Here is a 55759-nt window from a genome sequence, read left to right as displayed (position 1 = left end):
TCTCGGTCAATCTGATCGGTACCTTCAACATGATCCGCCTCGCGGCTGCCGCGATCGCGCAGACCGCACCCAACGAAGGCGGCGAGCGTGGCGTGATCGTCAACACCGCATCGGTGGCCGCTTACGACGGCCAGATCGGTCAGGTGGCCTATGCGGCCTCCAAGGGCGGCGTCGTGGCAATGACGCTGCCGATCGCGCGCGATCTCTCGCGCAGCGGCATCCGCGTGATGACGATCGCACCGGGCATCTTCGAAACGCCGATGCTGCTCGGCATGCCCAAGGAAGTACAGGATGCGCTCGGCGCGATGGTGCCGTTCCCGCCGCGCCTCGGCAAGCCCGACGAGTACGCCATGCTCGTCAAGCAGATCGTCGAGAACCCGATGCTCAACGGCGAGGTGATCCGCCTCGACGGCGCGATCCGCATGCAGCCGAAGTAAAACCTCGCGCACGATGTAAAAAATCCGCGAACTCAACACTCGCGGGTTTTTTGTCTGCGGAAAGCGCATGCCGGCGCCGCATCGCTCCGATCAATCGTGCAAATCAATCGCAACATCAATCATTATCGAGCGTGCGCTGACGCAACTCCTGCAATTGCAACTCGACGACCGTGGCGTCCTCGGCTTCGGGACGCTCGTCGAGATAGTGCTCGAGATCTTCCAGAGCGGGCCGCAGGTAATCGAGGCGCGCGTATGCGAAGCCGCGATCGCGTACCTCTTCGATGCTCTCCGGCAGCAGAATCACGAGCCGCTGCTGGATGCCGAGCAGTCGCTCCCAGCGCTCGGTCTGCAGATATACCGACTTCAGGTTGCGCAGCATGCGCGCCACGATCTCGCGCCGCGTGGCCGGTTCGAGCAGCATGCGCAGCGCGCGCGCGACGGAGTCGCCGTCACTCGTCACATAGGGTTCGAGCATCTCGACCATATCGGACTCGGAAAGCGTGCGGCCCGTGGTCGGATCGAGCATGGCGTCGCCATCGGGCAGCGAGACGCGCAGCAGGAAGTGCCCGGGAAACGACACGCCCTGCACCGGCAGCCCGAGCTGGCCGGCGATCTCCAGATAGAGCACCGCGAGCGAAATGGGGATGCCGCGCCGGCGCTTGAGCACGACGTTCAGATGACTGTTGTCGGGATCGAAAAAGTCGTTGAGATTGGCGGCGAAACCCATCTCGCGAAAGAACACGCGGTTCAGAAACGTAACCTGCTGGCGCACATCGATGTCCTCGGGCATGCGCTTTTTGGCACGCAGCGCCAGCTCGTCGATTTCGGCGAGCGTGCCTTGCAGGTCAAGGTCGGGGTAGGCATCCTGCGCGATCGCCAGCGCCGCTTCGGTGAGCGGCAGGCTCTCGTCGTCGGCGACCAGCGTGCTGAAATAGTCCAGCACCCGCGTGTTCATCGTGATCACTTCGCGCGCCTCTTGAAGTATGCGTATTTGAAGCCCATCAACCAAAGCATACCGAAATATAGCGCGGCGAACAGCACGAGGCAGGCGGCGAGCAGCGCGATGCGTGCGAGCGGTTCGCGATGCAGGCCGATCCAGTCGTAGCTGATCGCACACCAGTGCATCGCACCGGAAAGCACGAGGCATGCCCCGAGCAGTTGCACGAAAAACCGGCTCCATCCGGGGGACGGCCTATAGATGCCGCGGCGGCGCAGGCCGATAAAAAGCAGCAGCGCGTTGATACAAGCCCCGAGCCCGACCGAAAGCGTCAGGCCCGCGTGCGAAAAGATCGGCACGAAGAGGTAGTTGCCGACCTGGGTGGCGACGAGCACGCCCACGCCGATCTTCACGGGCGTCTTGATGTCCTGGCGCGCGTAAAAGCCCGGCGCCAGGATCTTGATGAGAATGAGCCCGATGAGCCCGACACCGTAAGCCGTGAGCGCGCGGCCCGTCATGATGACGGAATTCGCGTCGAACTTGCCGTAGTGGAAGAGCGTGGCGGTGAGCGGCTCGGCGAAAAAAAACAGCGCGACCGCTGAAGGCGCCGCAAGCAGGAAGGTCACGCGCAAGCCCCAGTCGAGCAGCGCCGAATATTCATGCGGATCGGCGTCGACGTGCGCCTTCGACAGGCTCGGCAGCAAGATCGTGCCGAGCGCCACGCCCAGCAGCGCGGTGGGGAACTCCATCAGGCGGTCGGCGTAATTGATCCACGAGACTGCGCCCGCGCCCAGACGCGAGGCAATGTTCGTATTGATGATGAGGCTGATCTGCGCGACCGACACCGCGAACATGGCCGGCACCATTTTCGCGAGCACGCGCTTGACGCCGCGATGCGCGAGCGCCTTGAGCGGATTGAGCCCGATGCGCGGCATCATGTCGATCTTCTTCAGGCCCGGCAACTGCACGATGAACTGCAGCACCCCACCGACGATCACGGCCCAAGCGAGCGCAAAAACCGGCTGCTTCATGTGCGGCGCGAACGCCACCGCCGCCGTGATGAACGCCACGTTGAGCAGCACTGGCGCGAACGCGGGCAGCGAGAACTGCTTGTACGTGTTGAGCACCCCGGACGCCAGCGACGTCAGCGAGATGAACACGATGTACGGGAACATGATGCGCGTCATCGTGACGGCAAGCTGATACGCCTGGCCATCGTTCTTCAGGCCCGTGGCGACCACGGTCACGACGAACGACGCTCCGACGATGCCCAGCACCGAAAGCACGGCGAGCGCCCACGCAAGCACCGTCGAGGTGGCGTCGACGAGATCGCGCGTGGCATCGTGCCCCTTCTGGCTCTTGAACTCCGCGAGGATCGGCACGAAGGCTTGCGAAAACGCGCCCTCCGCCGAGATGCGGCGCAGCAGGTTGGGAATGCGGAATGCGACGTAAAAGGCGTCGGTGTACTGGCTCGCGCCGAATGCGCGGGCAATCAGCGTTTCTCGGGCCAGTCCGGTCACGCGCGACAGCAGCGTGAAGCCGCTGACCGTCAGCAGGGCTCGGAATAGATTCATGGGGCGCTTATTATACGGGTGCCGCCCGGTCCGTCGCCGATGCGCGGCGTCAAGGCCGTCATCACGGGGCCGCACAGAGCGCTCGCCGCCAGCCGCCCCTACTTCACCAAGCGCCTCACGATTGCCACCGCCATGATTTCGTTGCTATAATTCGCGGTTTCGAGTTTCGTCAACGCTCGAATCTCGCCTTGGAAAGGAAGCACAAAGCGGCCGTGCATTTCTGGCCCTTTTTCCGCTTCGGCACAAAAGGCGTGGCTGGCAAGTTAGAACAATGCCGGCAAATACCGTTTTGCGCTTTCGGGCAAATCATTCCCGGAAGTTCAAATCCAGGCAAGGAGCGTCGTCCACTCGACTGGAAGTCAGCGACCGAAAGTCAGCGGGCTGAAGCTCTCGAAACATAAGGAACCAACATGGCAAATTCCGCACAAGCACGTAAGCGCGCCCGTCAGGCCGCGAAAGCAAACTCGCACAACTCGGCGCTGCGCTCGAAGTTCCGCACCGCTATCAAGGCCGTTCGCAAGGCGATCGACGCTGGCGACCAGGCAAAGGCCGCAGAAGTCCTGAAGGCTTCGGCAAAGACGCTGGACATCATCTCCGACAAGAAGATCGTTCACAAGAACAAGGCCGCTCGCCATAAGAGCCGTCTGGCTGCTGCCGTCAAGGCAATGCAGGCTGCGCAGTAACGAGTCGGGCCGTCCGCCACGGCGGGCGCTTCCTGATTCCCGCTGCAATAAAAAAACCCGCTTCGGCGGGTTTTTTTATTGCACGACATGCGTGATTTGCGTCTTCTGGCTCAGCGGCCACCCTGCTGCGTCGCATGGTCTTCCGGCAGCTCGCAGGCCTCGGTCACCACGAGATCGTTGTCCTTGGCGAAGTTCATCACGAAGTTGAAGGCCATCGGCTCGACGTCCTTCAGGCGCGAATCCAGCACCACGACCTTGAGGTCGCCGATCATCGTCGGTCGCACGTACAGCGAGTAGCGCAGGTAGGCGTTCGGCCCGCGCGCATTGGCTGGCGCCTTCGGGCCAAAGCTCGACATCACACCCGCCAGACGCTCCGACCAGTCGCTCGGGCGAAACTTCTTCCCCGTGCTGGTGATGCCTTGAATGAAGTATTCGGTTGGAGCGTCGTCGGCCATGTAGGGTACCTGTATGACTGCGCGGGGCCGCGGCGATGCGGTGGTGCGCTTATGCGGCTGAAACTGGGCACGAGCGCGCCGCCCGCGCTTGTGCCGCGGAGCTCCGGCCGAGGGCAGTTCGCCCGTTGGCCGCGCGCAAATACAGTCCGATGGAGAGGGGAGAGGCCGTCCGCGCACCCGAGCAGCGCGACGCCGCATCGAACATGCGGCGTAGTTGCCGGCCAGCGCACAGGCCACTCCCGCGAGCCTCGCGTCTTGCGCGTCGAGCCCGCCGTCGTGCCTGGAAAATCTTTGAGATTATAGCGCAGCAGCTCTTTTGACGCACCGCACATAAGATGCTCGATGACGGTGCACGCGCGCCCTTCCCCCGTCGCGCGACACCCTGCACCGAAGCTGGCCGTCCCTCGCCCCTGTCTTCCTGCCGACTCGTCAAAGTCCGCAAAATCCTTTATGCTGCATTGACTTACCACCAACCGCAGCGGCGTCGCCGGCTCAATCCTGCAGTTCGAGGCCGGACCGGGCGCCGTTTTTGTTTCATGACCTCCCGGACCATACGCCATTACCTGCAGTTCAAGGATTTCTCCCTTGACGATTATGAATATGTGCTGGAGCGCGCGCGCATCCTGAAGCGCAAGTTCAAGAACTACGAGACCTATCATCCGCTGCACGACCGCACGCTGGCGATGATCTTCGAGAAGAGCTCCACGCGCACGCGTCTGTCGTTCGAAGCGGGCATCTTCCAGCTCGGCGGCCATGCCGTGTTCATGAACACGCGCGACACGCAGCTCGGCCGCGGCGAGCCTATCGAAGACTCGGCGCAGGTGATCTCGCGCATGGTCGACATCATCATGATCCGCACGTTCGGCCAGGACATCATCCAGCGCTTTGCCGAAAGCTCGCGTGTGCCGGTCATCAACGGTCTCACGAACGAGTACCACCCCTGCCAGGTGCTGGCCGACATCTTCACGTACTACGAGCATCGCGGCCCGATCCGCGGCAAGACCGTGGCGTGGGTGGGCGACGCCAACAACATGCTCTACACGTGGATCGAAGCCGCGCAGATCCTCGACTTCAAGCTGCGCATCTCCACGCCGCCGGGCTACCCGCTCGATCCCGCCCTGGTCGCGCCGGAAAGCGCGCCTTTCTACGCGGTCTTCGACGACCCGAACGAAGCCTGCACGGGCGCCGACCTCGTGACTACGGACGTCTGGACCAGCATGGGCTTCGAGGCCGAAAACGAAGCGCGCATGAAGGCCTTCGCCGACTGGTGCGTGGACGCCGAAATGATGGCGCGCGCCAACCCCGACGCGCTCTTTATGCACTGCCTGCCCGCGCACCGTGGCGAGGAAGTGAGCGCCGAGGTGATCGACGGTCCGCAAAGCGTGGTCTGGGACGAAGCGGAAAACCGCCTGCACGTCCAGAAGGCGCTGATGGAGTTCCTGCTGCTCGGCCGCCTGAATCACTGAGCCAAGCGCCCCCGCTTCATGCAAAAAAAGCCGACCCGAGGGTCGGCTTTTTTTATCCGCTTTTTTGCGCGCAGCAGCGCGCGTCACACCGTCTCGCCAAGCCTGCGCGCCAGCGACTTCAGAAGCGGCGCCACGCGCTCGCGAAACACCTCCTGCCCCATCGACGAAGCCGGCCCGCTGCAGCTGAGCACCAGCCAGCGCCGCTCGCGCGGCTCGCGAAACGGCACCGCCACGGCATTCACGTCCTCATGCCAGTCGCGGAACGAATAGCAGACGCCCTCCTTCGCGAAAGTCTCGATCTCCCGCTTCGCCGCCGCGACCTGTGCAGGGCCGTCGGCGCCCGCCGCCTTTTCCAGCTCCGCAAAGAGCGCCGTGCGCACATCGAGCGGCTGCACGGCAAGATACGCGCGGCCCATCGAGCTCGTCAGCATCGAAAGATGCGAGCCCGAGGCAAGCCCCAGCGTAAGCGCCGTCTCGCTGCGAATGGTCTCCAGATAGATCACGTCGAGACCGTCGCGGCAACCCAGCGACACCGCCGCCCCCACCTCGCGCGCGAACACACGCATGTGCGGACGTGCGAGTTCTAGCGTGTCCGTGCCCGAAAGCAAGGCGAAGCCCAGCGAAAGCACGCCGGCATCGAGCGCGTATTTGCCGAGCAATTCATCGAAGCGCAAATAGCCCAGCACAGTGAGCGTGTAGGCGAGCCGGTTGACAGTCGCCTTCGGCAAGCCCGTGCGCTCGACGAAATCACGATTGCCAAGCAGCGTCTCGCCGGGCCGAAAGGCGCGCAGCAGTTCGAGCCCGCGCGCGAGCGCCACGACGAACTTGCGCTCGTCGATCGTGCCCTCCGCCCGCGCGGAGGAAACCGATGAAAGTTCATTCATTTCAGGTGCAGACATGAGCGAGCTGGTGATACACTAAGGTCAATTTGCAAAACATTGTTTCGCATAGCGGAACTTCCGTCAAGCGCAAATTGCCCATTTCGAGATTTTGGAGAGACACCATGGCCGCACATGCCCAGTTCCATTGGGAAGATCCGCTGCTGCTCGACCAGCAGCTCACCGAAGACGAACGCATGGTGCGCGACGCCGCCGCTGCCTACTCGCAGGACAAGCTCGCGCCGCGCGTGCTGGAAGCATTCCGCCACGAAAAAACCGACGCGTCGATCTTCCGCGAAATGGGCGAAGTCGGCCTGCTCGGCCCGACGATCCCCGAACAATATGGCGGCCCGGGCCTCAACTACGTGGCTTACGGTCTGATCGCGCGTGAAGTGGAGCGCGTCGATTCGGGCTATCGCTCGATGATGTCGGTGCAGTCGTCGCTCGTCATGGTGCCCATCCACGAATTCGGCTCGGAAGCGCAAAAGCAGAAGTACCTGCCGAAGCTCGCAAGCGGCGAATGGATCGGCTGCTTCGGCCTGACCGAGCCGAACCACGGCTCCGACCCGGGCAGCATGGTCACGCGCGCGAAGAAGGTGAACGGCGGCTACTCCCTCTCCGGCGCCAAGATGTGGATCACGAACTCCCCTATCGCCGACGTGTTCGTCGTCTGGGCGAAGCTGGAAGAAGACGGCAAGGACGACATCCGCGGCTTCATCCTGGAAAAAGGCTGGAAGGGCCTCTCGGCGCCGGCGATCCACGGCAAGGTGGGTCTGCGCGCGTCGATCACCGGCGAAATCGTGCTCGACGAAGTGTTCGTGCCCGAAGAGAACATCATGCCAGGCGTGAAAGGCCTGCGCGGTCCGTTCACGTGCCTGAATTCGGCGCGCTACGGCATCGCCTGGGGCGCGCTTGGCGCGGCTGAGGCCTGCTGGCACACGGCGCGCCAGTACGTGCTCGACCGCAAGCAGTTTGGCCGCCCGCTGGCCGCAAACCAGCTGATCCAGAAAAAACTCGCCGACATGCAAACCGAAATCACGCTCGGCCTGCAAGGCTGCCTGCGCCTCGGGCGCATGAAGGACGAAGGTACGGCGGCAGTTGAGATCACCTCGATCATGAAGCGCAACTCGTGCGGCAAATCGCTCGACATCGCGCGTCTCGCACGCGACATGCTGGGCGGCAACGGCATCTCCGACGAGTTCGGCGTCGCGCGCCACCTCGTGAACCTCGAAGTGGTGAACACCTACGAAGGCACGCACGACATCCACGCGCTGATCCTCGGCCGCGCGCAGACGGGCATCCAGGCGTTTTTCTAAACGCGCGCCCCCTTGCCGAAGGCGTATGAAAAAAAAAAGCGCCGCACGAGTCGAATCGTGCGGCGCTTTTCGCTTTTCGCTTCCCATGCCGCGCGCTGCGCAATCGCGCGACCAGGCCGACGCCTTACTTGTTCGGCTGCGGCGTCATGCGCAGATACGGACGCAGCGCCTTGTAACCCTTCGGAAACTTCTGCTTGAGCACTTCCTCGTCCTTCAGCGACGGGACGATCACGACATCGTCGCCCTGCTTCCAGTTGCCGGGCGTCGCGACCTGATAGTTGTCGGTGAGTTGCAGCGAATCGATCACGCGCAGCACTTCGTCGAAATTGCGGCCCGTGCTTGCCGGATACGTGATGATGAGGCGCACCTTCTTGTTCGGATCGATCACGAAGAGCGAGCGCACGGTGAGCGTTTCGTTCGCGTTCGGATGGATCATGTCGTACAGCGTGGAGACCTTGCGGTCGCCGTCAGCGAGAATCGGGAAGCCGACGCTAGCCGCCTGAGTCTCGTTGATATCCTTGATCCACTCGTTGTGCGACTCCGCGCTATCCACCGAAAGCGCGATCGTCTTGACATTGCGATTCTCGAACTCGTCCTTGAGCTTCGCAGTCAGGCCGAGCTCGGTCGTGCAGACCGGCGTGAAGTCGGCCGGATGCGAGAACAGCACGCCCCAGCTATTGCCGAGCCAGTCATGAAATTTGATGCGGCCAACGCTCGAATCCTGCTCGAAGTCGGGTGCGATATCGCCAAGACGCAGACTCATGGTGCGGTTTCCTTTGAACGAGGTAGGCGGCCCGTGACACGCACCGCCCGATGATCCATGTGGACATTTACAACACTAAAGCATACAGGGCGCGCTCATACCCAGCGAACGAACATCGGGTCAGACCTTTATGAATTTTGGTAATTTTGACGATCGCCGCGGAAACTTTACGTTCCAGATCAACTCCATTTGTCCTACTGTGGATGTCTATGCCCCACAGCACGCGCGGGGCAGCGCCAAAATGCAGTCCATTTGGGAGTGCCACGCGCAATTCGCGGGAACAAATCGTGCGCGATCTTGCCCGGCGGCGGGCAGCCACGCTTGCCAGCGCGCGTATCTTTGTTACGATTCACGCGTGATGTGACACGATGGGAGTTAGTCAATGTCAGAGGTCAACAAGGAGAGGCTGATGTCGGATATCAAAACCGTCCTCGCGGATGCAGAGGACCTGCTCAAGCAAGCGGCGAGCGCCACCGGCGAGCGCGCTTCGGAGCTTCGCGAAACGGCCCTCACGCGCCTGAAGCAAGCCAAGGAGAAGGCGGCCGACGTTCAGGTCGTCGTGGTGGAAAAAGGCAAGAAAGCGGCGCGCGCCACTGACGATTACGTGCACGAGCACCCGTGGACGTCGATCGGCATCGCCGCGGGCGTGGGCGTCCTCGTGGGCTTGCTCATCAACCGCAAGTAAAAAAGACGCGGCGTGTAGTCGCAGCGCGTGCCACGACGCGTCGCGGGCGGCCCACGCAAGGCGGCTGTCGGTCCTGGGGTCCCCAGGGATGCGGAGCATTCCAGCCGCATCGGCTCAATTGGGCCACCCGTGGCTGCTCGTGGCTGCTACCCGGCAAACCGCAAGCCGGCAGGCCGGTGCGCTGCACCGGCCTGTCTTTTCTGGGCGCTTTCCTCGCGCATTCGCCTCGCGCGCAAGCGCAGGCGCCAACCGCATTCGCCATGACGACAGACACCCACCCGCAGCATGGAGCAGTACGCCGTCTCCTCGGCTCGGCGTTCGCGATGTTTCATACGCGGCTCGAGTTGATCGGCATCGAACTGGCAGAGGAGAAGGAGCGCCTGCTCGGCATGCTTCTTCTCGGACTCGCAGCGATGCTGCTTGGAGTCATGGCGCTGATCGCGCTGACCGCACTCATCGCGATCGCTTTCTGGGACACCTGGCGCTTGCAGGCGCTCGCCGGGATCACGATCGTCTATGCGCTCGGCGCCCTCGTCTGCGCCTTGAAGGCGCGCAATAGCTGGCGCAACGCACCGCCGGTATTCCAGGCAACGCTCGAAGAATTCCAGAAGGACCGCGAAATCCTTCGCAAGCCCTAGCCCACGCCTGCCAACCGCCTGCCGCGAAACGAATCCATGAGCCCACCCCGACCGGACAACAACGCCTTTCGCCCTGAACGCACGCGTAGCCGCAATCTGTCGACACCGCAGTTGCGCGCGCTGCGCAAGGAACTGCTGATCGTGCGCGCGAGTGTCGAGCGCGCCGAAATGGCGGCCTCGGTTGTCGAGTTGCGCGAAGCCGTCACGCACTTCAGCTGGCTGCGCTTTCTCGTGCCGGGTTTCGGCAACGTCGGCGTAAGTCGCGCGAGCTCCGGGCTCGGCAATCTGCTCAAGCAATACCCGCTCTTGAGCTCCATCGCCTCGCTGGTGCTGGCCAAGCCGCTGCGCGAGAGCGTCACCTCGGCCGCTCGCCCGGTCGTGAAATGGGGCGGCCTCGCGCTCACGGCGTGGGAGGCCTGGCGCATCTGGCAACAAGTGCGCCGCCAGCGCAGCGCACCGACCGGCCGCGCACGACGCTACGCGTCCGAAGAAGACGACATCACGGGCTAAGCCTCCATTCGAACTGCGCTCCCGGGTACCGCTCATCGGTCCCTCCAGCAATCTCGCGGATTGGGCACCGTCACGGGAGCCGTCACAGGCGCGGCAGCATACGCGCCCGGCGCCTGGTTGCTACGCGTGCCGTTCGCATCGAGCGTGAAAGCCCCGCACGGATCGTCGCGCATCGGGCCGGTTTCCGCCGGCGCGGCCACGATCGTATAGCCACCGTTCATTTCGTCCCCCGCCAAAAGCTTCAGTCGATAAACCGCAGCTCCCGCTGGCGGCGCCTGATCCATGCCCGCAGGCAGCAAAGCCGGCAACGGACCTTGCGCTTCGACGAATTGCGCCGCGCGATAGAGCGCCGCGACCGCGTCGATCCGATGCCCGCGCGCGACCTGATTGCGCCAGCCCGGCAGCGCGAACGCCGCGACGATGGCCACGGCGGCCAGCGCGACAACCAGTTCGAGCAAGGTAAAAGCGCGCTCACTGCGTTGCATCCTTCCTCCTCTTCCTCTTTGCTCTTTCGCTGCCGTCAAAAAGGCCGCGCGACGACACGCCGCCAATGGCGCTCGATGCGCATGCCGTCCACGACGAGTTGCATCTGCAGCCAGCTTTGCGCGTCGTCGGTAGCGCCGAACCCGCGCGCCGTGACGAGAAACGCACGCACCGCTGGCCGTGCCTCGATACGCCATGCTTCGACGAGACACTGCGGCGGCCTTACGGAGCCGGGCCACGATCGCACGGGCGCCGTAGCCTGCGCTTCGAACGTCTCCTGGCGGCGCCAGCCCTGCGGCTCGCCCGACTGCGCCGGCGCCAGCGGCGCTATCGCCGCACCCTCGACCAGCGCGCGCGAGCACAGCACAAGCCCGGCTTCGGCCGCACGAAAAGACTGCATCTGGTCGATCACAGCGCCGGCATTACGGGCCTCGAACAGCGCTCCTTCGAACCATGCTGCGGACGTGACGAGCATCATCGAAACGATCAGCAGGACAACCGGCAACGCAATGCCACGCTGATTCAACCGCCCATCATGCGAGCGCTGCGCCACGACCGTCATGAGCGCGCCTCCAGCACATTGCGCAGCGCCACGTGACGCCAGAACGCCTGCCTCACACGGCCATCGGCGGCACCGACCGACACGCCATCGCAATCGACATAACGCACGCGCCGGGCGAGCGGCGCCCCGCGCACGAGCACGCACAGATCGACAGCCACGACCGAGGCCCACTGATCGCGCGAGATCGCCGTGGCGTCCACCGCTTGCGCGGCCCCCGCCAGCCAGTAACGCACACGCATGCGTTCGACACCCTCCACAAGCGGCTGCGCCGTGCCGGCTTTGCCCGAGCCTTCGCAGTAGAGTTCGGGCTCCCCCGTCGAGCTGCTCGCCTTCGTATGAAAGCGGTTGAGCACCTCGGTCTTGGGCGGCCCGACCGCCTGACCCAGGCAATCGGTCGCCTGGCCATTCGACGCCAGCCAGGTGGACTCGCCGTCGCCGCGATAGCGCACCGCGAAGCCGTCCGAGCGATTCGAGAGCGCCTCGCATGTCAAGCTCGCATGCGTGCCGATGGGACGCCCGGCGGTGCAGCCGAAAATTGGCGGGCCCGCGAGCCCCTCCGGATCGTCCGCACCCACGAACCCGGCCATCTGGATCTGCTCGCCCATGAGCGTCAGCGCATTCACGCCGGCGTCCTGGATCTGCGCGGCATCGATTGCGGCGGCAAACGCCTGACGCTGCGAGCGATATGCAGCAAGCGCGCCCGCAATCACGACAAGACCGAGCGCCACGGCGATCGTGAATTCGAGCAACGTGTGCCCTGGGCTGGCGCGCAAGCGCAACGAAGCGCGCTTCATTGAACGAACGCGAGCGCAAGACAGGCTCGCCCCTGTGCCGGCGCCGCGCCGCCGGATTGAGCGTCTTCGCATCCGTCTGCGGACGGCAGCGCGCGAAGCGCGGCCTCATCGCGCAAGGCGGCCCATGTCAGCACGACGAGCGAGACCGGGCCTGCCGTACCGGACACGGTTGCGCGCCCCTCGGGCACGATAGCGGCCACGCGAGCCTCCCATTGATCGCGAGGCGCCGTGCCCGCCTCCAGCGCGGCCTCGGCGACCGCGTCCGCGGCGAATGCCGCACGCACCCGCACCTCGGAGGCCAGCGCGTGCCGCACAAGTCCGAGCTGTGCACCGAGGAGGCCCAATCCGCACATCGACATGAGCGCCATCGCTAGCGCGACTTCGAGCAAAGCCGCACCGCGCCCGACGCACACACCACGCCGAAAATACCTGCTGCGCGCGCTCATGACGCCGCTCCGCATGCGCCGTCGCTCACACGCGCTCGACCGCCTGCTGCAACGCGTATGCAACGCTGCCATCCCGCCCCCCGCATCGAAGCCGCGGCGGCGCGCGGCGCGATCCCAAAGTTGCGAAAATTACCGATCGCCTGCCCTGCGGGCGGCGTGAACGTGAGCGAGGTCAAGCCCGACGCCACCGCGATTTCATCGAGCGCCGGCTGCGCACGCAAAAGCAACGACACGCCTGCGTGCTCGGCCATCACGGCCCAGCCGCACGACCAGTCGGCCCGCCCGGACGGACAGCTCTTCCCGGCCGCAAGACAATGCCGCGCGGCGTCGATCCGGCACACACTCACGCGCACCTTGCGCCGGATCGCTTCGCTGCGCGCATAAGAGAGCGTGCCGAGCAACGCGTTCGCGCGCGCGTCGACCTGGTCGCGCACCCGCCACGAAACGAACACCGGCGCCGTTGCCGTGGCGCACATGGCGAGCAGGACAATCACGACCATCGTTTCGATCAGCGTGAAGCCGGCATATTTCATCTGCAATCCTTATCGTTGAGGAATTGCAGTCACTCTACGGACCAACACGAAACCGAACAATTAGCCGAACGGCCAGCTTATGCGCATGCAGCCCTTCTTCGACAATGCAAGGGTCACGGGCAACAGCAGGGGGAAGGGGAAATGCGAGGAAGGAAAATACGTGAGCTTTTGGAACAAACGCGCAAGCACGCAGAGAAAGCGCGCGAGCGCTCAGCGTTTCTTGGGCGGCGTAGCAGCGCCGCTTGCACGGCGAAACTCTTCAATGACGTCCTCGAATTCGGAAACGTCCTCGAAGCGCCGGTACACGGAGGCAAAACGCACGAACGCCACCGTGTCGAGTTCGCGCAACTCGCCCATCACGAGTTCGCCAAGGCGCTCGCTGCGCACCTCGCGCTCGCCGCTGCCAAGCAGTTGATACTCGATGCGGGCAACCGCCGCGTCGATCGCGTCGGCAGCAACGGGCCGCTTGCGCAGCGCCAGTTGCATGCTCGCCATGATCTTGCGGCGGTCGAATTCCGTGCGGCTGCCATCCTTCTTGACGACGGCCGGCATCGCCAGCTCGACCCGCTCGTACGTCGTGAAACGCTTGTCGCAGGCCGGGCAGCGGCGGCGGCGCCGGATTGCGGCGCCGTCCTCGGACACGCGCGAGTCAACCACTTGCGTGTCTTCGTGCCGGCAGAAGGGGCAGCGCATGATGGATTACAGCCTGGATCAGCGATAGACCGGGAAGCGCTTGGTCAGCTCGGCGACCTGCGCCTTCACGCGCTCGATCGTCGCGGCGTCTTCCGGGTTGTCCAGCACGTCGGCAATCAGGTTGCCCACCTGCTCGGCTTCCTTCACGCCAAAGCCGCGCGTGGTCATTGCCGGCGAGCCCAGACGGATACCGCTCGTCACAAACGGCTTTTCCGGATCGTTCGGGATCGCGTTCTTGTTCACCGTGATATGCGCGGTGCCCAGAACGGCTTCCGCAGCCTTGCCGGTGATCTTCTTCGCGCGCAGGTCCACCAGCATCACGTGGCTTTCCGTGCGGCCCGAAACGATGCGCAGACCGCGAGCGACCAGCGTTTCGGCCAGCACGCGTGCGTTCTCGACTACCTGTTGCTGGTAGGTCTTGAACTCCGGCGAGAGCGCTTCCTTGAACGCCACCGCCTTGCCGGCGATCACGTGCATGAGCGGGCCGCCCTGGATACCCGGGAAGATCGCCGAATTGATGGCCTTTTCGTGCTCGGCCTTCATCAGGATCACACCACCGCGCGGGCCGCGCAGGCTCTTGTGCGTGGTCGTGGTGACGAAGTCGGCGAACGGCACCGGGTTCGGGTAGACGCCCGCGGCAATCAGGCCGGCGTAGTGCGCCATGTCGACCATGAAGTACGCGCCGACAGCCTTGGCAACCTTGGCGATGCGCTCGAAATCGATGCGCAGCGCGAATGCCGAGGCGCCCGCGATGATCAGCTTCGGCTTCGTTTCGTGCGCGCGCTTTTCGAGTGCGTCGTAGTCGATGTCTTCCTGCGCGTTCAGGCCGTAGCTCACGACGTTGAACCACTTGCCGCTCATGTTGAGCGCCATGCCGTGAGTCAGGTGGCCGCCTTCGGCGAGGCTCATGCCCATGATGGTGTCGCCCGGCTTGAGCATGGCGAAGAACACGCCCTGGTTGGCCTGCGAACCCGAGTTCGGCTGGACGTTGGCGGCCTCGGCGCCGAACAGCGCCTTCACGCGGTCGATCGCGAGCTGCTCGACGACATCGACGTGCTCGCAGCCGCCGTAGTAGCGCTTGCCGGGGTAGCCTTCGGCGTACTTGTTGGTGAGCTGCGAACCCTGCGCGGCCATGACCGCTGGCGACGTGTAGTTCTCCGACGCGATGAGCTCAATGTGCTCTTCCTGGCGGCGGTTCTCGAGTTCGATCGCGTTGAAGAGTTCGGGATCGACGTTGGCGATGGTGCTTTCGGCTCTGTCAAACATACGGGTTCCGTTAAGTGTGTTCAGGTTGACCGGGTCTCGCGCGGAACGCGTAGCGGGTACGCGGCGCTGCTGGCGAAGAGGCCAGCCTTGACGTGGCGGAAGAAGGTGCCGCACACACGAGGCAGGACAGCCACGGCCCGTAAAGACCCAGCAGCGCTCAATGAAGCGCGCGCAATTCGGCTGCCCAGGCGAACGGCAAAACGGCACCCTGCGCTTCACGGTGGGTCGTTCCACCTTGAGCCCCCATTTGAGCCGCCGCAAAGGAAGCTTGAAAGGCAATTATTACAGCCGTTGCCATCCGGGGACCCTATCGCCAGTCACGCAGGGATTGAGCGCGTTAGTGTATTGGATGCGCCCGGAATAGGCAACCTGGAAGGCAGCCACGGTGGCCGCTTCATGCTGCGCCGCGAGGGCCTGCCCAACGGCCTGCGTCCGTCCCCGGAAATTCCGGCCGCGAAAGCCGCTGCCCCTCATCCCGCCGCACGGCTTGCCTGTGTCCTGCCGCTTCCTTGCCGCAGCGCCGCATTGCAAGTAGGCTCTCCCCTTTCTTTGCGTTCCACTGACCAGGGAGCATCCATGATCGTCTTCGTCACCGGCGCATCCGCGGGATTCGGCGCCGCCATCGCCCGGGCCTTCGTGAAGGGCGGGCACCGCGTCGTCGCCACGGCGCGCCGCAAGGACCGCCTCGACGCCCTCGCCGCGGAATTGGGCGACGCCCTCTTGCCAGTCGAGCTCGACGTGCGCGACACCGCCGCCGTCGAGGCCGCGCCCGCCGCGCTGCCGGCGGAATTTGCCGAAGTCGATGTGCTCGTCAACAACGCCGGCCTCGCGCTTGGCGTCGAACCTGCGCACAAAGCCGATCTCGACGGCTGGGAGACCATGATCGACACCAACTGCACAGGTCTCGTGCGGGTCACCCACGCCTTTCTGCCGGGCATGACGGCGCGCAACCGCGGCCACATCGTCAATCTGGGGTCGTCGGCGGGAAGCTGGCCCTATGCGGGCGGCAATGTCTATGGCGCGACCAAGGCGTTCGTGCGCCAGTTCAGTCTCAACCTGCGCGCTGATCTCGCCGGAACCGCGCTGCGCGTGACGAATATCGAGCCGGGCCTGTGTGGCGGCACCGAATTCTCCGACGTCCGCTTCCGCGGCGACAGCACCAAAGCGGCCAATGTCTATAAGGATGTTCAGCCGCTCACCGCCGAGGACGTCGCTGACTCCATTTACTGGATCGCCACGCGTCCCGCGCATGTGAACATCAACACGATCGAGCTGATGCCGGTGGCGCAGTCCTTCGCCGGCCTCAGCGTCCATCGCGGCTAAACCCTGCGTTTACCCGTCCTGCATCAGTCGTACGAACGGCGTGCCGGCCGCGCGTTCCGGTAGAATGCGCGGCATGGAAAGATCTACCTGCAATCCGGACGCGACCCCATCACAGGCCGCAGCCGGCTTTACCTGGCCGGTACGCGTCTACTACGAAGATACTGATGCCGGCGGCATCGTGTTTTACGCGAACTACCTGAAGTTCTTCGAGCGCGCGCGCACCGAATGGCTGCGCGCGTGCGGCGTTGATCAGCGCAGGCTCGCAGAGGAGTCCGGCGAGCTGTTCGTCGTGCGCAGCACCGCGCTCGATTACCGGTCGCCGGCCCGCCTCGACGACGTCGTGACGATCGTGAGCCGGCTCGAAAAGCTGGGTCGCGCGTCGGTCGATTTCGTGCAGGAAGCGTGGCGCGGCGACACGCTGTTAGCAACCGGAAAGATTCGCGTTGCCTGTGTGAATGGCGCAGAAATGCGCCCCGCCGCCATTCCTGACCACGTTTTTGAAGCTTTGGAGCGTGGACTGAAGAAAGTCTTGCCGGCTGTGTCAACGGCGGCGCAGTAATTGTCGTTGATACGACGCCAGTGAACTCGCCGCGGTCGATTCAGGACCAAGCTGGGTTCGGTTGCAACGGTGCGAGGCCTTTCTATTTGCATTCGGGGAAATTCGCGTTGTCTTGCAGCCGCTCGCCCCTTCCGGGACGTCATCAAGAACCTCTATGAACACTACACAAGATCTGTCGATCCTTTCTCTCGTTCTTAATGCGAGTGTACTGGCACAGGCAGTGATGGGCTTGCTCCTGTTGCTGTCCCTGATTTCCTGGACCTTCATCTTCCGCAAGTGGTTTGCCATCCGCCGCGCGCGCAGGCAGACCGAGAACTTCGAGCGCGACTTCTGGTCGGGCGGCGACCTGCAGGCGCTCTACCAGAGCGCGGCCAACAACCGTCACACGATCGGCGCGCTCGAGCGTATCTTCGAGTCGGGCATGCGCGAGTTCCTCAAGGCCAAGGAGAAGCGCCTGAACGATCCGAGCCTCGTGCTAGATGGCGCACGCCGCGCGATGCGCGCGGCCTTCCAGCGCGAAATGGATGCACTCGAGGCGAACCTCTCGTTCCTCGCGTCGGTGGGCTCGGTGAGCCCGTATATCGGTCTCTTCGGCACGGTCTGGGGGATCATGAACGCGTTTCGCGGCCTCGCGAACGTGCAGCAGGCTACCCTCGCGAACGTCGCGCCCGGCATTGCCGAAGCGCTGACCGCCACCGCGATCGGCCTGTTCGCCGCCATTCCGGCGGTGGTCGCGTACAACAGCTACGCGCACGACATCGACCGCCTCGCGATCCGCTTCGAAACGTTCATCGAAGAATTTTCGAACATCCTGCAACGTCAGGCCCACTAATCTTCACCAGACAGCAAGGAGTCGAAGATGGGAGGCTCAGTCCGTTCGAGCATGCGAGGCAGCCGCTCGCGCCGTGCGATGGCAGACATCAACGTCGTGCCGTATATCGACGTGATGCTGGTGCTGCTCGTGATTTTCATGGTGACGGCGCCGCTGGTCGCGCCGTCCATTATCAATCTGCCAACGGTTGGCGGCGCAAGCCAGCAGCAGCAGACGCCGCCTGTCGTGGTCAACATTCGCCCCGACGGCAATCTGAGCGTACGCTATAAGGACGATTCCGGCGCCACGCAGCAGGAAAACATGTCGCGCGCCGATCTCAACGGCTTCGTCGCCGAGCGCGAGCAGAGCCATCCCGACCAGCCCGTCGTGATCGCAGCCGACAAGTCCGTCAAGTACGAGACGGTGATGAACGTGATGTCCGACCTGAAGTCGCGCGGCGTCAAACGTGTCGGACTGCTCGTCAAATCGCAATGACCCGGAACAACGATTCGTATCCGCTGCAGCCTCCGCGCGAGCGGGGCACGGGACGTGCTCTTGCGCTCGCCGTGGTCATGCATGTGCTGCTCGGTTTGTTCCTCTACCACGGCATCCACTGGCAGAACAGCACGCCTGCGGGCGAAGAGGCGGAGCTCTGGACCGAGGTGCCGGACCTGTCGACGCCGCGGCCTTTGCCGCCGCCCGCGCCGGTCACCCCTGCCCCGCCGCCGCCGCAAACGCAAGAGGCCGACATCGCGCTGCAACAGTTAAAGCGTAAGCAGCAGCAAGAAGCGGCACGCGAGGCGCAACTCGCCGAGCAGCAGCGTCTGAGGGCGCAGCAGGAAGCCGAGGCGAAGCGCCAGCAGCAACTCGCTGCGCAGCAGGCCGCGCAGCTCGCCTTGCAGCAGAAGCAGGCAAAGCTCAAGCAACAACAGCAGGAGCAGCAGCAGGCTGCCGCCGAGAAGCTCAAGCAGCAACAGCAGCAGCAAGAGGCGCAGAGGAAGCTCGCCCAGCAAGAGGCGCAAAAAGAGGCACAAAAGCAGGCGAAACTCGATGCGCAGAAGAAGGCCGACGCCGAAAAGGCCGCCAAGGCCAAGGCGCAAGCCGAAGCCCAAGCGAAGAAGCTCGACGCCGAACGGCGCGCGCGCATCGCGCAGATGCAAGGCTCGATGGGTGGCGGCGCAGGCACAAGCGGCAACGGTCTCGCGAAGAGCGGCACCGGCAGCGGCTCGGGCGGCAACGCCGCTTCGCCGGGCTACGCAGACAAGGTGCGGCGGCGCGTGCGTCCGAATATCATCTGGGCCGGTGAGACGGCGGGCCTGGAAACGGAGATTTCGGTGCACTGCTCGGCAAGCGGCACGCTGCTTTCGGCCACCATCTCGCGCAGCAGCGGCAATTCGCAGTGGGACGACGCCGCGTTGCGCGCCGTCCAACGATCGGATCCGATGCCGCTCGACACGGATGGCAAAACGCCGTCGAACTTTAAAATTACCTTGCGCCCAGCAAGCTAAGGGCGCCAGGCGGGGCACAGGGAAGCCGGTGCACGGCAGCAGATCGAGGAACGATTCGAACGTTTCCGGGTCAGTCTGCTGTTGCACGGTGTGACAAAAATCGCTTTTTCAGGAAACAGCACAGTATGAGTTTGATGACGAAGCTTGGCCTGCGAACGCTCGTCGCGTCTTGCCTGATTACAGTCGGCAGCGCAGCGAACGCACAACTCAACGTCCTCGTCACCGGCGTGGGCTCCACCCAGTTCCCCATCGCCACGGCAAATTTCGCGGGCGAAGCGAACTCGCCGCAGCAAGTCGCCGCCATCGTGCGCGCCGACCTCGCTCGCAGCGGCAAATTCACCAACATCGACGCAGGCAGCGCACCGATCTCGGAAAACGATTCGGTCGACCTCGGCAGCTGGAAGGCCAAGGGCGCCAACGCGTTCGTTGCGGGCAGCGTCAACAAGCTCGCCAACGGTCAGTACGAAGTGCGCTTCAAGCTGTATGACACGGTGAAAGGGCAAAGCCTTGGCGGCCTCGTGCTGCAGAGCCCGGCAAACGGTCTGCGCATGAGCGCGCACAAGGTTGCGGACTACATCTATCAGAAGCTGCTCGGCGACCGCGGCGTGTTCGCCACGCGCCTGTCGTACGTGATCAAGACGGGTAACCGCTTCCAGTTGCAGATTTCGGACTCCGATGGACAAGACGCGCACATCGCGCTCTCGAGCCCCGAGCCCATCATCTCGCCGGCCTGGTCGCCTGACGGCACCAAGGTTGCGTACGTTTCTTTCGAAAAGAAAAAGCCCATCGTCTACGTGCATGACCTGCCCACGGGACGGCGCGTCATGATCTCCGACCAGAAGGGCAACAACTCGGCGCCGGCCTGGTCGCCGGACGGCCGCACGCTCGCCGTCGCACTGTCGCGTACGGGCAACACGCAGATCTTCGCCGTCAATGCCGACGGCTCCGGTCTGCGCCGCCTCACGCAAGGCACGACCATCGACACGGAACCCACCTTCTCTCCTGACGGACGCTGGATCTACTTCACGAGCGACCGCGGCGGCCAGCCGCAGATCTACAAGATGCCGGCCCAGGGCGAAAGCGCTGGCGCAGCACAACGCGTGACGTTCACCGGCAACTACAACACGAGCCCGAAGGTCAGCCCTGACGGCAAGGAACTGGCGTACATCTCACGCACGGGCGGCGGATTTAAGCTGTACATTCAGGATCTGCAGTCAGGCGTCGCTACGGCGCTCACCGACACCACACATGACGAATCGCCAAGCTTCGCGGCGAACGGTCAGTACATTCTTTACGCCACTCAGGTGAACGGCCGTGGCGTGCTGGCTGCCGTATCGACCGATGGTCGGACGCGGCAAATCCTGTCCGTTCAGGGCGGCGTCGTACGCGAGCCGTCCTGGGGTCCTTTTATGCAATAACACTTCAGGAGAGCAATAATGATGTCGAATAAAGTCCGCCTGGCCTTGGCCGTCGCGATGATCGGTGCACTGGCCGCGTGTAAGTCGGGCGTCAAGACCGGCGAAAACGAAAACACCGGCGCGATGAACACCCAGCCGAACCCGAACGCCGTTGCCCAGGTGAACGTCGACGAGCTGAACAACCCGAACAGCCCGCTCGCCAAGCGCAGCGTGTACTTCGACTTCGACAGCTACAGCGTCAAGGACGACTATCAGTCGCTGCTGCAAGCTCACTCGCAGTATCTGAAGACGCACCCGCAGCGTCACGTCCTGATCCAGGGCAACACCGACGAGCGCGGCTCGAGCGAGTACAACCTGGCGCTGGGCCAAAAGCGTGCTGAAGCTGTCCGCCGCGTCCTCGCGCTCGACGGCGTGGGCGATTCGCAGATGGAAGCCGTCAGCCTCGGCAAGGAAAAGCCGGTCGCGCTGGGCCACGACGAAGCATCGTGGTCGCAGAACCGCCGTGCTGATCTCGTGTACCAACAGTAATTGAGTATTGGATGAAGGGGCGTATGTCGCACCGTTTCTCCCTGCTGCGGGTAGCCGCAGCCGCCTGCGTAGCCGGAAGCGCCTTCGTGGCGCTCCCGGCCCACGCGGGTCTCTTCGATGACGATCAGGCGCGCCAGGCGATTCTCGACCTGCGCGCGAAAACGGACAACCTGTCTAGCCAGCTGTCCGCCGCCCAGCGCACGATCCTCGATCAGTCCAACCGTCTCGACCAGCTCAACCAGCAGGCCGCGACGCTGCGCGGACAGAACGAGGACATGGCGAACCAGCTGGCGACCCTGCAGAAGCAGCAGAAGGACTACTACACGGACCTGGATACGCGTCTCAAGAAGTTCGAGCCGCAGCAGCAGACCGTGGAGGGCATGCAGGGCACCGTTCAGCCGGGTGAAACGGAAGCGTTCAACTCCGCTTCGCAGCTCTTTCGCAACGGCGACTTCAAGCAGGCTGCATCGGCGTTCCGCAGCTTCATTTCGAAGTATCCGCAGAGCCCCTACCAGCCGACCGCGCAATACTGGCTCGGCAACGCGCTCTACGCGCTGAAGGACTACAAGGGGTCGACCGCGACGTGGCAGAACGTGGTCAAGAACTATCCGCAGCATCCGCGCGCGCCCGATGCGTTGCTGGCCATTGCGAACAATCAGATCGAGCAGGGGCAAAAGGCTGCGGCCAAGCGCACGCTCGAGCAGATCGTTTCGCAGTACGGCAGCTCAGAGGTGGCTCAGACGGCGCAGAGCAAGCTGTCACAGCTCAAATAAGCGCTGCTGTTCGAGCAAGGTTGTTCGCCCGCTCGTTGGTGTTTGTTGGTGCTTGTTGGTATTAGCTTGACCGCGAAGCGCGTCTCTCGCATGAAAGGAAATCCCGGAATACGTCAGCCGTCCAGACCGTATTCCGGGCATTTTCCGCACGTTTCGTGCGGCCGCGCTGCTTTTAGGTCTTTTTAGGTCTTAGCCCTGCACCGCTTGGCCTGCCCGATTCGCTTCAATAATTGGGCACCAAAGGTTGACACACGCAGAGAGCATCGCTATACTCTCGCTTCTCTTTTGGGTCGTTAGCTCAGCTGGTAGAGCAGCGGACTTTTAATCCGTTGGTCACAGGTTCGAATCCCGTACGGCCTACCAAAGAATCAGTCAGAAAGCCCAGTCCTCGCGGACTGGGCTTTTTGCTTTGATGCGCCTGCTTGCACCCCTGCAAGCCTCGCGGCGGCCTGCCCTCATCGGCGTGTATACTCCTCTCCCCGCTGTCCCTTCTTCAGTCGCACAGGCCACGTCATCATGAAGTTCTCGACTCTCGCCTGCGCCCTGCTCGCGCTGTTCTTGATCAGTCTGCGCGTCCAGGCGCAAATGCATGCCCCGCCCGAAGACTACGAATATCTGCGCCGCATTCGCGTGCCCGATGTCGTCGTGAATTGCATCTCCGCGCTCGACGAGTGGGTGCGCCAGGGCCGGCGCTACGATTCGCTGCTCGTGCCGGACCGCCGGGCGCTCACCGCGCGTATCGAAACGCCCGCGCCCGAAGGCGCCATCACGCGCGTGTCGTCTTCGGGCGCCATCGCACAGCCCGCGCCCATCGACACGGTCATTCATCTGCGCGGCTTCGCCAAGATGCGCGGCAAGTACGCCTGGGTGCCCGTGAAGGCGACCTGCGGCATCTGGCATACGCACGTCGTCGATGTCGCGCTGACGCCTCGCGCGGCGCACGAAAGCTCGTCCATCCAGTAAGTTCAAAACTGCGCGCGCACCGAGCCTGGTGCGCATGCCGCGCTCGCAACTCGCCTGACTCTACTCAATTTTTATTGCCGTCTGCATTGTCCTCGAGTTGACCGGCGTCCGCATCACACTCGCGCACTGCGCCAGGCACAAAAAAGCCCGTGCGCTTCACACGCACGGGCTCGCATCCTGACATGAGCGGCAAACGCTGCCGAAAACGCCGCCTTAACGCGTAGACGCCTCGCAGCGTCCTCAGTCGGCCTTGACGCCTTCCACCTGGATCTGCAGCGTCGTAGCCATCTTGAAGCCATAGGGCTGGCCGTAGTTCACGCCGTAGTCGGAGCGATCGAATTGGGCGGTCGCGTCGGCGCCGCACACTTCACGCTTGAGCATCGGGTTCTGGAAGCACTTGAACGAGTCGATCTTGAGGTTCAGCGGCTTCGTGACGCCGTGCAGCGTGAACGTGCCGATCACTTCGACCGGCTTGTCGCCGTCGAACTTGATCGACGTGCCCTTGTAGACGGCGGTCGGGTACTTGGCCGTGTCGAGCATTTCCGCCGAGCTCACGTGCTTGTCCAGCGCCCCATTGCCGGTGTCGATGGACGAGGCGTCGATGGTCACGTCGACCGTACCGGTCTTCGCCGCGCGATCGAGCACGACGGTGCCCGAGCTCTTCTTGAACTTGCCGCGCCAGACCGAGACGCCGCCGAAGTGGTCGGCTTCGAAGCTCGGGAAGGTATGCGACGGGTCGAGGTTATAGGTCGTGGGCGCGGCGAACGCGGGCGTGGCGATGGCGGCGGCCAGTGCGGCGGCGGCAAAAAGCGTGGTCTTCATGAAAGCGTGGTTCCTGATCCGAGTAAAGCTGCGAATAACGCGGCAAATAAAGTTGCAGATGAGCTGCAAAACAAGCTTCAAATAAAGCGTCGAATAAAACGCCGGATGCAACGGGCGACGGGCGACGGGCGACCGGCGCGCGTCAGTGCGTGGCGGTCACGATGTGAAACTTGATCTGCACGTCGTCGGCGACGATCGACGTGTCCTTCCACTCGCCCGAGCCGATGCCATAGGCGAGGCGCTTGATGGGCAGCGCGCCGTCGAACACCTGGTTCGCGCCATCCTTGTGGTATTTCACCGGCACGACGATGTCGGTCGTCTTGCCCTTGATCGTGAGCTTGCCCGCGACCGTATATGCACCGTTCGCGCCCGCCTTGATCTGCGTGGAGACGAACGTGGCGTGCGGGAAGTGCGCGGCGTCGAACCATTCGTCGCCGGCGACTTCCTTGTTGTAGTCGGGCGAGCCGAGGTCGAAGCTCGCCACTTCGACGTCGAGCTTCGCGCTCGATGCCGCGGCGTTGGCCGGGTCGAAATGCACGTCGGCCTTGAAGCGGTTGAAGCCCCCTTCCACCGGCACGTTCATCTGCTTGAACACGGCCGAGACGGAGCTTTTCGCGGCTTCGGCCGCGGCGTCCGCGTTGGTGGCGAAGGACGCGGTGAAGGCCGCGCCGGCGGCGAGCGCCGCGCCGAGCGCGACGATGGAAACTTTGGAGGCGAGACGTTGGATCATGGGCAGTCAGTTCGCTTTGAGCGGTGAAGGGACGACGAAGCTGGGCGCACGCCCCGATGCGCGCTGCGCTCAGTCGCGCGGCGCGCCCGGGCTTGCCTGCTGGGGCTTGCCTGCTGGGGCTTGCCTGCTGGGGCTTGCCTGCTGGGGCTTGCCTGCTGGGGCTTGCCTGCTGGGGCTTACCGGCTTGGCTTACCGAAAGGCAGCATGCGGGCGAGGATGTTCTGGCGATCGAGCAGTTGATGCTTCACGACCGCGAGCACATGCAGCACGACCACGGCAAGCAGCGTGTAGTTGAGCGCGGCGTGCACGAGCCGCAGCGCGCCCTTGAGCGCCGTGTCGGGGCCGATGATCGTGGGCAGCGGCCAGATGCCGAGATACACGACCTGGATGCCCGCTGCGGAGCTATAAAGATAGCCGGTCACGGGAATCGCGACCATCAGCACATAGAGCGCGAAGTGGCCCACGTGCGCGGCGGCGCGCTCCCAGCCCGACATGGCGCCAGGCAGCGCGGGCGAGCGATGCGTCGCACGCCACAGCAAGCGCACCAGCACGAGCGCGAACACGGTCACGCCGATCCACTTGTGCCACGAGAAGTAGCGCAGCTTGGTGGGCGTGATGCCGGGGATGTCGGTCATGACCCAGCCGAGCGCGAAGCCCCAGACGATCAGCACGGCGACCAGCCAGTGCAGCAGCATGGCGACGCCGCTGTAGCGGCCAGTGGGCTTGACGGAACGATTCATCGGCATGGACATCCTCAATAAGGAACGCGCACTTTAACCCGATGTAAGCTATTCAAACAATCGTCTAAAATGGATCATTACCATCCATTTTCTCGATAGGTCGATCCTGGAGCGCTCATGGACCGTTCTCCGAGTCTCGAACAGCTACGCGCACTGATTGCCGTGGCGGAAACCGGCAGCTTTTCGGCGGCGGCCCGCCAGCTCGACCGCGCGCAGTCGGTCGTGAGCTACACGATCGCCAATCTGGAGGCGCTGCTCGGCGTCGCCCTCTTCGTGCGCGGCAAGCGCAAGCCCGAGCTCACGGCGGCGGGGCGCGCGATTCTCGCCGATGCGCGCCGTCTCGATCTACTAATGGGTCAGCTTAACGCCAAGGTGGCCGGCTTGCAGCGCGGGCTCGAAGGCGAAGTCTCGGTGGCCGTGGATGTGATGTTTCCCTCCGCGCGGCTCGTCGAGGCGCTGCAGGCGTTCGCGCTGGCCTTTCCGACCGTGGCGCTGAATCTCACCATGGAGGCGCTGGGCGGCGTGCTCAAGCTGGTGCTCGACGGCGACTGCGCCATCGGCATCAGCGGGCCGAATCAGAACTGGCCGCACGTGATCGAGGCGCGCACGATCGGCACGGTCGAGCTCGTGCTGGTGGCGGCGCCGAGTCATCCGCTCGCGCAGGCTGCGCAGCCCGTGCGCATCTCCGACGCGCGCGAGCACACCCAGCTCGTGCTGACCGACCGCAGCCGGCTCACCCTCGGCCAGACCTTCGGCGTGTACAGCAACCGCGCGTGGAAACTGGGCGACCTGGGTGCGAAGCACCGCCTGCTGCTTGCGGGGCTGGGCTGGGGGTCGATGCCGCGCCATCTCGTCGACGCCGATCTCGAAGCCGGGCACCTCGTGCGCATCGCGCTCGCCGACCGCGGCTCGGTGAACTACAACATCTCGCTGATCCAGCGTACGGACGCCGCCACGGGCCCCGCGTGCCAGTGGCTCAGCCATTACCTCGCGAGCGGCACACCGCCTGGCACGATGCTGGCCGACGCGTACTGAACCCGCATCGGGCTCGACGGGGCCCGGAGGAGCGCGCCTCGCACGCGCTCAGTTGCCAGCCGTTGCTTCCCGGGCGTCTCGTGAATGCACTCCAGATTGCGCGCCCAGTTGCGTCGATACAACCCTCGCACGGCCGCCTGACAATGCTTCACAAACCCGCCTGAACCGCGCCACGCGGCGCGCTCGCGCTGACAGACGCTGTCTGGCACGCCCCGCTCCACGCGATGCCCATTTTTCGAGAAGCCTCCCCGTGCCATGATCGCGCCGCTTTCGATTCATCACCCATTCAAGACCGATTCACGAACTCTGTCCGCGATCAGCGCGCAAACCGCATGGTGCGGGCCGCCTGCCCGGCACGCGCCGCTTGTATGGCTTGTACGCCCTGGCCTGAACGGCTTGCGCGGCTTGTGCCGCTTGTGCCGCTTGCACGCCCTGCTTCGGCCGCCCTTTTTGTGCGTTGTCCTATACGTCTCATGTACACCTTCGTCTGCTGCCTGTTTTCAAATTTCGCTCTTCTCGCCGTCGTGCAACTCGTGTGCGCAATCGTTCGTGTCATGCGCCCCGATCTGCACGTGCGTGGCACACGCGTGTTCATCTGCGTAGTCGCACTTGCGTTCGTGTTCGACGCCGCGCTCACGTTTCTCGTGTTCGCCGATGCGGGCGGCCCGTGGCGCGATCACAGGCCATCGGAAACGTTCTTCGCGCGCACGACCGCCTACCTGGTCGCGGGCGTGCTGGCGATTGCCCTCGCACGCCTCGGATACCGCCGCAGCGCGCGCCGCAGAGCGCCGCCGGGCGCGCTCGTGATCGAAACGTCGCCGTACACCAAATCGACGCTGCCGATGTGAGCGCGCGCGGCGCGCTCATCCCACACCGCCCCCGCGCTCACCCCTTCTTCTTGCTTTTGCCCTTGCCCGACGCAGTGGCCGACGTTGCAGCCGGGGCGCTCGCGACCGGCACGACCCCGGACCAGCCAGGCAGATAGCGCGCATCGGGATCATGCGCATGCGCGAGCGCATCGGCCAGTGCCTTGTTGAAGTCCTTCTGCACGCGAGCGGAATCCACCTTCAGGCGCAGATAGTCGGCCCAAAGAAATTCGCTGAAGGGCGTCGTGTCCTTCGCGTAGCCACCCGCCCCGCGCAACTCGCCCGCGAGACTGCGATACGGGTCATCGGCGAGACCGGTGAGTTGCTTCGGCAGCGCCGCGTAATCGCAGCGCTGCCCCTGCGCATCGAACGGATGCACCCACTGGTTGTGCTCCATCATGCGCCAGAAGATCGTGGGATCGAGCCACGAGAGGTCCTTGATGACCGTGACGCGTGCGCTCGGCACGCCTTCGTTGAGCCACGCCAGCCCGAGATGATGATGATCGACCACGTAGTAGCGTTGCTTCGGACCGAGCACGGCCGGGAACCAGTGGTTGTCGATGGCCGCGACGCGTCCTTTCTTGTCGAGCGACTTCCAGTGCGCACGTTTGAGGTCGACCTCGCGAAACCCGACCGTGATCTGCGTCGGACGCAGTTCCTCGAGCTTCACAGTGATGAGATGCAAATCGGTATTGCTCGACAGAATCATGGAGTCCTCCTCGGTGATGTCTTGATGGTGTCTTGACCGTGACAATGTCGCACGCGCAACGATACCGCCGAACACTCATGCATTGCGCATGAAACGAGTGTGAAGTGAATGTGAAGCGAATCCAGGTCACTCGCGCGCTGCCTGGTGTCAACACGCGTCAACCCGCGCGCACCCGGGCACGTTCGTTGCACGCTCTCGCCACTTGGCCTATAAATGCACCTGCGAGCATGCGACGGAGCGTCGCAGTCCACCGCAGTCCACAACGCCCCGCCCCGAGCCCGCCAGTTTTGCCCACGGTTGCATCAGTCGTCTAGCGTAGTCCGCATCGCCTAGCAAGGGAGTGGCTGCAGTTAGTGCGTCTCTTGTCCGGCTCAATAACCATATCAACACCGTATCAAGCGAGGGCATCTTGGATCTCGAAACAGTTCGCACATTCATCATGACCCGGGGCATCGACTTCGGGAGCAAGGCCGTGGCGGCGATCGTCCTGTGGATCGTCGGGCGCTGGGTCATCAATCTGATCGCCGGCTTGCTGCGCAAGATGCTCTCGCGCAACCAGCGTGTCGATCCCACACTGGCGCACTACCTGAGTTCCATTCTCTCTGGAGTCCTGAATCTGCTGCTGGTCCTCGCCATTCTCCAGGTATTCGGCGTGCAGACCACTTCGTTCGCGGCGCTGCTCGCGGGTCTCGGCCTCGCCATCGGCACGGCCTGGGGCGGCCTGCTCGCGCACTTCGCGGCGGGCGTCTTCATGCAGGTGCTGCGTCCGTTCAAGGTCGGCGACTTCGTGACCGCGGGCGGCGTGACGGGCACCGTGAAGGAACTCGGCATCTTCGGCACAACCATCATCTCGCCGGACAACGTCGTGAACATCGTCGGCAACAACAAGATCTTTTCGGACACCATCTCGAACTTCAGCGCCACGCCGGTGCGCCGCGTCGAGCTGACCGCGAAGATCGCCAACGGCGTCGACCCCGTGGAGGCCGCCAACCGGCTGCGCGCCGCGATCGCGAAGATCCCCAACGTCGCACATGACCCGGCACCCGACGTCGAGCTGCTGTCGTTCACGCCCGAAGGACCGCTCCTGTGCGTGCGGCCCTATACGAACAACGATCACTACTGGCAGGTGTACTTCGACACCAATCGCGCGATTGTCGAGACGTTCCGCAACGCGGGCTACCCGACACCGGAAACGCCGTCCATCATTCGCCGCGTGGCTGAGCCCGCTACAGCCACACAAATATAGCCACACAAAGACAAACGGCATCGTCCTCGCGGGCGATGCCGTTTTTTATCGGGCTGAGCGGAACGTCGTCGCGCGCGATGGATTTAGTTGCGGTTGCCGTTCGGCCCACGCACGGCGTTGCTGCTCGAGTTCTTGCGCGTCATCTTCCAGAGCCCGCCGATGAGAACCGGCACGATCGCGGCACCGATGCCCACGAGCACGATCACGTTGAGGTACTGGCGAATGAACGGGATGTTGCCGAAGAAGAAGCCGAGCAGCACGAGCAGCAGCACCCAGAACAGCGCGCCCGCGACATTGAAGAGCTGAAAGCGCTGCATGCTCATCTGCGAGACGCCCGCGACGAACGGCGCGAAGGTGCGCACGACCGGAATGAAGCGCGCGAGCACGATGGTCTTGCCGCCGTGGCGTTCGTAGAAGTCGTGCGTCTTTTGCAGTGCGGCGCGGTCGAGGAAGCGTTCGAGCACGGGAATGCGCGTATTGAACACCTTCGGGCCGATGGCGCGGCCAACCAGATAGTTGACCGTATTGCCCGTGACCGCCGCCACGATCAGCAAGACCAGCAGCAGGCCGAGGTTCATCTCGTGCGTGGCCGCGAACGCGCCGCCGATGAACAGCAGCGAATCGCCGGGCAGGAACGGCAGCACCACGAGCCCGGTTTCGCAGAACACGATCAGGAACAGGACCGCGTAGACCCAGGCACCGTACTGGTGGATGAAGACTCCGAGAAACTTGTCGATGTGCAAGACAAGATTGGCAAACTGCAGCAGCGTATCCAAAAGTATCCCTTATTGGTCGTGGCACGCCCGCCCGTTGAGACATGCCCGTTCGGGACATGCCCGTTCGGGACATGCCCGTATCGGACGCGCGGGGCCGGTGTCGCGCGAGAAGCAAAATTGACCGCGCCATGATACCGAAAGTGCCCGTCGCCACGAAAAATTCCCTCGAAAAACGGCAAAATTCCGCCGAAAGCGCACCAAAAGCACCCCGAACGTCGGCAAAACCTGGGGCACCAGCGCGCCCCGAGGCGCCATAAGCGGCCAACGCCGACTCGCTATAATTGCGCGCATGTCTTCGAATTCCGATCTCGCCGGCGCTGGGGGAGCACCCAACAGCTCGCCCGACAGCGCACCCGACGGCGCACCCGCCCCTGCCGATAGCGCAGCCGCTCACGTCACTGCGGCAACTGCCGCAGCCGCGGACCCTGCCCACGCCTCGCGCGCCGCACAGCCCGCGCGCGCGATCCAGGCGCTGCCCGATCAGTTGATCAGCCAGATCGCCGCGGGCGAAGTGGTCGAGCGTCCCGCCTCGGTCGTCAAGGAACTGCTCGAAAACGCGCTCGACGCGGGCGCGACCACCCTGCGCATCCTGCTCGACGAAGGCGGCGTGAAGCGCATCTCGATCGCCGACGATGGCTGTGGCATCCCCGAAACCGAGCTGCCGCTCGCGCTGATGCGCCACGCGACCAGCAAGATCCGCTCGCTCGCCGAGCTCGAAAGCGTCGCCACTCTGGGGTTTCGCGGCGAAGCGCTGGCCTCGATCGCCTCGGTGGCGGAGATGTCGATCACGAGCCGCCCCGCGAGCGCCACGCACGCCGTGAAAATCGACGCGCACACGGGCGCGCTCTCGCCCGCCGCAGGCGGCCAGGGCACGACCATCGAAGTGCGCGAGCTGTACTTCAATACGCCCGCGCGGCGCAAGTTTCTGAAGAGCGAGCAGACCGAACTCGGCCATTGCCTCGAAATGATCCGCCGCAGCGCGCTCGCGCGGCCCGACGTGGCGATCTCGGTGCTGCACAACGGCCGCGCCGTCGAGCACTGGAACGCGAGCGATCCGGCCACGCGCGTTTCGAAGATCCTCGGCGAGACCTTCGCCACCGCGCACCTGCCACTCGACGAAAGCGCCGGGCCGCTCGCCGTGTATGGCTGCGCGGGCCTGCCCACCGCGAGCCGCAACCGCGCCGATCAGCAGTACTTCTTCGTGAACGGCCGCTTCGTGCGCGACAAGCTGCTCACGCACGCCGTGCGCGCCGCCTATGAAGACGTGCTGCACGGCGAGCGCTATCCGTCGTATGTGCTGTTCCTCGACCTGCCGCCCGAGGCCGTCGACGTGAACGTGCATCCGTCGAAGATCGAGGTGCGCTTTCGCGACTCGCGCTCGATTCACCAGTTTGTGTTCCATGCCGTGCAGCGCGCACTTGCACGCCACGCGGGCGCCTCGCCCGAAACCACCTCGGGCGGCCACGCCGCCATGATCGAGTCGCGGCCCGCGCCGGGCGCGGGTGTGCTGGGCGCATCGGCCGGGCTGGTTTCGGGGGCTTCCGGTGCTACGGGTGCTTCCAGTGCCGCGGGTGCCGTCGGCACGTCGCCCTCCTCGGGCTTCGGCACGCCGGGCAAGTTCGGCACCGCCAGCGTCGCGAGCAGCTTCGGCGGCTCGGGCAGCGGCCTCTCCGGCGGCGCGGGAAGCCGCGCGTCGGGGTTCGGCTCGGGCGGACCCAGCGGCTCGGGCGCATCGGGCAGCGGCGGAAATACCTGGCTGCGCCAGTCGCGCATGACGCAAGGCAGCCTGCCCGTCGCGCAACCACTCGCGCTCTACGACGCCCTGTTCGGCCGCAAGGACGTGGGCGCCGGCACCGCACAAGGCGCGACCTTGCCACAGGCCGGCCAGGCGGAAGACTCCGGCGCACGCGAGAGCGCGTCCTTCGCCACTCAGGCGCCCCAGCCTGCCTTCGACGCCCGCGACGACCATCCGCTCGGCTTCGCACTCGGCCAGGTGCACGGCATCTACGTGCTCGCGCAGAATGCGCGCGGCCTCGTGATCGTCGACATGCACGCCGCGCATGAACGCATTCTCTACGAGCAGTTCAAGCAGGCGCTCGCCGAGCGCTCGCTCGCGGTCCAGCCGCTCCTGATCCCCATTTCGATGACGGCCGATCCCGTGGAGACCGGCACCGTCGAGGAAGAAAAGGCCACGCTCGAAGCACTCGGCTTCGACCTCGCGGTGCTCTCGCCCACTTCGATCGCGATCCGCGCGGTGCCCGCGCTCCTGAAGGACGCGGACCTCCAGGCGCTCGCGCGCGCCGTGCTCGCCGACCTGCACGCTTATGGCGGCTCGCGCGTGCTGACCGAGCGCCAGCACGAGATGCTCGGCACGCTCGCCTGCCATCACGCGGTGCGCGCGAACCGGCGCCTCTCGCTCGACGAGATGAACGCGCTGTTGCGCCAGATGGAAGCGACCGAGCGCGCCGACCAATGCAATCACGGCCGGCCCACGTGGTATCAGCTCACGCTCGCCGACCTCGACCGGCTCTTCATGCGCGGCCAGTGAAGCACTCATGAAGCAATCCAGTGAAGCATTGCCCATCGCGTGTCTGCTCGGCCCCACGGCCTCGGGCAAGACAGCGGCCGCGCTCGCGTATGCGGCACAAACGGCGGCACACACGGCGGCACAGCACGCCAACGCGGCATGCGGGCGCGAAGTCGAGATCGTCAGCGTCGATTCGGCGCTCGTCTATCGCGGCATGGATATCGGCACGGCCAAGCCGAGCGCCGAGGAGCGCGCGGCGGCCGCGCATCATCTGATCGATATCGTCGATCCCGCCGATGCCTACTCCGCCGCCAACTTTCGTGCCGACGCCCTGCGCGTGACCGGCGAGATCCTCGCGCGCGGCAACCTGCCGTTGCTCGTGGGCGGCACGATGCTCTACTACAAGGCGCTCACGCAAGGGCTCAACGACCTGCCCGGCGCGGACCCCGCCGTGCGTGCGCAGCTCGACGCCGAAGCCGCGCGCGACGGCTGGCCCGCGCTCCACGCGCGTCTTGCACAAGTCGATCCGCCCACGGCCGCGCGCCTCGCGCCGAACGACTCGCAGCGTATCCAGCGCGCGCTCGAAATCTTCATGCTTTCCGGGCAGCCGATGTCGGCGCTGCTGGCCGCGCCGCGCTCGAACGCCGTGCAAGAGGACGAAGCAGCGCGCTACCGTTTCGTGCCCATCGCGCTCGAGCCTTCGGATCGCGGCGTACTGCACAAACGCATCGAGCAACGCTTCGACGCCATGCTCGCCGCCGGCTTCCTCGACGAAGTGAAGGCGCTGCGCGCGCGTGGCGATCTCGATCCGAATCTGCCGTCGATGCGCTGCGTGGGCTATCGCCAGGCGTGGGAATACCTCGACGGCGCCATCGACTACGCCACGATGCGCGACAAAGGCGTGTTCGCCACGCGCCAGCTCTGCAAGCGTCAGCTCACGTGGCTGCGCGCGATGCCCGAACGCATCGTTATCGATTGCTGCGCGGCCGACGCGACCGCGCAGGCTGTCGCCGCCATCTCAGCGGTGGCTGGCACCCAAGGCTGAGGCTTGCAGCGCGACGCTGCGGCCCGGCTGCGCCCTTCCCGCTTCCTGCTTGCTTCCTGCCTGCTCGCTTCCTGCCTGCTCGCGCCCCGCTTGCGTCCCGCTGCGCCCCGTTTGCATCCCCTTGCCGCCCGTTTGTGCGCCACAACATTGCCGCCGCACGCCCGGCCAGCGTGACCTGACACGCGGCTGTGCATCGTAAGGCGCCTGCGGCGCGTCACCAAAAACCCACCTAAGCCGTCTTGACTTTCGCGCGACCGGATACGATCATTCGTTCATCGATTGGTCAATTGTTCACACACGCGCCGAGCATAGACGCGCACAAAGCGCGCATGACGCTAATCTCAGGAGACACATATGGACAGCGAACGCAGCAACGCGAACGTGATCCTGCACATCGGCGCCGGGTCGTTTCACCGGGCGCATCAGGCGTGGTATCTGCATCGCGTGAATCTCGCGCGCAAGCCCGACGAGCCCGCATGGTCGCTCAGCGTCGGCAATATCCGTTCCGACATGAACGCCGTCATGGACGCGCTCGCCGCGCAGCACGGCGCCTACACGCTCGAAACAGTCACGCCGCAGGGCGAGCGCGCCTACGAGACGATCCGCTCGATCACGCGGGTGCTCCCGTGGTCCGCCGATCTCGCGGCGCTGATCGAGGCCGGCGCCGATCCAGCCTGCAAGATCATCGCATTCACGGTGACCGAGGGCGGCTATTACCTCGACGAGCACGACCGTCTCGACACCGCGAACCCCGACCTCGCCGCCGACCTCAACGGCGCCCGCGCCACGATCTACGGCGCGCTCGCCGCGATTCTCGAAGCGCGCATGACGCGCGGCGGCGATCCCGGCAAGTGCGCGGTCACGCTCCAGACCTGCGATAACCTGCGCAGCAACGGCAAGCGCTTTCACAAGGGCATGCGCGAATTCCTCTCGCTGCGCGGCGCGACGGCGCTGCGCGACTGGTTCGACGCCCACACCGCCTGCCCCGACTCGATGGTCGACCGCATCACGCCGCGCCCCACGCCCGACGTGCGCGAGCGCGTGAAAGCCGCAACCGGCGTCGACGACGCCTGCCCCGTGATGGGCGAGGCCTTCATCCAATGGGTGATCGAAGATCACTTCTGCGCGGGACGTCCCGCATGGGAGCGCGCGGGCGCGGAAATGGTCGAGTCGGTGATGCCTTATGAAGAGGCCAAGATCCGCATCCTCAACGCGACGCATAGCTGCATCGCATGGGCGGGCACGCTGGTCGGGCTCGATTACATCCACGAAGGCACGAACGACGCAGACATTCGCAGCTTCGCGCGCGAGTACGTGAGCGAAGACGTGATTCCCTGCCTCACGCCCAGCCCGCTCGATCTCGCGAAATACCGCGACGTGGTGCTCGAACGCTTCAGCAATCCGTACATCCAGGACACGAATCAGCGCGTGGCCGCCGACGGCTTCTCGAAGATTCCCGGCTTCATCGCGCCGACCATCGCGCAGCGCATCGCGGCCGGCGCAGCGCCTGCGGCCACGGCCATCCTGCCCGCGCTGTTCCTGCGCTTCCTGCAGCGCTGGAGCAAGGGCACGCTGCCGTACCAATACCAGGACGGCGTGATGGACGCCAAGGCCGTGACGAAGATGTTCGAGGCAAACGAGGCAAACGAGGCAAACGAGGCGAACGACGCGCTCGCCGTGTTCTGCGCCGACAAGCTGCTCTGGGGCAGCCTCGCGGGCAGCGCGCCGCTCGAAAGCGCCCTGCGCGACGCGCTCGCGCGCGTGGATGCCTGGCTCGCGAAGCGCGGATGCAGCGTCTGAGCGCGCACCGGGCGGGTTCGCCCTTGACCGCTCTCACGCCGCGCCATATGCACCGTGCCCCTGGGTCGGCGCGCATGGCGCGGCCCGGCGCACGCGGCTAAAGTAGCGCCTCAACCTCACGACTTTCGCGCGCGCTCATGTATCTCGGCATCGACCTCGGCACCTCCGAAGTAAAAGTTCTGCTGCTCGCACCCGACGGCCGCGCAATCGGCACCGCGGGCTCGCCGTTCACCGTTTCGCGCCCGCAGCCGCGCTGGGCCGAGCAGGATCCCGCCGACTGGTGGGACGGCACGCGCCGCGCGCTCGCCGCGCTGCGCGAGAAACATCCGCACGAATTCGCCCAGGTGCGCGGCATCGGCCTCTCGGGGCAGATGCACGGCGCGGTGCTGCTCGACGAGCACGATACCGTGCTGCGCCCCGCGATCCTCTGGAACGACATGCGCGCCGTCGACGAATGCGCCGAGCTCACCGCACGCGCGCCGCAACTGCATCGTGTGGCCGGCAACCTGGCGATGCCGGGCTTCACCGCGCCCAAGCTGCTGTGGATCGCGCGCCACGAGCCCGAGCACTTTCGCAAGACCGCCTGCGTGCTGCTGCCGAAGGACTGGCTGCGCCTGAAGCTCACGGGCGGCAAGGTCTCCGATCCCTCCGATGCGGCGGGCACGCTGTGGCTCGACGTCGCGAGGCGCGACTGGTCCGATGCGCTGCTCGACGCCTGCAACATGACGCGCGCGCAGATGCCCGCGCTCGCCGAAGGCAGCGCGCCTTCGGGCACGCTGCTGCCGCAGATCGCCCGCGAATTCGGCCTGCGCGAGGGCGTGGTGGTCGCGGCGGGCGGCGGCGACAACGCTACGAGCGCGATCGGCATCGGCGCCGTGCAGCCCGGCGACGGCTTCGTCTCGCTCGGCACCTCGGGCGTGCTGTGCGTGATCGGCGACCGCTTCCGCCCGAATCCGGCCTCGGCCGTGCATGCGTTTTGCCACGCGATTCCCGACCGATGGCACCAGATGAGCGTCGTGCTCTCGGCGGCCAGTTGCCTGCGCTGGGTCTGCAAGCTCACCGGCACCGACGAGCCCACGCTGCTCGCCGAAGTCGAGCGCCTCGCGCCACAGACGCTCGCGCAAGCGCCGCTCTTTTTGCCCTACCTCTCGGGCGAGCGCACGCCGCACAACGACCCCTACGCGCAAGGCGTGTTCTTCGGCATGACGCACGCGACCGATCGCGCGCTGCTCGGCTATGCCGTGCTCGAAGGCGTGACGCTCGCGCTCACCGACGGTCTCGACGCGCTGCGCGCGGCGGGCACCGAAGTGGGTCCGCTCTCGATGCTCGGCGGCGGCGCGCGCAGCGCGTATTGGGCGCAGCTAGCGGCCGATGCATTCGACACGCCCACGCGCCAGCACGGCGGCGGCGAGACGGGCGCGGCGCTCGGCGCGGCGCGCCTCGGCTGGCTCGCGGCGGGCGGCGCGTTCGACGAAGTGCTGGCGAAGGCGCCCGTCGCCGCCGAATACACGCCCGACGCGGCGCGCCACGCCGCGCTGCGCGAGCGGCTCGAAGCCTACCGCTCGCTCTACCGGCACGTGCGGCCCCTGTTCGATCCCGCGCGCGAGAAGCTCGCCTAGGCACGGCGGGTGTTTCCAGTACACTCGCCCCAAACATAAGCTCGCAAACAAGCACGCAAGCCATCCGCTCACGCATTCGCACCGCAGCCCGCACCAACCACCACCGTGCCCAAGTCCACCGAAAAACTCGATCTCGCCACTCGCGCCGCCTGGCTCTACTACGTGGCCGGCAACACCCAGAACGAGATCGCCGAAAAGCTCCAGGTTTCGCGCCCGGTTGCGCAGCGCCTCGTTGCGTTCGCGGTCGAAAAGAACCTGATTCGCGTGCGCGTCGATCATCAACTGGCCGACTGCCTCGCACTCGCGGACCGGCTCTCGAAGCGCTACGGCCTCGCGATGTGCGAAGTGGTGCCCGTGGACGGCGACACGCAGGAGGCCATCGACCGCAAGCTCGCGGTGGCCGGCGCCCAGGTGATGGAGCGCTATCTGACCGAAGAGCGGCCGATGGTCGTGGCGGTCAGCAGCGGACGCACGCTCAAGGCGGCCGTCGACCAGATCGCCCAGCTCGAGCGGCCGCAGCACCGCCTCGTCTCGATGGTGGGCGCGATCGCGCAGGATGGCTCGTCGAACCGCTACGACGTGGCGCTGCACATCTCCGAGAAAACCGGCGGCAAGCATTTCCTGCTGCCCGCGCCGCTCATCGCCGACAACGAGGCCGAGCGCGCGCAGTGGTGCAATCACCGGCTCTACCGCATCGTCGAGTCGCTGTCGGGCGAAGCCGATGTGGCGTTCGTGGGTATCGGCAATATCGGCGAGCATTGCCCGCTGCATGAGGACGGCTTCCTCACAACCGACGAAGTACACGAGTTGATGCGTCTTGGCGCGATTGCAGAAATGCTAGGACTGCCGATTGATACACGCGGCAAGCGCGTGGATTCCCCTACCGGAAGACGCGTGACGAGCCTGCATCTGGATGCGCCGCCCAAGCGCCCCACCATCGGCTTCGCGGGCGGCGCGCGCAAGCGCGAGGCAGTGATCGCAGCGCTCAAGGGCGGCTGGCTTTCGGGGCTCGTGACCGATGAGGAATGCGCACGGGCGGCGCTGGGGGATGAGGGCTGAAGTTGTCGTACCCGGTGTATCCGCCTACTTGTACCCGCGTACTGGCGGCTAACCCAGGCGCAAAAAAAGCCCGCTCGAAAGCGGGCATATAAGGCCTTGATTCAGGCCCCCTCTGCGACAACTGTGATGGCGCCGCCTCTGAACCGAAGCGGCGCCGGTCTCTCAAGACGCCTCAAGCCGCTTCAAGCCGCTTCAAGCCGCCATCTGCTGCGCGAAGCGGCGCTCGAACGCAATGCCATCGGCATCGAACAAATGGCAATGGTCCGGCGCAGCGCCCAACTTCATCGTCGAGCCGCGTTCGTGCTGCTCCAGCGGCGGAATGCGCGCAATCAAGCCATCCGGCGCAACGGGCGACTCCGCGTAGAGATAGGCCGCATCGCCAAGCGACTCCACCGTGTTGGCCCTCACGCTCACGCCGTACTCGCCCGAGTCCACGTGCATATGCTCGGGGCGGATGCCCACCGTCACCTTGTCGCCCTCGCGCGCGCCCGATGCGGTATGAGGCTCCACCGCCACCTTCTGCGTCTCGCCCGTTTCGTAGCGCACAATGACCCCGTCGCTCGCGACCTGCTGCACGACGCCATCGAGAAAATTCATCTTCGGCGAGCCGATGAAGCCCGCCACAAAGCGGTTCGCGGGCGCGTGATAGAGACGGTTCGGACTCCCTACTTGCTCCACATTGCCCGCCGAGAGCACGACAATCTTGTCCGCGAGCGTCATCGCCTCGACCTGGTCGTGCGTCACGTAGATCATCGTCGTCTTCAGCTCGTCGTGCAGACGCGCGAACTCGAGGCGCATTTTCACGCGCAGCGCCGCGTCGAGATTCGAGAGCGGCTCGTCGAACAGAAATACCTTGGGCTTGCGCGTGATCGCGCGCCCGATCGCCACGCGCTGGCGCTGGCCGCCGGAAAGCTGCTTGGGCTTGCGCTCGAGCAGATGGTCGATGTGCAGAATCTTCGCGGCGTTCTTCACCGCCGCGTCGATCTCAGGCTTCTTCGCGCCCGCGAGCTTCAGGCCGAACGCCATGTTGTCGTAGAGCGTCATGTGCGGATAGAGCGCGTACGACTGGAACACCATCGCAATGCCGCGCTTGGCCGGCGGCACATCGTTCATGCGCGCGCCGTCGATCAACAGGTCGCCGCCGCTGATGTCTTCGAGACCCGCGATCATTCGCATGAGCGTGGTCTTGCCGCAGCCGCTCGGGCCCACGAACACGACGAACTCGCCGTCCGCGATATCGAGGTTCACATCGCGCAGCACTTCGGTTTCGTCGTAGCGCTTATGTACGTCTGTGAGGATCACGCTTGCCATGATGTATGTCTCCATTCGTTGCGGCGCTCAGGGACGCTTGCCCGCACGCCGCGCTTCATTACGATTCGATCACCAGTCGACCATTCGATCGCGATTCGTCTTGCCGGAAAGCCACGCTCAGTGCGCGCGTGCCTCCGCCTTCTGTATCCACTCCGCCACCAGCGCGGGCAGCGCGCGCATGTCGTCGAAAATCGCCTGCGCACCCATGTCGCGCAACTCGAGCGCGTGCGCATCGCCGCCCACGTGCGCGCCGCCCACGAAGCCGAGCACGGTCATGCCCGCCGCGCGCGCCGCGCTCACGCCCGCCACGCTGTCTTCCACCACGAGGCAGCTCTCGGGCGCGATGCCCAGCCCCTGCGCCGCCGCGAGATAGACATCCGGCGCGGGCTTGGGTCTCGCCACCATATCGGCACAGTAGATCCGCTCGCCAAAGAAGCGCGCGAGGCCATTGCGCTCCAGCACGCGGCGCACCACTGCCGCGTAACTGTTGCTCGCGCAGGCCTTCGTGAGCGCGACGGCCTCCAGTGCCGCGCTCACGCCGGGAAAGAGCGGCGCTTGTGCCGCTTCGGTTTCGGCCACGGCGCGAATCGCGTCGACATCCGCGGACGTCAGCCGCCGGCCGAGCGCCTCGCTCGCGCCGCCCAGCACGCGCTCGATGCGCTGGCCGAGCAGCGGCATCAACACTGGCGCGATTGCAGCGCCCGGCCAGCGCGTTTCGAGCTCGCGCACCAGCACACGCGCGGCCACGGCTTCGCTGTCGATCAGCACGCCGTCGCAGTCGCAGATCAAGGCCTGAATGGTCATGAGTGGGTCCTTGTGCTTCTTGTTTGCGGCGTTACTTGACCGCGCCAAACGTGAGACCGCGCACGAGCTGCTTCTGCGAGAGCCAGCCGACGATCAGCACGGGCGCCACCGCCAGCAGCGAGGCCGCCGAGAGCTTCGCCCAGAACAGCCCCTCGGGACTCGAATACGAAGCGATGAACACGGTGAGCGGCGCCGCGTTGGAGCTCGACAGATTGATGCTCCAGAATGCTTCGTTCCACGAAAGAATGATCAGTAGAAGCGCGGTGGATGCCAGCCCCGGCACCGACATCGGCATGAGCAGATAAACGATCTCCTGCCACGTGGCCGCGCCGTCCATGCGCCCGGCTTCGAGAATGTCCTTGGGAATCTCGTTGAAGTACGTGTAGGCCATCCACACCGCAATCGGCAGATTGATGAGCGTGTAGACGATCACGAGCCCGCTCACGGTGTCGAGCAGCCCGGAGTTCTTCCACAAGAGGTAGATCGGCACGAGCACGCCCACCGAAGGCATCATCTTCGTGGAGAGCATCCACAGGAGAATCCCCTGCGTGCGCCGGTTCGGGAAGAACGCCATCGCGTAGGCCGCGGGCACGGCGAGAATCAGGCAGACGACGGTCACGCCCGCCGAGATCAGCACCGAATTCCAGGCGAACGCGAAGTAGTTGCTGCGCGCGAAGACCTCGCGGAAGCTGTCGAGCGTCGGGATGAAGAACAGCGACGGGACATACGCCTGCTGCTCGGTCTTGAATGCCGTGATCGTCATCCAGAAGATCGGGAAGAACAGCGCGAGCGCGATGATCCATGCAAGCAGCCCCGGCACGACGCGCCCGATGAACTGGAGCGGCGAGGAGCGGTTGACGGCGTGCGGAGACTCGGGTGCGCGAACGGGCGAAGCGGTAACCTGGCTCATTTTTCATACTCCCCTTTGAGGTTGCGCGCGAGCATGCGCACGAGGAAGAACGACACGATGTTCGCGAGCACGACGGCCAGAATGCCGCCCGCCGACGCGATGCCCACGTCGAACTGCTGCAGGCCCATCGAGTAGATCAGGTAAGTGAGGTTGGTGGTCGCGTTGCCGGGACCGCCGCTCGTGGTCGTATAGATCTCCGCGAAAATCGACAGCAGGAAAATGCTCTCCATCATCACCACCACGGCAATCGCGCGGCGCAGGTGCGGCAGCGTGATGTAGAAGAACATGGCGATCGCGCCAGCGCCGTCGATCTTCGCCGCTTCCTTCTGCTCCTGGTCGAGCGACTGGATCGCCGTGAAGAGAATCAGGAAAGCGAACGGCAGCCACTGCCACGCCACGATCATGATGACCGCGGTGAGCGGATAGTTGGCGAACCAGTCGATGGGCGTCATGCCCATCGCGCGCATCGCGATGGCCACGAGGCCGTACACCGGATGCAGGATCATGTTCTTCCAGATCAGCGCGGAAACCGTGGGCATCACGAAGAACGGCGCGATGGCGAAGAGGCGCGCCACGCCCTGCCCGACGAACTTGCGGTCGAACAGCACCGCCATCAGCACGCCGCCGACCACGGTGATCACGAGCACCGCCACGATTAGCTCCACCGTGTGGAAGATCGACGGCCAGAACGACGGGTCGGTGACGAGGAACGTGTAGTTGTCGAAGCCCGCGAAGCCCTTGAGATCGGGATTGAGCAGGTTGTAGCGCGTGAACGAATACCAGATCGTCATCGCGAGTGGAATCGTCATCCACAGCAGCAAAACCGCGACAGACGGCGAGACCAGCCAGCGCGACGCCGAACGGCGCGTCTCCACGCGCTGCGGCTTAGGCGCTCGCGCTCGATTATTGAACAGGGGCATGGGAAGATGGAGATGACGCATGAGGACCACCCTTCTCTGTTACGCGGCAGCTCAGGGCACGGCGCCGCATCTGCTTCGCGAGAGGGGCGCCGTGCCGTGCGGCCCGGCGCGCCCTTCGCTTCTACTGCACTGCTACTGCCGGTGCGCTGGAGTGCAGTGACTTGCTGCGCTTACTTCGGCGCTTACTTCTACGCCTATTTCTGGTAACCGGCCTGCTTCACGGCGCGCTCGGCGGTGGCGTTGCCGGCGGCGAGCGCCTGATCGACGCTCATCTGGCCCGCCACGGCACCGGCGATGCTCTGGCCCACGACCGTGCCGAACGACTGGAACTCAGGAATACCGACGAACTGGACACCCGTGTACGGCACCGGCTTGGCAGTCGGGTGCGTCGGGTCGGCGCTCTGGATCGCCTTCAGCACGAAGTCCGAAAACGGCGCGGCCTTCTTGTACTCGGGGTTCTGGTAGGTCGAGACGCGCGTGCCCGACGGCACCGAGGCCCAGCCCTCGTCCTTCGCGACCAGCTCGATGTATTGCTTCGAGGTCGACCACTCGATGAACTTCTTCGCGGCATCCTGCGACTTCGACGACTTCGGAATCGCGAGCGCCCACGACCACAGCCAGTGCGAGCCGTTCGGGGTGGCCTCGGTCGGCGCCGCCGCGAAGCCGATCTTGTCGGCCACCTGCGACTGCTGCTTGTTGTAGAGAATGCCCGCCGCGACCGTAGCATCGATCCACATCGCGCACTTGCCCGACGACATCAGCGTAAGGTTCTCGTTGAAGCCGTTGGAGCTCGCTCCCGGAGGGCCGTCCTTCTTCAGCAGATCGACATAGAACGTGACCGCCTTCTTCCACTCGGGCGAAGTCAGCTGGGCGTGCCACTTCTCGTCGAACCAGCGGCCGCCAAAGGTGTTCACGACCGTCGTCACATAGGCCATGTTCTCGCCCCAGCCGGCCTTGCCGCGCAGGCAAATGCCGTAGGTGCCCTTGGACGGGTCGTTGAGCTTGTCGGCGAACGTCTTGATCTGGTCGTAAGTCGGCTGCTCGGGCATCGTCAGGCCCTTCGCCGCGAACAGATCCTTGCGGTAGTACGTCATCGAGCTTTCGACGTAGAACGGCAGCGCGTACAGCGTGCCGTTGTATGAAAGACCATCGCGCGCCGTTTTCACCACATCGTTCAGGTCGTAGTCGGCGGGCAGGTTCGTCATCGGCGCGAGCCAGCCGCGCTTGCCCCATTGCGGCGCCTCATAGGTGCCGATCATCATCACGTCGAACTGGCCGCTGTTGGTCGTGATATCCGTCGTGGCGCGCTGGCGCAGCACGTTCTCCTCGAGAATCACCCAGTTCAGCTTGATGCCCGGATTGGCCTTTTCGAAAGCCGGCGAAATCTTCTTCAGCTCGAGCATGTCCGGGTTGTTCAACATCGCGATCGTGACGGTCTGCGCGTGCACCGCACCCGCCGCGGCAACGAGGGCGAGCGCGCTCGTCGCGCGGCCCAGGCGCCAGGCGACGCTCCGCATGGCTGGTTTCATGGCGTTGTCTCCTTTCCTTGTTTGCTGCGTTATGTCCTGCTGCTGGGTTAAAGTCGCCGGAACGCGCCAGAACGCGCCGGAAGGCTTTCAGCTCATCCAGTTTCCGCCGTCGACGTTGAGGGTCTGCGCGGTGATGTAATCGGCGTCGGCGGAGGCGAGAAAAAGCGCCGCGCCGGTGAGATCCTCGGGCAAGCCCATGCGGCCGAGCGGCACTTCCTCCCCCACGAGCCGCTTCTTCTCGCCCAGGGGCCGGTGCTCGTAGCGCGCGAAGAGCGCGTCCACCTGGTCCCACATCGGCGTGTCGACCACGCCCGGCGCAATGCCGTTCACGTTGATCTTGTGTGGCGCGAGCGCGAGTGCCGCCGACTGCGTGTAGCTCAGCACCGCCGCCTTGCTTGCACAGTAGTGCGAAACGAGCGCCTCGCCGCGCCGGCCCGCCTGCGACGACATGTTGATGATCTTGCCGCCCTGCCCCTGCTCGACCATGCGGCGCGCGACCGCCTGCATCAGAAAGAACAGACCCTTCACGTTCACGGCGAAGAGTCGATCGTAGATGTCCCAGGATTCGTCGAGCAGCGGGCGCATGTCGAAGAGCGCCGCATTATTGAAAAGAATGTCGATGCGGCCGAAGCGCTCGACCGTACTCGCGACGATGCGCTCGATGTCTTCGCGGCGCGTGACATCCGCGGTGAGAGCGAGCACATGTTCGGGAAACTCAGCGGCCAGCGCCGGGGCGATGGCGTCGGCCGGCTTCACGTCGACCAGCACGCAACGCGCGCCTTCGTCCAGATAGCGCCTTGCGACCGCCTCGCCGATACCGCTCGCCGCGCCGGTGAGCACGGCCACTTTGTCCTGCAAACGTCCTGCCGCCGGGTGCGCGGAATGTGCCACAGGGTTGTCTCCATTTGCGTTCTTCGAGCCGCCGATGCTCTGTCACTGGCAGCCACATGAACTATCGCTCGATGAATGAGCATTTGCTCTGTTGGTGATCGAATGATCGGTCACGGACGCTTGCATGTCAAGGCGAACAAACGCGATTGGACGAGATTTCGATGGTGCGGCGCACATGGACGACCCGCCCGACGATATAGGTGGATGAGCTGGCTCGCCAACCGAGGTGATACGTTATATCATCGCGCCTTGACGGAATTTTGCACCTCCAGGCGCCTCGCGACTCCGCTCGCATGCGATTCAAGCTACGCTCCCACGCCCGCCTCGTTCAAGGATAGAACCATGCCCGCCATTACCCGTGCAGCCCGCATGACTGAGCGTCTGCCCGGCCGGCTTGCTCAAGCCGCCGCTGCACTCAAGCGCGCCGCCATGCCAGCCGTGGCGACATGGCTCTCGCGCGGCGCAATTTTCGGTGCGCTTGTCGGTACGCTTATCGGTGCACTACTCGGCCCGAGCGAAGCCGCCCATGCGGCGGACGCGCCGAACGCCGCCCTGCCCGTCGTCGCGGCGGAAAACTTCTATGGCGACGTGGTCAAGCAGATCGGCGGCGCCTACGTGAACGTGACGAGCATCCTGAGCAACCCCGACCAGGACCCGCATCTCTTCGAAGCGAGCCCGAAGACGGCGCGCGCGCTGCAGCATGCCCGCCTCGTGGTCTACAACGGCGCCGACTACGACCCGTGGATGACCAAACTGCTCGCCGCGACCGGCAATAGCAGTGGTGATGGCAGCGGGGGCAGCGGGAGCCGCCAGCGCGCGATCGTCGTGGCGGCGAATCTGGTCGGCAAGAAGCCCGGCGACAATCCGCATCTCTGGTACGACCCGCGGACCATGCCCGCCGTCGCGCGCGCCGTGAGCGCCGCCCTCGGCACGGCCGATCCGGCGCACAAGAGCGTGTACGATGCCAACCTGGCGACTTTTCTCGGCTCGCTCAAGCCGCTCGACGACAAAGTCGCGGCGCTGCGCGCGCAGTACAAGGGCCAGCCCGTGACGGCGACCGAGCCGGTGTTCGGCTACATGTCGGATGCGATTGGGCTCGACATGCGCAACCTGCGCTTCCAGATGGCGGCGATGAACGACACCGAGGCCAGCGCATCGGATATTGCCGGCTTCGAGCGCGACCTGCGCGAGCGCCGGGTGCGCGTGCTGATCTACAACAGCCAGGCGACGGAAGCGCTCACGCGGCGCATGCTGGGCATCGCGCAGCAATCGAAGGTGCCGGCGCTGAGCGTGACCGAGACGCAGCCCGCCGGCGTGAGCTTCCAGCAATGGATGCTCGGTCAGCTCGATGCGTTGGCGAAGGCCCTCGCACAAAAATAAAACCGTCGCCGCACAGGGGGGCACGGCAACGCCGCAGAATGACAGTGCAGCGCCCCGGCAATCCCCCAGCAGGCCGCAGCAAGCCACAGCGGGTCCCAACAACGCAGTCCACAGCAGGGAACAGAAGCGATGACCGAGGCCGCGCCCTCCCCCCAAGCACAGGCCGCCCACGCTGCACAGGCAGCGCCGGCAGCACACGCCGCCGGGCATCATGCACACCACGAGCAGCACGGACACCGCCCGGCGCAGCCGGTGCTCACGCTCGCGGGCGTGACGCTCACGCTCGGCGAGCGCACGATTCTGCGCGACGCCAACTTCGCGGTGAACCAGGGTGAATTCATCGGCGTGCTGGGACCGAACGGCGCTGGCAAGACCACGCTGATGCGTGCGATTCTCGGCCTCGTGCCCGCTTCGCACGGCGCGATTCGCGTGCTAGGCGAACCCGTGGCGCGCGGCAACGCGAAGATCGGCTACATGCCGCAGACGCGCACGGCGCTCGCCAGCCGCCGCGTGCGCGGGCGCGACTTCGTGGCGATGGCCGCCGACGGCCACCGTTGGGGCCTGCCGCACTCCGACGCCGCCACCCGCGCCGACGTCTCGCGCGTGCTCGATCTCGTGGGCGCCTCGAAGCTCGCCGACCGCCCGCTCTCCGAGATTTCCGGCGGCGAGCGCCAGCGTCTGCTGCTCGCGCAATGCCTGCTCGGCGACCCGAAGCTGCTGCTGCTCGACGAGCCGCTTATCAGCCTCGACCCGAATCACCAGCGCGGCGTGGTCGAACTCGTGCGCCGCGTGCAGCGCGAGCTCGGCATCGCCGTGCTGTTCTCGGCCCACGAACTCAATCCGCTCCTGAACTCGCTCGATCGCGTGCTCTATCTCGGCAACGGCGTGGCGGCGCTCGGCAGCGTGGACGAAGTGATCACCGCGCCCGTGCTCTCGCGGCTCTACGGCTCGCCCATCGAAGTGATGCGCATGAAAGGCCGCATCTTCGTGATGTCGGGCGACGTCGAGGTCGAGAAGCACGACCACGAGCATGAGCACGACCACGCGCACGACCATGGCCACAGCCACGCGCACGGCCACAGTCACGGCAGTCACGACAGTCACGCTCAGGACAACAACGACAACAACGCCCACGGCCATACACACGATGCTTGAATACGACTTCATGGTGAACGCCTTCGCGGCGTCAGGCATCGTCGCGGTGCTCGCGGGCATCGTCGGCTACTTCCTGGTGATGCGCGGGCAGACCTTCGCCGGCCATGCGCTCTCGCACGTCGGCTTCACGGGCGCCACGGGCGCCGTGCTGCTCGGTATCTCGCCGATCTGGGGCATGGTGGGCTTCACGCTCGCCGCGGGCGTGTCGATGGGCGCGCTCGGCGAGAAGCTCGCGGGCCGCGACGTAGCGATCGGCGTGATCCTCTCGCTCGCGCTCGGCTTCGGCCTGCTGTTCCTGCACTTCTTCACGTCGTTCGCGACCCAGGTCACGGCGCTGCTGTTCGGCAACGTGCTCGGCGTGGGCCGCGACACGCTCGGCGTGCTTGCGACGCTGGCCGTGGCGAGTCTGGTCGCGCTCGCGGCCATCATGCGGCCGTTGCTGTTCGCCTCGTTGCAGCCGGAACTGGCCGAGGCCAAAGGTGTCTCGCTGCGACTCGTCTCGGTGCTGTTCCTTGCCATCGCCGCGCTCGCCGTGGCCGCGTGCACGCAGATCGTGGGCGTGCTGCTCGTCTTCACGCTGATGGTGGGGCCCGCCGCCGCCGCACAGAATCTCACCACGCGCTTGTCCGCCGGCCTTGCGCTCGCCGCGCTGTTCGCGCTCGCGCAAGCGTGGATCGGCGTGACGCTCGCCTACTACACCGACTGGCCGACGAGCTTCTGGATCACCGCGCTCGCCGCGCTCGTCTATGGCGCGAGCCTGATCGGCCGGCGCTGAGCGCCGCCAGGCACCGCTGAACATATTCGGCGCGCGCATGCGAAAACGGCGTTGCTCCTCGCGGGGCAACGCCGTTTCGCTTTCCGGGTAACAGAGTCGTCGACGAACGCCGCGCGCGTTACTTCAAAAGCACCCGCGCATGATGCGCGAGATGGTCTTCGATAAAGCTCTGGATGAAGAAGTAGCCGTGATCGTAGCCCTCGTGACGGCGCAGCGTGAGCGGCTGCCCCGCCGCCTTGCACGCGGCTTCGAACACGTCCGGATTCAACTGGTTCGGCAGGAACGCATCGGCCAGGCCCTGATCGACGAGGATGCCGGCTTCGAACTTGTGTGCAGCCTTGCCCACCAGCTCGCTCGCGTCGTACTGCTTCCACGCCTCGCGGTCGTCGCCCAGATAGCCACTGAACGCCTTCTCGCCCCACGGGCAGCGCGTGGGCGCCGCGATCGGCGCGAACGCCGACACCGAGCGGTAGATATCGGGGTTGCGCAGCGCGAGCATCAAGGCGCCGTGCCCGCCCATCGAATGGCCGAAGACGCCGAGCCGCGCACCGTCCACGGGCAGGTTCGCCGTCACGGCCTCGCGCAGCTCGTCGCGGACATACGAGTACATGCGCCAATGCTTCGACCACGGCTCGCGCGTGGCATCGATATAGAAGCCCGCGCCCACGCCGAAGTCCCAGGCTTCGGCTTCGCCGGGCACGTTCGCGCCGCGCGGGCTCGTATCGGGCGCAATCAGCGCGATGCCGTGCTGCGCGGCGAAGCGCTGCGCGCCTGCCTTGATCGGGAAGGTCTCCTCCGTGCAGGTCAGACCCGCCAGATAGAACAGGCCCGGCACCTTGCGCTCGCGCGCCTGCGGCGGCAGATACACCGAAAAGCGCATCGGCAAACCAATCGTTTTCGAGTCGTGTTTGTAGATACGCTGCACGCCGCCATGACACGCGTGCTCTTCAATCTGGTCCAGCATCTCTAGCCCTCGCTATGGGTAAAGGACAAGCGGGCAAATCGATTCGCCCTTCTTCGTCAGGTCAAAGCCCGCATTGATCGCATCGAGCGCCTCGATCCGATCGAGGCGCAACATCTGCGCGAGCGGATCGTCGATGTCGATCTTACCTTCCATGCGAGCGCAACCTGGAGGTTCATTTCAATGCGCGGCAGGGAAACCATTCAGACGCGTTGAAACATCGAACCGTGACGTCGTGCGGCTCGCTACGACGCCTATGCGAACCACGTCCGCACGCGGCCATACAGATCGATGAAGCGCGCGTAGCGTTGCGCCAGCGCGGCGTCGGCGCGCGGCTGCGCCACGCATGTCGCGGCGGGCGCGAACGCCGCGAGTTCGTCCATGCGCCAATGCCCGCAGGCAACGCCGCCCAGCAGCGCCGCACCGCGCGCTGCCGCATTCGGGCAGTCGATGGCGTCGAGCTGCGCGCCCAGCACGTCGGCGAGCAATTGCCGCCAGCGCGCGTCGACGGAGCCGCCGCCCGCGAGCTTGAGCACCGCGATGCGCGCATGCGGCGTGCCGCCTCCATCGATATCGACTGTGCCTGCCGCATCAGCCCCATCAGCCGCATCAGCCACATGTGCACCCGGCGCACCGCGCAAGGCGTCGAGCCCCGCACGCAACGCGAACGCCACGCCCTCGAACGCGGCGCGCATCAGCACGCCGCGCGTGTCGCCGAGACCCGCGCCGAGCCAGCCGCCGCGCGCCGCGGGGTCGAGCCACGGCGAGCGCTCGCCGCTCAGGTACGGCAAGAACGTGAGCGTCTGCGAAGGCGGCGCGGCGAAGGCCTCTTCGTAGGCCTCGTTCCAGTCGCAGGACAGCCAGCCACGCGCCGCTTCGAGCGCCACGCCCACGTTCTGCATCGCGGCCATCGCGTACCAGCCGCCGCTCGCCGAGCGGTAGCGATGCAGGCCGCGCCGCGCAGGCGGCTCCGCGCTCGACGTGACGACGATCTGCCCGCCCGTGCCCGTGGTCAGCAAGGCGTCGCCATCGTCGCGCAGACCGCTGCCGAGCACCGCGCACGGCGTGTCGCCGGCGCCCGTCGCGAGCACGATGCCGGCGGGCAGGCCGAGCGCGCGCGCGGCCTCCGGGCAAAGTGTGCCGCTCGCCGCCGACGATGGCGCGAGCGGCGCAAACCAGCGCACCGGCAAGCCGAACCGCTCGATCAGCGCGACGTCCCACGCGCCATCGGGCGCGGCGAGCGCGGTCGCGCAAGCATCGGACGGATCGGCCACGAAGGCTTCGCTCCGCGCATGCGCACCGCCCGCGAGACGCACCCGCAGCCAGTCCTTCGGCTGCAGCGCCCAGCGCGTGGCATCGGCCGTGGCACGCTCGTGCCGCATCAGCCAGTACAGCAGTGGTCCCGCCATGCCGGGCGCAACGGGATTCGGCTGCGGATGCGCTTCGTTATCTGACCAGGCGCCGAGCCCGGCGTCGGACCGGAGGCCGAGCCCGGCACCGGGCCAGGCATCGAGCAACGCACGCGCCCGCGTGTCGGGCCATAGCATGGCGGGACGCAGCGCCTGGCCCGCCGCGTCGGTTGGCACGACGCCATGCATCTGGCCTGAGAAGCCAATCGCGCGCACCAATGCGCGCTCGCTCGCGGGCAGGCGCTCGCAGGCCAGCACGAGCGCGTCCCACCAGCGTTCGACGTCGATCTCGGCCCAGCCCGGCTGCGGCGTCTCAAGGTTATACGCAACGCTCGCGGCGGCCCGCTCGGCGAGCGTCTCATCGACGATGACGACTTTGAGCGAACCGGTGCCCAGGTCGATACCGAGAAAGCGCGTCTGTGATGCGTTCATGCGAAGTGGCTTGGGGGGAAAATAGTTGAGGTCGGCGCGAAATCAGTGCCGGGCGATGCCGGAAAACGGTGTTGCGCACGACGCTGGAGCGAGCAAAACGAAGGTTCCGCGGAGGGTTTCGCAGATGCTCAAAAATGATGCAAATCGCACGCACTCACGGGTTAACCCGGAGGCCTTTTTCAACATGCAAAATGCCTCACATGCGGAAAGCGAAATATAGATCATAACGATCCGGCCATGTGTGTCGGGGTCCGACCGGTGCCTGGATCGTCGCGACATGGCCCTTAAGATGCGCCCGAGCTAGCGTCGCATTCACCACCCGCCATACTACGCAATACCGGTTAACGCGCGGTTAGCGCCTGAAATCACCTCAAAACCGGGCTCAACGCTGCATCTGGACGTTGGACGCGCACCCATACGATGCGCCGCAGCATCGCCGCGCGGGTGTGCACAGCGTTGCGCACCCCCTGATCCTACCCCGATATAAGGAGCCGCGCACCCCGCGCGCATATCGCCCCCGGAAAGCACGGAATAGTCTCCAGTGGTCTTGCTGCTTCTTTTCGTCGCGAATACCTTTGAGCCCATATTCTGAAACGAAAGACGGAGAGAGACGACATGCATCCCAAGGCTAGTCAAAGCCAGGCTCGCAGCCAGGTCCACCCGGTTGACGAGCGCCTGCCGTTCGGCCAGCTTCTCACGCTCGGTATCCAGCACGTTCTCGTGATGTACGCGGGTGCGGTTGCCGTGCCGCTCATCGTCGGCGGCGCCGTCGGACTGCCAAAAGACCAGGTGGCGTTCCTCATCAGCGCCGACCTGTTCGCCTGTGGTATCGCCACGCTGATCCAGACGCTCGGCCTGTGGATCTTCGGTATCCGCCTGCCTGTCATCATGGGCTGCACGTTCGCCTCGGTCGGCCCGATGATCGCCATCGGCACGAATCCCTCACTGGGCATTCTCGACATCTTCGGCTCGACCATCGCGGCCGGCGCGATTGGCATTGTGATCTCACCCATGATCGGCAAGTTGCTGCGATTCTTCCCGCCTGTCGTGGTGGGCACGGTGATCGCGGTGATCGGCCTTTCGCTGATGGAAGTGGGCATCAACTGGGCAGCAGGCGGCGTGGGCAACCCGAACTACGGCGCCCCGGTCTACCTCGGCCTGTCGCTCGTCGTGCTGATGCTGATTCTCCTGATCAACAAGTTCGGCCGCGGCTTCATCGCCAACATCTCGGTGCTGCTCGGCATCGTGGCGGGTTTCGCGATCGCGATGGCACTGGGCCTCGTGAACCTCGACGGCGTCTCGCACGCACAGTGGATGGGCTTCGTGATGCCGTTCCACTTCGGCCTGCCGCAATTCCACATCCTGCCGATCGCGACGATGGTGATCGTGATGTTCGTGACCTTCATCGAGTCGACGGGCATGTTCCTCGCCGTAGGCGACATGGTGGATCGTCCGGTCGATCAGGCAACGCTCGTTCGCGGCCTGCGTGTCGACGGTCTGGGCACGATGATCGGCGGCATCTTCAACTCGTTCCCGCACACCTCGTTCTCGCAGAACGTCGGCCTCATCGGCGTGACGGGCGTGAAGAGCCGCTTTGTCTGCGCAACCGGTGGCGTGATTCTGGTGGCGCTCGGTCTGTTCCCGAAGATGGCGCAGGTCGTTGCCTCGGTGCCCCCCTTCGTGCTGGGCGGCGCGGGCCTCGTGATGTTCGGCATGGTGGCCGCAAACGGCATCAAGGTGCTCTCGAAGGTCGACTTCGTGAAGAACCACCACAACCTGTTCATCGTGGCCGTGAGCGTGGGCTTTGGCCTCGTGCCGGTGGTCTCGCCGAAGTTCTTCTCGCAACTGCCGCCGGCGCTCTCGCCGCTGCTCCATAGCGGCATCTTGCTCGCTTCGGTTTCGGCAGTGGTCCTGAACCTGATTTTCAACGGCGCAAAGAGCGAGGCAGCCGCGGAACACGACATCCACCAGGTCGGTCACGACTTCGACGGCACCCAGTCGAACGAAGAGCAAGCACCGGAAGCTGGTCAGGGCATGCCGCGCGCGGCGGCACACTGAGTCGACGCGAGAGGCGCCTCGGCCGCGTGACGAATACGCGTGCCGGGGCCTTTTGCTGGTTTGGCGTCACGGGAAACCGTGACGCCTTTTTTGTTTTGGGCGTCAAGTCGAACGGCCAAATCGAATCGCCATAAAAAAACGCCACGGTCTCCCGTGGCGTTTTTCACTCGTGCTGCGTAAAACGCAATCTGCGTTCGGGTCGATCAGCCTGCAGTTGCCGCCTTTGCCGCCGGCGCAGAAGCTGCCGCCGGCGCGCTGGCCGCGCCGTAGTCGACCGGTGCATCGGCCGGCCGCGGCGTCTCGCCCGCGTGCTCGATCCAGCCACCACCCAGCGCACGATACAGATCGACGAGGTTGGTCAGCCGTGCGAGCCGCGCCGTGACGAGCGACTGCTGTGCCGTGTAAAGGCTGGTCTGCGCGGACAGCACCGGCAGATAGCTGTCCACGCCGTTCTTGTAGCGCAGCTCCGACAGGTCGAGCCCACGCTGGTTCGCGAAGGTGCTGCGCTCGAGCGCCGCGATCTGCTGATCGTAGGTGCCGCGCGCCGCCAGACCATCGGCCACTTCGCGGAACGCCGACTGGATCGACTTCTCGTAGTTGGCGATTTCGATGCGCTTCTGGACGTTCGCGAGATCGAGGTTCGCGATGTTCGCGCCGCCCTCGAAGATCGGCAGCGTGATCTGCGGCACGAAGCTCCATGCCGCCGTGCCCGCCTTGAAGAGCCCGCCCAGCGAGAGGCTTTCGGTGCCGAACGCCGCCGTGAGCGAGATCTTCGGGAAGAACGCCGCACGCGCCGCGCCAATGTTGGCGTTTGCCGCGAGCAGCGTTTCCTCGGCCTGCATGATGTCCGGACGCCGCGTGAGCAGGTCCGAAGGCAGTCCCGCCGGAATGTCGGCGACCAGCGCCTGGCCGTCGAGCGGCAGGCCTTGCGGCAGATCCGCCGGCAACGGCTCGCCAATCAGCAGCACGAGCGCGTTCTCGGCCTGTGCCCTCGCCCGGAGTTGCGCCTGCATGTTGGCCTGCGCGTTCTCGACCACGGTCTGCGCCTGGCGCAAATCGAGCTCGGTGCCGGTGCCCGTATCGAACTGCGCCTTCGCGATGTTGTACGAGTCCTGCGCCGTCTTGAGCGTCTCCTGCGTGACCTTGAGCAGGTCGTCGTCGGCGAGCATCGTCAGGTACTGATCGGCGACCTGCGAAACGAGCGCGATCTCGGCCGCCTTGCGCGCATAGGCCGTCGCGAGGTACTGCGCCAGCGCCTGGTCCTTCAGGCTGCGCACGCGCCCCCAGAAGTCGATTTCCCAGGATGCCTGCACACCCACGTTGTAGACGCTGTACGGATTCTCACGCGCGGTCTGGAACGCCTTGGGCACACGCGAGCGCGATTCCGTGGCGACGCCGTTGATGGCCGGGAACAACTCGGAGCGCGTGATCTGATACTGCGCGCGCGCCGCCTCGACGTTGAGCACCGAAACGCGCAGGTTGCGGTTGTTCTTCAGCGCGATCTCGACCAGTTGCTGCAAACGCGTATCGACGAAGAAGTCGCGCCAGCCGATATCGGTGGCCACGGCGCCATTGGCGCCATGGCCAGGCTGGCCGTTCTCGCCCGCAGCGCCTGGCTGCGTCGCGTAGACGCCGCCCTGCGGGAAGTCCTGCGACACCGGCGCCTCGGGCCGGTGATACCGCGGCGCCATCGTGCAACCCGCGAGAACGGCGGTGGCCACTGTGGCGGCCACTGCAATTACGGATAGTTTATGCATCTCAATGTCCTTCCTTGCCCTGGCCGTTGTCACCGCTGCCGCCAGCGCTGCCGCCGTTCTCGTCGTCGTGATCGTGCGCGTGGTGCTCTTCGTAATGCTGGAGCGCGACGTCAGCGTCTTCCTTCTCGCCGGCGAACTTCGCGCGGATCACCACGAAGAACATCGGGATCATGAAGATCGCGAGGAACGTTGCGGTGATCATCCCGCCGATCACGCCCGTGCCGATCGCGTGCTGCGAAGCCGAGCCCGCGCCGTTACTGATCGCGAGCGGCAGCACGCCGAGAATGAACGCCATCGACGTCATCAGAATCGGCCGCAGACGCAGTCGCGAAGCTTCGAGCGCCGCCTCGATCGGTCCCATCTTCCCTTCCGCCTGCAGGTCTCGCGCGAATTCCACGATCAGAATCGCGTTCTTCGCCGAAAGACCCACGGTGGTCAGCAGACCCACCTGGAAGAACACGTCGTTCTCGAGGCCGCGCAGCGTCACCGCGAGCAGCGCGCCGAGCACGCCGAGCGGCACCACCATGATGACCGCGAACGGAATCGACCAGCTCTCGTAGAGCGCCGCGAGACACAGGAACACAACGAGGATCGAGATGCCGTAGAGGATCGGCGCCTGCGAACCCGACTGGATTTCCTGGAACGACAGGCCCGTCCACTCGTAGCCGATGCCCGCGGGCAGCTTCGCCGCGATTTTCTCCATGGCCGTCATGGCCTGGCCCGTCGACTTGCCCGGCCCCGCCTGCCCCTGGATTTCCATCGCCGAGATGCCGTTGTAGCGCTCGAGCTTGGGCGACCCATAGGTCCAGTGGCCGGTCGCGAACGAACTGAACGGCACCATCCCGCCCGAGCTGTTGCGCACGTACCAGATGTTCATGTCGTCCGGCGTCATGCGGAACGGCGCGTCGGACTGCACGTACACCTTCTTGATACGACCGTCCGTATCGAGGAAGTTGTTCACGTACTGCGACGCCCACGCGATCGAGAAAGTCTGGTCGATCGCAGCCGACGTCACGCCAAGCGCGTTCGCCTTTTCGCGGTCGACGTTCACCTTGTACTGCGGGGTGTCGTTCAGGCCGTTCGGACGCACGAGCGCGAGCGACGGATCCTTCGCGGCCATGCCGAGCAGCATGTTGCGCGCTTCCATCAGCTTCTCATGGCCGACACCGCCGCGATCCTGCAGCTCGAAGTCGAAGCCCGAGGCCGTGCCCAGTTCAGGAATCGAAGGCGGATTCACCGGAATCACCATCGCGTCCTTGTAGCCCGCGTAGTGAGCGAACATGCGGCCCACCAGCGCCTGGACCTTCTGGTCCGCGTGCTGGCGCTCCTTGTAGTCCTTCAGGCGCACGAACACGAGACCCGAGTTCTGCCCGCGGCCCGCGAAGCTGAAGCCGTTCACCGTGAAGGTCGACTCGACGATGTCCTTCTGGTCGTTGAGCAGCCAGTTCTGGATGTTGGCGAGGGTGCGCGCCGTGGTTTCCTGGGTCGAGC

The 55759-nt window shown here is 65.2% G+C and carries 55 protein-coding genes, 1 tRNA gene, 1 pseudogene and 1 riboswitch (2 of these 58 cut by a window edge); of the genes and pseudogenes, 29 read left to right on the top strand and 28 right to left on the bottom strand.

What is annotated here, in order from left to right:
* Positions 1-437, top strand: the 3' portion of a protein-coding gene (locus L5014_RS06185) for a 3-hydroxyacyl-CoA dehydrogenase (RefSeq protein WP_238462696.1). The gene continues 322 nt to the left of window position 1, outside the view; 437 of the gene's 759 nt are visible here — the last part of the coding sequence; its start codon lies beyond the left edge, outside the window; it ends in the stop codon at positions 435-437.
* A gap of 115 nt (positions 438-552) precedes the next feature.
* Here the strand turns inward: L5014_RS06185 and L5014_RS06180 are convergent, their stop codons facing one another.
* Complete coding sequence (locus tag L5014_RS06180; protein ID WP_238462871.1) at positions 553-1392, bottom strand: SirB1 family protein; 840 nt, start codon at positions 1390-1392, stop codon at positions 553-555.
* A gap of 5 nt (positions 1393-1397) precedes the next feature.
* Positions 1398-2948 (bottom strand): murein biosynthesis integral membrane protein MurJ, encoded by a 1551-nt coding sequence (gene murJ, locus L5014_RS06175; RefSeq protein ID WP_238462695.1) that lies wholly within the window; start codon positions 2946-2948, stop codon positions 1398-1400.
* 410 nt (positions 2949-3358) lie between these two features.
* On the opposite strand from murJ, the gene rpsT reads away from it, so the two are divergent.
* Positions 3359-3631 carry a 30S ribosomal protein S20 gene (rpsT, locus tag L5014_RS06170; protein ID WP_238462694.1) on the top strand — a complete coding sequence of 91 codons (273 nt, stop codon included), beginning with the start codon at positions 3359-3361 and terminating at the stop codon, positions 3629-3631.
* A gap of 110 nt (positions 3632-3741) precedes the next feature.
* Here the strand turns inward: rpsT and L5014_RS06165 are convergent, their stop codons facing one another.
* A complete protein-coding gene (locus L5014_RS06165) occupies positions 3742-4086 on the bottom strand; it encodes a DUF3579 domain-containing protein (protein WP_238462693.1) in 345 nt (114 codons plus the stop codon).
* A gap of 536 nt (positions 4087-4622) precedes the next feature.
* Here L5014_RS06165 and argF point away from each other — a divergent pair.
* The gene (gene argF, locus L5014_RS06160; RefSeq protein ID WP_238462692.1) at positions 4623-5552 is read left to right on the top strand and encodes an ornithine carbamoyltransferase; all 930 of its coding nucleotides are present in this window, start codon (positions 4623-4625) and stop codon (positions 5550-5552) included.
* Between the two features lie 83 nt (positions 5553-5635).
* Here the strand turns inward: argF and L5014_RS06155 are convergent, their stop codons facing one another.
* Positions 5636-6436 carry an IclR family transcriptional regulator gene (locus L5014_RS06155; RefSeq protein ID WP_238462691.1) on the bottom strand — a complete coding sequence of 267 codons (801 nt, stop codon included), beginning with the start codon at positions 6434-6436 and terminating at the stop codon, positions 5636-5638.
* 119 nt (positions 6437-6555) lie between these two features.
* Between L5014_RS06155 and L5014_RS06150 the strand changes: the two genes are divergently transcribed.
* Positions 6556-7746, top strand: a complete 1191-nt coding sequence (locus L5014_RS06150; protein WP_238462690.1) for an acyl-CoA dehydrogenase — start codon at positions 6556-6558, stop codon at positions 7744-7746.
* Between the two features lie 124 nt (positions 7747-7870).
* Here the strand turns inward: L5014_RS06150 and L5014_RS06145 are convergent, their stop codons facing one another.
* Positions 7871-8509 carry a peroxiredoxin gene (locus tag L5014_RS06145; protein WP_238462689.1) on the bottom strand — a complete coding sequence of 213 codons (639 nt, stop codon included), beginning with the start codon at positions 8507-8509 and terminating at the stop codon, positions 7871-7873.
* Between the two features lie 382 nt (positions 8510-8891).
* Here L5014_RS06145 and L5014_RS06140 point away from each other — a divergent pair, with 382 nt between their 5' ends.
* The 3 genes from L5014_RS06140 (at position 8892) to L5014_RS06130 (ending at position 10342) form a co-directional block, all read left to right on the top strand.
* Entirely contained in the window at positions 8892-9194 is a 303-nt protein-coding gene (locus L5014_RS06140; protein WP_028220165.1) for an ElaB/YgaM/YqjD family protein, read from the top strand.
* Positions 9195-9454: 260 nt separating this feature from the next.
* Entirely contained in the window at positions 9455-9832 is a 378-nt protein-coding gene (locus L5014_RS06135; RefSeq protein WP_238462688.1) for a phage holin family protein, read from the top strand.
* A 36-nt stretch (positions 9833-9868) separates the two neighbouring features.
* On the top strand, positions 9869-10342 hold the full coding sequence (locus tag L5014_RS06130) for a DUF3318 domain-containing protein (RefSeq protein ID WP_238462687.1): 474 nt from the start codon (positions 9869-9871) through the stop codon (positions 10340-10342).
* Positions 10343-10374: 32 nt separating this feature from the next.
* Here L5014_RS06130 and L5014_RS06125 read toward each other — a convergent pair whose 3' ends face one another.
* From L5014_RS06125 to glyA, 7 genes are all read right to left on the bottom strand, one after another.
* Entirely contained in the window at positions 10375-10827 is a 453-nt protein-coding gene (locus L5014_RS06125) for a type IV pilin protein (RefSeq protein WP_238462686.1), read from the bottom strand.
* 35 nt (positions 10828-10862) lie between these two features.
* Positions 10863-11387, bottom strand: coding sequence for a pilus assembly PilX family protein (locus L5014_RS06120; RefSeq protein WP_238462685.1), 525 nt, complete (start codon positions 11385-11387; stop codon positions 10863-10865).
* Positions 11384-12181, bottom strand: a complete 798-nt coding sequence (locus L5014_RS06115; protein WP_238462684.1) for a PilW family protein — start codon at positions 12179-12181, stop codon at positions 11384-11386. Before L5014_RS06115 ends, L5014_RS06120 begins: the two co-directional genes overlap by 4 nt.
* Positions 12178-12627, bottom strand: a complete 450-nt coding sequence (locus L5014_RS06110; protein ID WP_238462683.1) for a hypothetical protein — start codon at positions 12625-12627, stop codon at positions 12178-12180. Before L5014_RS06110 ends, L5014_RS06115 begins: the two co-directional genes overlap by 4 nt.
* The gene (locus L5014_RS06105; protein ID WP_238462682.1) at positions 12624-13160 is read right to left on the bottom strand and encodes a GspH/FimT family pseudopilin; all 537 of its coding nucleotides are present in this window, start codon (positions 13158-13160) and stop codon (positions 12624-12626) included. The genes L5014_RS06110 and L5014_RS06105 overlap by 4 nt, the downstream gene beginning before the upstream one ends.
* 210 nt (positions 13161-13370) lie before the next feature.
* A complete protein-coding gene (gene nrdR / locus L5014_RS06100) occupies positions 13371-13853 on the bottom strand; it encodes a transcriptional regulator NrdR (protein ID WP_238462681.1) in 483 nt (160 codons plus the stop codon).
* Between the two features lie 18 nt (positions 13854-13871).
* The gene (glyA, locus tag L5014_RS06095; RefSeq protein WP_238462680.1) at positions 13872-15119 is read right to left on the bottom strand and encodes a serine hydroxymethyltransferase; all 1248 of its coding nucleotides are present in this window, start codon (positions 15117-15119) and stop codon (positions 13872-13874) included.
* Positions 15120-15294: 175 nt separating this feature from the next.
* Positions 15295-15450, bottom strand: a riboswitch (ZMP/ZTP riboswitch).
* A 245-nt stretch (positions 15451-15695) separates the two neighbouring features.
* Between glyA and ydfG the strand changes: the two genes are divergently transcribed.
* From ydfG to L5014_RS06045, 10 genes are all read left to right on the top strand, one after another.
* Positions 15696-16442 (top strand): bifunctional NADP-dependent 3-hydroxy acid dehydrogenase/3-hydroxypropionate dehydrogenase YdfG, encoded by a 747-nt coding sequence (ydfG, locus tag L5014_RS06090; protein ID WP_238462679.1) that lies wholly within the window; start codon positions 15696-15698, stop codon positions 16440-16442.
* Between the two features lie 64 nt (positions 16443-16506).
* Entirely contained in the window at positions 16507-17001 is a 495-nt protein-coding gene (gene ybgC, locus L5014_RS06085; RefSeq protein WP_238462870.1) for a tol-pal system-associated acyl-CoA thioesterase, read from the top strand.
* 154 nt (positions 17002-17155) lie between these two features.
* The gene (gene tolQ, locus L5014_RS06080; protein WP_238462678.1) at positions 17156-17833 is read left to right on the top strand and encodes a protein TolQ; all 678 of its coding nucleotides are present in this window, start codon (positions 17156-17158) and stop codon (positions 17831-17833) included.
* A 27-nt stretch (positions 17834-17860) separates the two neighbouring features.
* Positions 17861-18307 carry a protein TolR gene (gene tolR / locus L5014_RS06075; protein ID WP_238462677.1) on the top strand — a complete coding sequence of 149 codons (447 nt, stop codon included), beginning with the start codon at positions 17861-17863 and terminating at the stop codon, positions 18305-18307.
* Complete coding sequence (gene tolA, locus L5014_RS06070; RefSeq protein ID WP_238462676.1) at positions 18304-19320, top strand: cell envelope integrity protein TolA; 1017 nt, start codon at positions 18304-18306, stop codon at positions 19318-19320. Before tolR ends, tolA begins: the two co-directional genes overlap by 4 nt.
* 125 nt (positions 19321-19445) lie before the next feature.
* Complete coding sequence (gene tolB / locus L5014_RS06065) at positions 19446-20738, top strand: Tol-Pal system beta propeller repeat protein TolB (protein ID WP_238462675.1); 1293 nt, start codon at positions 19446-19448, stop codon at positions 20736-20738.
* Positions 20739-20756: 18 nt separating this feature from the next.
* The gene (pal, locus tag L5014_RS06060; RefSeq protein ID WP_238462674.1) at positions 20757-21266 is read left to right on the top strand and encodes a peptidoglycan-associated lipoprotein Pal; all 510 of its coding nucleotides are present in this window, start codon (positions 20757-20759) and stop codon (positions 21264-21266) included.
* A gap of 23 nt (positions 21267-21289) precedes the next feature.
* Complete coding sequence (gene ybgF, locus L5014_RS06055) at positions 21290-22039, top strand: tol-pal system protein YbgF (protein ID WP_238462673.1); 750 nt, start codon at positions 21290-21292, stop codon at positions 22037-22039.
* A 287-nt stretch (positions 22040-22326) separates the two neighbouring features.
* Positions 22327-22402 (top strand) — tRNA-Lys (locus L5014_RS06050).
* 153 nt (positions 22403-22555) lie between these two features.
* On the top strand, positions 22556-23002 hold the full coding sequence (locus L5014_RS06045) for a BspC domain-containing protein (protein WP_238462672.1): 447 nt from the start codon (positions 22556-22558) through the stop codon (positions 23000-23002).
* A gap of 240 nt (positions 23003-23242) precedes the next feature.
* On the opposite strand, the gene L5014_RS06040 is transcribed toward L5014_RS06045, so the two are convergent.
* The 3 genes from L5014_RS06040 to L5014_RS06030 all read right to left on the bottom strand — a co-directional run bounded on the left by L5014_RS06040 (position 23243) and on the right by L5014_RS06030 (position 25294).
* Entirely contained in the window at positions 23243-23824 is a 582-nt protein-coding gene (locus tag L5014_RS06040) for a YceI family protein (protein ID WP_238462671.1), read from the bottom strand.
* A 142-nt stretch (positions 23825-23966) separates the two neighbouring features.
* Positions 23967-24554, bottom strand: coding sequence for a YceI family protein (locus L5014_RS06035; protein WP_238462670.1), 588 nt, complete (start codon positions 24552-24554; stop codon positions 23967-23969).
* Between the two features lie 176 nt (positions 24555-24730).
* Entirely contained in the window at positions 24731-25294 is a 564-nt protein-coding gene (locus L5014_RS06030) for a cytochrome b (RefSeq protein ID WP_238462669.1), read from the bottom strand.
* A 117-nt stretch (positions 25295-25411) separates the two neighbouring features.
* Between L5014_RS06030 and L5014_RS06025 the strand changes: the two genes are divergently transcribed.
* Positions 25412-26329: a LysR family transcriptional regulator gene (locus L5014_RS06025; protein WP_238462668.1), complete on the top strand. Its 918-nt coding sequence runs from the start codon at positions 25412-25414 to the stop codon at positions 26327-26329.
* A gap of 554 nt (positions 26330-26883) precedes the next feature.
* Complete coding sequence (locus tag L5014_RS06020; protein ID WP_238462667.1) at positions 26884-27177, top strand: hypothetical protein; 294 nt, start codon at positions 26884-26886, stop codon at positions 27175-27177.
* A gap of 109 nt (positions 27178-27286) precedes the next feature.
* On the opposite strand, the pseudogene L5014_RS06015 reads toward L5014_RS06020, so the two are convergent.
* A pseudogene (locus tag L5014_RS06015) lies at positions 27287-27904 on the bottom strand (ParB-like protein); the annotation flags it as partial.
* A gap of 409 nt (positions 27905-28313) precedes the next feature.
* Between L5014_RS06015 and L5014_RS06010 the strand changes: the two are divergent.
* A complete protein-coding gene (locus L5014_RS06010; protein ID WP_238462666.1) occupies positions 28314-29150 on the top strand; it encodes a mechanosensitive ion channel family protein in 837 nt (278 codons plus the stop codon).
* A gap of 83 nt (positions 29151-29233) precedes the next feature.
* Here the strand turns inward: L5014_RS06010 and L5014_RS06005 are convergent, their stop codons facing one another.
* Complete coding sequence (locus L5014_RS06005) at positions 29234-29926, bottom strand: DedA family protein (protein ID WP_238462665.1); 693 nt, start codon at positions 29924-29926, stop codon at positions 29234-29236.
* A gap of 289 nt (positions 29927-30215) precedes the next feature.
* On the opposite strand from L5014_RS06005, the gene mutL reads away from it, so the two are divergent.
* The 5 genes from mutL (at position 30216) to L5014_RS05980 (ending at position 37976) form a co-directional block, all read left to right on the top strand.
* Positions 30216-32474, top strand: a complete 2259-nt coding sequence (gene mutL, locus L5014_RS06000) for a DNA mismatch repair endonuclease MutL (RefSeq protein ID WP_238462664.1) — start codon at positions 30216-30218, stop codon at positions 32472-32474.
* A 7-nt stretch (positions 32475-32481) separates the two neighbouring features.
* Positions 32482-33498, top strand: a complete 1017-nt coding sequence (gene miaA / locus L5014_RS05995) for a tRNA (adenosine(37)-N6)-dimethylallyltransferase MiaA (protein WP_238462663.1) — start codon at positions 32482-32484, stop codon at positions 33496-33498.
* 354 nt (positions 33499-33852) lie between these two features.
* Positions 33853-35298 (top strand): D-arabinitol 4-dehydrogenase, encoded by a 1446-nt coding sequence (gene dalD / locus L5014_RS05990; RefSeq protein WP_238462662.1) that lies wholly within the window; start codon positions 33853-33855, stop codon positions 35296-35298.
* A 137-nt stretch (positions 35299-35435) separates the two neighbouring features.
* The gene (gene xylB / locus L5014_RS05985) at positions 35436-36917 is read left to right on the top strand and encodes a xylulokinase (protein WP_238462661.1); all 1482 of its coding nucleotides are present in this window, start codon (positions 35436-35438) and stop codon (positions 36915-36917) included.
* A 105-nt stretch (positions 36918-37022) separates the two neighbouring features.
* Positions 37023-37976 (top strand): sugar-binding transcriptional regulator, encoded by a 954-nt coding sequence (locus tag L5014_RS05980; protein WP_238462660.1) that lies wholly within the window; start codon positions 37023-37025, stop codon positions 37974-37976.
* A gap of 192 nt (positions 37977-38168) precedes the next feature.
* Here the strand turns inward: L5014_RS05980 and L5014_RS05975 are convergent, their stop codons facing one another.
* From L5014_RS05975 to L5014_RS05950, 6 genes are all read right to left on the bottom strand, one after another.
* Entirely contained in the window at positions 38169-39287 is a 1119-nt protein-coding gene (locus L5014_RS05975) for an ABC transporter ATP-binding protein (RefSeq protein WP_238462659.1), read from the bottom strand.
* Positions 39288-39404: 117 nt separating this feature from the next.
* On the bottom strand, positions 39405-40091 hold the full coding sequence (locus L5014_RS05970; RefSeq protein WP_238462658.1) for an HAD family hydrolase: 687 nt from the start codon (positions 40089-40091) through the stop codon (positions 39405-39407).
* Between the two features lie 31 nt (positions 40092-40122).
* On the bottom strand, positions 40123-41001 hold the full coding sequence (locus L5014_RS05965; protein ID WP_238462657.1) for a carbohydrate ABC transporter permease: 879 nt from the start codon (positions 40999-41001) through the stop codon (positions 40123-40125).
* Entirely contained in the window at positions 40998-41942 is a 945-nt protein-coding gene (locus L5014_RS05960) for a carbohydrate ABC transporter permease (RefSeq protein ID WP_238462656.1), read from the bottom strand. Before L5014_RS05960 ends, L5014_RS05965 begins: the two co-directional genes overlap by 4 nt.
* 173 nt (positions 41943-42115) lie before the next feature.
* Complete coding sequence (locus tag L5014_RS05955) at positions 42116-43450, bottom strand: ABC transporter substrate-binding protein (protein ID WP_238462655.1); 1335 nt, start codon at positions 43448-43450, stop codon at positions 42116-42118.
* Positions 43451-43537: 87 nt separating this feature from the next.
* Complete coding sequence (locus L5014_RS05950) at positions 43538-44341, bottom strand: L-iditol 2-dehydrogenase (protein WP_238462654.1); 804 nt, start codon at positions 44339-44341, stop codon at positions 43538-43540.
* A gap of 342 nt (positions 44342-44683) precedes the next feature.
* On the opposite strand from L5014_RS05950, the gene L5014_RS05945 reads away from it, so the two are divergent.
* From L5014_RS05945 to L5014_RS05935, 3 genes are all read left to right on the top strand, one after another.
* On the top strand, positions 44684-45721 hold the full coding sequence (locus L5014_RS05945) for a metal ABC transporter solute-binding protein (protein WP_238462653.1): 1038 nt from the start codon (positions 44684-44686) through the stop codon (positions 45719-45721).
* Positions 45722-45850: 129 nt separating this feature from the next.
* Entirely contained in the window at positions 45851-46876 is a 1026-nt protein-coding gene (locus L5014_RS05940) for an ABC transporter ATP-binding protein (protein WP_238462652.1), read from the top strand.
* Complete coding sequence (locus L5014_RS05935) at positions 46869-47651, top strand: metal ABC transporter permease (protein ID WP_238462651.1); 783 nt, start codon at positions 46869-46871, stop codon at positions 47649-47651. Before L5014_RS05940 ends, L5014_RS05935 begins: the two co-directional genes overlap by 8 nt.
* A gap of 118 nt (positions 47652-47769) precedes the next feature.
* Here L5014_RS05935 and fghA read toward each other — a convergent pair whose 3' ends face one another.
* From fghA to L5014_RS05920, 3 genes are all read right to left on the bottom strand, one after another.
* Positions 47770-48615, bottom strand: coding sequence for an S-formylglutathione hydrolase (gene fghA / locus L5014_RS05930; protein ID WP_238462650.1), 846 nt, complete (start codon positions 48613-48615; stop codon positions 47770-47772).
* Positions 48616-48627: 12 nt separating this feature from the next.
* Positions 48628-48768 carry a hypothetical protein gene (locus tag L5014_RS05925; protein WP_420800023.1) on the bottom strand — a complete coding sequence of 47 codons (141 nt, stop codon included), beginning with the start codon at positions 48766-48768 and terminating at the stop codon, positions 48628-48630.
* A gap of 98 nt (positions 48769-48866) precedes the next feature.
* Positions 48867-50453, bottom strand: coding sequence for a xylulokinase (locus L5014_RS05920; protein ID WP_238462649.1), 1587 nt, complete (start codon positions 50451-50453; stop codon positions 48867-48869).
* Between the two features lie 615 nt (positions 50454-51068).
* Between L5014_RS05920 and L5014_RS05915 the strand changes: the two genes are divergently transcribed.
* Positions 51069-52511 (top strand): nucleobase:cation symporter-2 family protein, encoded by a 1443-nt coding sequence (locus tag L5014_RS05915; RefSeq protein WP_238462648.1) that lies wholly within the window; start codon positions 51069-51071, stop codon positions 52509-52511.
* 203 nt (positions 52512-52714) lie between these two features.
* Here the strand turns inward: L5014_RS05915 and L5014_RS05910 are convergent, their stop codons facing one another.
* Both L5014_RS05910 and L5014_RS05905 read right to left on the bottom strand, forming a co-directional pair.
* Positions 52715-54268: an efflux transporter outer membrane subunit gene (locus L5014_RS05910; protein WP_238462647.1), complete on the bottom strand. Its 1554-nt coding sequence runs from the start codon at positions 54266-54268 to the stop codon at positions 52715-52717.
* 1 nt (position 54269) lies between these two features.
* A protein-coding gene (locus tag L5014_RS05905) for an efflux RND transporter permease subunit (protein WP_238462646.1) crosses the window boundary here: on the bottom strand, positions 54270-55759 show its end. Its footprint extends 1738 nt past the window's final position; only the last 1490 of its 3228 coding nucleotides appear in the window; its start codon lies off the right edge, out of view — the gene reads right to left on this strand; the stop codon is at positions 54270-54272.

This window comes from Paraburkholderia tagetis (genome assembly GCF_022213065.1).
GTDB classification, from domain to species: domain Bacteria; phylum Pseudomonadota; class Gammaproteobacteria; order Burkholderiales; family Burkholderiaceae; genus Paraburkholderia; species Paraburkholderia tagetis.
This window is presented reverse-complemented; position numbering and strand designations above follow the sequence as displayed.

Bases quoted from the DNA above. Each gene is read 5' to 3' on its own strand.
- L5014_RS06180 (WP_238462871.1), bottom strand. From the start codon at position 1,392: ATGAACACGCGGGTGCTGGACTATTTCAGCACGCTGGTCGCCGACGAC.
- murJ (WP_238462695.1), bottom strand. From the start codon at position 2,948: ATGAATCTATTCCGAGCCCTGCTGACGGTCAGCGGCTTCACGCTGCTG.
- rpsT (WP_238462694.1), top strand. From the start codon at position 3,359: ATGGCAAATTCCGCACAAGCACGTAAGCGCGCCCGTCAGGCCGCGAAA.
- L5014_RS06165 (WP_238462693.1), bottom strand. From the start codon at position 4,086: ATGGCCGACGACGCTCCAACCGAATACTTCATTCAAGGCATCACCAGC.
- argF (WP_238462692.1), top strand. From the start codon at position 4,623: ATGACCTCCCGGACCATACGCCATTACCTGCAGTTCAAGGATTTCTCC.
- L5014_RS06155 (WP_238462691.1), bottom strand. From the start codon at position 6,436: ATGAATGAACTTTCATCGGTTTCCTCCGCGCGGGCGGAGGGCACGATC.
- L5014_RS06150 (WP_238462690.1), top strand. From the start codon at position 6,556: ATGGCCGCACATGCCCAGTTCCATTGGGAAGATCCGCTGCTGCTCGAC.
- L5014_RS06145 (WP_238462689.1), bottom strand. From the start codon at position 8,509: ATGAGTCTGCGTCTTGGCGATATCGCACCCGACTTCGAGCAGGATTCG.
- L5014_RS06140 (WP_028220165.1), top strand. From the start codon at position 8,892: ATGTCAGAGGTCAACAAGGAGAGGCTGATGTCGGATATCAAAACCGTC.
- L5014_RS06135 (WP_238462688.1), top strand. From the start codon at position 9,455: ATGACGACAGACACCCACCCGCAGCATGGAGCAGTACGCCGTCTCCTC.
- L5014_RS06130 (WP_238462687.1), top strand. From the start codon at position 9,869: ATGAGCCCACCCCGACCGGACAACAACGCCTTTCGCCCTGAACGCACG.
- L5014_RS06125 (WP_238462686.1), bottom strand. From the start codon at position 10,827: ATGCAACGCAGTGAGCGCGCTTTTACCTTGCTCGAACTGGTTGTCGCG.
- L5014_RS06120 (WP_238462685.1), bottom strand. From the start codon at position 11,387: ATGACGGTCGTGGCGCAGCGCTCGCATGATGGGCGGTTGAATCAGCGT.
- L5014_RS06115 (WP_238462684.1), bottom strand. From the start codon at position 12,181: ATGAAGCGCGCTTCGTTGCGCTTGCGCGCCAGCCCAGGGCACACGTTG.
- L5014_RS06110 (WP_238462683.1), bottom strand. From the start codon at position 12,627: ATGAGCGCGCGCAGCAGGTATTTTCGGCGTGGTGTGTGCGTCGGGCGC.
- L5014_RS06105 (WP_238462682.1), bottom strand. From the start codon at position 13,160: ATGAAATATGCCGGCTTCACGCTGATCGAAACGATGGTCGTGATTGTC.
- nrdR (WP_238462681.1), bottom strand. From the start codon at position 13,853: ATGCGCTGCCCCTTCTGCCGGCACGAAGACACGCAAGTGGTTGACTCG.
- glyA (WP_238462680.1), bottom strand. From the start codon at position 15,119: ATGTTTGACAGAGCCGAAAGCACCATCGCCAACGTCGATCCCGAACTC.
- ydfG (WP_238462679.1), top strand. From the start codon at position 15,696: ATGATCGTCTTCGTCACCGGCGCATCCGCGGGATTCGGCGCCGCCATC.
- ybgC (WP_238462870.1), top strand. From the start codon at position 16,507: ATGCGCGGCATGGAAAGATCTACCTGCAATCCGGACGCGACCCCATCA.
- tolQ (WP_238462678.1), top strand. From the start codon at position 17,156: ATGAACACTACACAAGATCTGTCGATCCTTTCTCTCGTTCTTAATGCG.
- tolR (WP_238462677.1), top strand. From the start codon at position 17,861: ATGGGAGGCTCAGTCCGTTCGAGCATGCGAGGCAGCCGCTCGCGCCGT.
- tolA (WP_238462676.1), top strand. From the start codon at position 18,304: ATGACCCGGAACAACGATTCGTATCCGCTGCAGCCTCCGCGCGAGCGG.
- tolB (WP_238462675.1), top strand. From the start codon at position 19,446: ATGAGTTTGATGACGAAGCTTGGCCTGCGAACGCTCGTCGCGTCTTGC.
- pal (WP_238462674.1), top strand. From the start codon at position 20,757: ATGATGTCGAATAAAGTCCGCCTGGCCTTGGCCGTCGCGATGATCGGT.
- ybgF (WP_238462673.1), top strand. From the start codon at position 21,290: ATGTCGCACCGTTTCTCCCTGCTGCGGGTAGCCGCAGCCGCCTGCGTA.
- L5014_RS06045 (WP_238462672.1), top strand. From the start codon at position 22,556: ATGAAGTTCTCGACTCTCGCCTGCGCCCTGCTCGCGCTGTTCTTGATC.
- L5014_RS06040 (WP_238462671.1), bottom strand. From the start codon at position 23,824: ATGAAGACCACGCTTTTTGCCGCCGCCGCACTGGCCGCCGCCATCGCC.
- L5014_RS06035 (WP_238462670.1), bottom strand. From the start codon at position 24,554: ATGATCCAACGTCTCGCCTCCAAAGTTTCCATCGTCGCGCTCGGCGCG.
- L5014_RS06030 (WP_238462669.1), bottom strand. From the start codon at position 25,294: ATGAATCGTTCCGTCAAGCCCACTGGCCGCTACAGCGGCGTCGCCATG.
- L5014_RS06025 (WP_238462668.1), top strand. From the start codon at position 25,412: ATGGACCGTTCTCCGAGTCTCGAACAGCTACGCGCACTGATTGCCGTG.
- L5014_RS06020 (WP_238462667.1), top strand. From the start codon at position 26,884: ATGCGCCCCGATCTGCACGTGCGTGGCACACGCGTGTTCATCTGCGTA.
- mutL (WP_238462664.1), top strand. From the start codon at position 30,216: ATGTCTTCGAATTCCGATCTCGCCGGCGCTGGGGGAGCACCCAACAGC.
- miaA (WP_238462663.1), top strand. From the start codon at position 32,482: ATGAAGCAATCCAGTGAAGCATTGCCCATCGCGTGTCTGCTCGGCCCC.
- dalD (WP_238462662.1), top strand. From the start codon at position 33,853: ATGGACAGCGAACGCAGCAACGCGAACGTGATCCTGCACATCGGCGCC.
- xylB (WP_238462661.1), top strand. From the start codon at position 35,436: ATGTATCTCGGCATCGACCTCGGCACCTCCGAAGTAAAAGTTCTGCTG.
- L5014_RS05975 (WP_238462659.1), bottom strand. From the start codon at position 39,287: ATGGCAAGCGTGATCCTCACAGACGTACATAAGCGCTACGACGAAACC.
- L5014_RS05970 (WP_238462658.1), bottom strand. From the start codon at position 40,091: ATGACCATTCAGGCCTTGATCTGCGACTGCGACGGCGTGCTGATCGAC.
- L5014_RS05965 (WP_238462657.1), bottom strand. From the start codon at position 41,001: ATGAGCCAGGTTACCGCTTCGCCCGTTCGCGCACCCGAGTCTCCGCAC.
- L5014_RS05960 (WP_238462656.1), bottom strand. From the start codon at position 41,942: ATGCGTCATCTCCATCTTCCCATGCCCCTGTTCAATAATCGAGCGCGA.
- L5014_RS05955 (WP_238462655.1), bottom strand. From the start codon at position 43,450: ATGAAACCAGCCATGCGGAGCGTCGCCTGGCGCCTGGGCCGCGCGACG.
- L5014_RS05945 (WP_238462653.1), top strand. From the start codon at position 44,684: ATGCCCGCCATTACCCGTGCAGCCCGCATGACTGAGCGTCTGCCCGGC.
- L5014_RS05940 (WP_238462652.1), top strand. From the start codon at position 45,851: ATGACCGAGGCCGCGCCCTCCCCCCAAGCACAGGCCGCCCACGCTGCA.
- L5014_RS05935 (WP_238462651.1), top strand. From the start codon at position 46,869: ATGCTTGAATACGACTTCATGGTGAACGCCTTCGCGGCGTCAGGCATC.
- fghA (WP_238462650.1), bottom strand. From the start codon at position 48,615: ATGCTGGACCAGATTGAAGAGCACGCGTGTCATGGCGGCGTGCAGCGT.
- L5014_RS05925 (WP_420800023.1), bottom strand. From the start codon at position 48,768: ATGGAAGGTAAGATCGACATCGACGATCCGCTCGCGCAGATGTTGCGC.
- L5014_RS05920 (WP_238462649.1), bottom strand. From the start codon at position 50,453: ATGAACGCATCACAGACGCGCTTTCTCGGTATCGACCTGGGCACCGGT.
- L5014_RS05915 (WP_238462648.1), top strand. From the start codon at position 51,069: ATGCATCCCAAGGCTAGTCAAAGCCAGGCTCGCAGCCAGGTCCACCCG.
- L5014_RS05910 (WP_238462647.1), bottom strand. From the start codon at position 54,268: ATGCATAAACTATCCGTAATTGCAGTGGCCGCCACAGTGGCCACCGCC.